This window comes from Pseudomonas triticifolii, assembly GCF_014358015.1.
In the GTDB taxonomy this organism is placed as follows: domain Bacteria; phylum Pseudomonadota; class Gammaproteobacteria; order Pseudomonadales; family Pseudomonadaceae; genus Aquipseudomonas; species Aquipseudomonas triticifolii.
On sequence record NZ_JACONV010000028.1, the window covers coordinates 1 to 56,027 of the forward strand.

40 protein-coding genes and 1 pseudogene are annotated in these 56,027 nt (G+C 60.3%); 22 read left to right on the forward strand and 19 right to left on the reverse strand.

Going from position 1 to position 56,027, the window contains the following annotated elements; translation table 11 throughout:
• Positions 1-41: 41 nt before the first annotated feature.
• The 6 genes from betA to H8S56_RS22545 form a co-directional block, all read right to left on the reverse strand.
• Complete coding sequence (gene betA / locus H8S56_RS22520; RefSeq protein ID WP_024694545.1) at positions 42-1,742, reverse strand: choline dehydrogenase; 1,701 nt, start codon at positions 1,740-1,742, stop codon at positions 42-44.
• Positions 1,743-1,941: 199 nt separating this feature from the next.
• Complete coding sequence (gene betB, locus H8S56_RS22525) at positions 1,942-3,414, reverse strand: betaine-aldehyde dehydrogenase (protein ID WP_187519840.1); 1,473 nt, start codon at positions 3,412-3,414, stop codon at positions 1,942-1,944.
• A gap of 106 nt (positions 3,415-3,520) precedes the next feature.
• The gene (gene betI / locus H8S56_RS22530) at positions 3,521-4,114 is read right to left on the reverse strand and encodes a transcriptional regulator BetI (protein ID WP_024686424.1); all 594 of its coding nucleotides are present in this window, start codon (positions 4,112-4,114) and stop codon (positions 3,521-3,523) included.
• A gap of 354 nt (positions 4,115-4,468) precedes the next feature.
• A complete protein-coding gene (gene choV, locus H8S56_RS22535; protein WP_024685773.1) occupies positions 4,469-5,647 on the reverse strand; it encodes a choline ABC transporter ATP-binding protein in 1,179 nt (392 codons plus the stop codon).
• Positions 5,644-6,492 carry a choline ABC transporter permease subunit gene (gene choW, locus H8S56_RS22540; protein WP_187519855.1) on the reverse strand — a complete coding sequence of 283 codons (849 nt, stop codon included), beginning with the start codon at positions 6,490-6,492 and terminating at the stop codon, positions 5,644-5,646. Before choW ends, choV begins: the two co-directional genes overlap by 4 nt.
• Positions 6,493-6,556: 64 nt before the next feature.
• On the reverse strand, positions 6,557-7,504 hold the full coding sequence (locus tag H8S56_RS22545) for a choline ABC transporter substrate-binding protein (protein ID WP_187519841.1): 948 nt from the start codon (positions 7,502-7,504) through the stop codon (positions 6,557-6,559).
• Positions 7,505-8,403: 899 nt separating this feature from the next.
• Here H8S56_RS22545 and gbdR point away from each other — a divergent pair.
• Positions 8,404-9,507 (forward strand): choline metabolism transcriptional regulator GbdR, encoded by a 1,104-nt coding sequence (gene gbdR / locus H8S56_RS22550; protein ID WP_024685776.1) that lies wholly within the window; start codon positions 8,404-8,406, stop codon positions 9,505-9,507.
• A 49-nt stretch (positions 9,508-9,556) separates the two neighbouring features.
• Here gbdR and H8S56_RS25085 read toward each other — a convergent pair whose 3' ends face one another.
• Both H8S56_RS25085 and H8S56_RS25090 read right to left on the reverse strand, forming a co-directional pair.
• Entirely contained in the window at positions 9,557-10,429 is an 873-nt protein-coding gene (locus H8S56_RS25085; protein WP_408003843.1) for a methyl-accepting chemotaxis protein, read from the reverse strand.
• Positions 10,412-11,215, reverse strand: a pseudogene (locus H8S56_RS25090) (MCP four helix bundle domain-containing protein); the annotation flags it as partial. The gene H8S56_RS25085 and the pseudogene H8S56_RS25090, both read right to left, overlap by 18 nt.
• Before the next feature lie 387 nt (positions 11,216-11,602).
• Here H8S56_RS25090 and H8S56_RS22560 point away from each other — a divergent pair.
• Both H8S56_RS22560 and H8S56_RS22565 read left to right on the forward strand, forming a co-directional pair.
• The gene (locus H8S56_RS22560; protein WP_024686523.1) at positions 11,603-11,836 is read left to right on the forward strand and encodes a hypothetical protein; all 234 of its coding nucleotides are present in this window, start codon (positions 11,603-11,605) and stop codon (positions 11,834-11,836) included.
• The gene (locus H8S56_RS22565; protein ID WP_024686524.1) at positions 11,833-12,135 is read left to right on the forward strand and encodes a cell division protein ZapA; all 303 of its coding nucleotides are present in this window, start codon (positions 11,833-11,835) and stop codon (positions 12,133-12,135) included. The genes H8S56_RS22560 and H8S56_RS22565 overlap by 4 nt, the downstream gene beginning before the upstream one ends.
• A gap of 64 nt (positions 12,136-12,199) precedes the next feature.
• On the opposite strand, the gene H8S56_RS22570 is transcribed toward H8S56_RS22565, so the two are convergent.
• Entirely contained in the window at positions 12,200-12,460 is a 261-nt protein-coding gene (locus tag H8S56_RS22570; RefSeq protein WP_024687348.1) for a hypothetical protein, read from the reverse strand.
• A 224-nt stretch (positions 12,461-12,684) separates the two neighbouring features.
• Between H8S56_RS22570 and H8S56_RS22575 the strand changes: the two genes are divergently transcribed.
• Positions 12,685-13,521, forward strand: coding sequence for a 23S rRNA (adenine(2030)-N(6))-methyltransferase RlmJ (locus H8S56_RS22575; protein WP_024687349.1), 837 nt, complete (start codon positions 12,685-12,687; stop codon positions 13,519-13,521).
• Between the two features lie 60 nt (positions 13,522-13,581).
• On the opposite strand, the gene msrA is transcribed toward H8S56_RS22575, so the two are convergent.
• The 4 genes from msrA to aceE form a co-directional block, all read right to left on the reverse strand.
• Entirely contained in the window at positions 13,582-14,229 is a 648-nt protein-coding gene (gene msrA, locus H8S56_RS22580) for a peptide-methionine (S)-S-oxide reductase MsrA (protein ID WP_024687350.1), read from the reverse strand.
• 147 nt (positions 14,230-14,376) lie between these two features.
• Entirely contained in the window at positions 14,377-17,070 is a 2,694-nt protein-coding gene (locus H8S56_RS22585) for a sensor domain-containing phosphodiesterase (RefSeq protein WP_024687351.1), read from the reverse strand.
• A gap of 418 nt (positions 17,071-17,488) precedes the next feature.
• The gene (gene aceF, locus H8S56_RS22590; protein WP_187519843.1) at positions 17,489-19,135 is read right to left on the reverse strand and encodes a dihydrolipoyllysine-residue acetyltransferase; all 1,647 of its coding nucleotides are present in this window, start codon (positions 19,133-19,135) and stop codon (positions 17,489-17,491) included.
• Between the two features lie 142 nt (positions 19,136-19,277).
• Positions 19,278-21,923 (reverse strand): pyruvate dehydrogenase (acetyl-transferring), homodimeric type, encoded by a 2,646-nt coding sequence (aceE, locus tag H8S56_RS22595; RefSeq protein WP_024687353.1) that lies wholly within the window; start codon positions 21,921-21,923, stop codon positions 19,278-19,280.
• 382 nt (positions 21,924-22,305) lie between these two features.
• On the opposite strand from aceE, the gene glnE reads away from it, so the two are divergent.
• The 8 genes from glnE (at position 22,306) to H8S56_RS22635 (ending at position 32,376) form a co-directional block, all read left to right on the forward strand.
• Positions 22,306-25,263, forward strand: coding sequence for a bifunctional [glutamate--ammonia ligase]-adenylyl-L-tyrosine phosphorylase/[glutamate--ammonia-ligase] adenylyltransferase (glnE, locus tag H8S56_RS22600; protein ID WP_187519844.1), 2,958 nt, complete (start codon positions 22,306-22,308; stop codon positions 25,261-25,263).
• Positions 25,264-25,392: 129 nt separating this feature from the next.
• Positions 25,393-26,427: a lipopolysaccharide heptosyltransferase II gene (waaF, locus tag H8S56_RS22605; RefSeq protein WP_024694887.1), complete on the forward strand. Its 1,035-nt coding sequence runs from the start codon at positions 25,393-25,395 to the stop codon at positions 26,425-26,427.
• Between the two features lie 2 nt (positions 26,428-26,429).
• Positions 26,430-27,494, forward strand: coding sequence for a lipopolysaccharide heptosyltransferase I (waaC, locus tag H8S56_RS22610; RefSeq protein WP_187519845.1), 1,065 nt, complete (start codon positions 26,430-26,432; stop codon positions 27,492-27,494).
• Positions 27,494-28,615, forward strand: coding sequence for a glycosyltransferase family 4 protein (locus H8S56_RS22615; RefSeq protein WP_024694886.1), 1,122 nt, complete (start codon positions 27,494-27,496; stop codon positions 28,613-28,615). Before waaC ends, H8S56_RS22615 begins: the two co-directional genes overlap by 1 nt.
• Complete coding sequence (gene rfaP, locus H8S56_RS22620) at positions 28,615-29,421, forward strand: lipopolysaccharide core heptose(I) kinase RfaP (RefSeq protein ID WP_187519846.1); 807 nt, start codon at positions 28,615-28,617, stop codon at positions 29,419-29,421. Before H8S56_RS22615 ends, rfaP begins: the two co-directional genes overlap by 1 nt.
• Positions 29,421-30,155 (forward strand): lipopolysaccharide kinase InaA family protein, encoded by a 735-nt coding sequence (locus H8S56_RS22625; RefSeq protein WP_024687359.1) that lies wholly within the window; start codon positions 29,421-29,423, stop codon positions 30,153-30,155. The genes rfaP and H8S56_RS22625 overlap by 1 nt, the downstream gene beginning before the upstream one ends.
• Positions 30,152-30,931, forward strand: coding sequence for a lipopolysaccharide kinase InaA family protein (locus H8S56_RS22630; RefSeq protein ID WP_024687360.1), 780 nt, complete (start codon positions 30,152-30,154; stop codon positions 30,929-30,931). Before H8S56_RS22625 ends, H8S56_RS22630 begins: the two co-directional genes overlap by 4 nt.
• A complete protein-coding gene (locus H8S56_RS22635) occupies positions 30,931-32,376 on the forward strand; it encodes a lipopolysaccharide kinase InaA family protein (protein ID WP_187519847.1) in 1,446 nt (481 codons plus the stop codon). The genes H8S56_RS22630 and H8S56_RS22635 overlap by 1 nt, the downstream gene beginning before the upstream one ends.
• Before the next feature lie 27 nt (positions 32,377-32,403).
• Here the strand turns inward: H8S56_RS22635 and H8S56_RS22640 are convergent, their stop codons facing one another.
• Positions 32,404-38,481 carry a membrane-targeted effector domain-containing toxin gene (locus H8S56_RS22640; RefSeq protein ID WP_187519848.1) on the reverse strand — a complete coding sequence of 2,026 codons (6,078 nt, stop codon included), beginning with the start codon at positions 38,479-38,481 and terminating at the stop codon, positions 32,404-32,406.
• A 320-nt stretch (positions 38,482-38,801) separates the two neighbouring features.
• Here H8S56_RS22640 and H8S56_RS22645 point away from each other — a divergent pair, with 320 nt between their 5' ends.
• The 7 genes from H8S56_RS22645 to H8S56_RS22675 are packed head-to-tail and all read left to right on the forward strand — an operon-like array spanning position 38,802 to position 46,920.
• The gene (locus H8S56_RS22645; protein WP_004883428.1) at positions 38,802-40,559 is read left to right on the forward strand and encodes a carbamoyltransferase family protein; all 1,758 of its coding nucleotides are present in this window, start codon (positions 38,802-38,804) and stop codon (positions 40,557-40,559) included.
• Entirely contained in the window at positions 40,543-41,673 is a 1,131-nt protein-coding gene (locus tag H8S56_RS22650; RefSeq protein ID WP_187519849.1) for a glycosyltransferase, read from the forward strand. The genes H8S56_RS22645 and H8S56_RS22650 overlap by 17 nt, the downstream gene beginning before the upstream one ends.
• On the forward strand, positions 41,673-42,569 hold the full coding sequence (locus H8S56_RS22655) for an antimicrobial resistance protein Mig-14 (protein ID WP_187519850.1): 897 nt from the start codon (positions 41,673-41,675) through the stop codon (positions 42,567-42,569). The genes H8S56_RS22650 and H8S56_RS22655 overlap by 1 nt, the downstream gene beginning before the upstream one ends.
• Positions 42,566-43,975, forward strand: a complete 1,410-nt coding sequence (locus tag H8S56_RS22660; RefSeq protein ID WP_187519856.1) for a PIG-L deacetylase family protein — start codon at positions 42,566-42,568, stop codon at positions 43,973-43,975. Before H8S56_RS22655 ends, H8S56_RS22660 begins: the two co-directional genes overlap by 4 nt.
• A gap of 30 nt (positions 43,976-44,005) precedes the next feature.
• Positions 44,006-44,962, forward strand: coding sequence for a glycosyltransferase family protein (locus tag H8S56_RS22665; protein WP_187519851.1), 957 nt, complete (start codon positions 44,006-44,008; stop codon positions 44,960-44,962).
• A 31-nt stretch (positions 44,963-44,993) separates the two neighbouring features.
• A complete protein-coding gene (locus tag H8S56_RS22670; protein ID WP_024687368.1) occupies positions 44,994-45,767 on the forward strand; it encodes a glycosyltransferase family 2 protein in 774 nt (257 codons plus the stop codon).
• Positions 45,757-46,920, forward strand: a complete 1,164-nt coding sequence (locus H8S56_RS22675) for an O-antigen ligase domain-containing protein (RefSeq protein ID WP_187519852.1) — start codon at positions 45,757-45,759, stop codon at positions 46,918-46,920. The genes H8S56_RS22670 and H8S56_RS22675 overlap by 11 nt, the downstream gene beginning before the upstream one ends.
• A 44-nt stretch (positions 46,921-46,964) precedes the next feature.
• Here H8S56_RS22675 and H8S56_RS22680 read toward each other — a convergent pair whose 3' ends face one another.
• The gene (locus H8S56_RS22680; RefSeq protein WP_024694879.1) at positions 46,965-47,603 is read right to left on the reverse strand and encodes a BUD32 family EKC/KEOPS complex subunit; all 639 of its coding nucleotides are present in this window, start codon (positions 47,601-47,603) and stop codon (positions 46,965-46,967) included.
• 116 nt (positions 47,604-47,719) lie between these two features.
• Between H8S56_RS22680 and msbA the strand changes: the two genes are divergently transcribed.
• Together msbA and hldE are read left to right on the forward strand one after the other, a co-directional pair.
• Positions 47,720-49,522, forward strand: coding sequence for a lipid A export permease/ATP-binding protein MsbA (gene msbA / locus H8S56_RS22685; RefSeq protein ID WP_024687371.1), 1,803 nt, complete (start codon positions 47,720-47,722; stop codon positions 49,520-49,522).
• 185 nt (positions 49,523-49,707) lie between these two features.
• Positions 49,708-51,129 (forward strand): bifunctional D-glycero-beta-D-manno-heptose-7-phosphate kinase/D-glycero-beta-D-manno-heptose 1-phosphate adenylyltransferase HldE, encoded by a 1,422-nt coding sequence (hldE, locus tag H8S56_RS22690; protein WP_024687372.1) that lies wholly within the window; start codon positions 49,708-49,710, stop codon positions 51,127-51,129.
• Between the two features lie 38 nt (positions 51,130-51,167).
• Here the strand turns inward: hldE and H8S56_RS22695 are convergent, their stop codons facing one another.
• From H8S56_RS22695 to H8S56_RS22710, 4 genes are read right to left on the reverse strand one after another with little or no spacing between them, the layout of a single operon-like run.
• A complete protein-coding gene (locus H8S56_RS22695; RefSeq protein ID WP_024687373.1) occupies positions 51,168-52,130 on the reverse strand; it encodes a hypothetical protein in 963 nt (320 codons plus the stop codon).
• Between the two features lie 36 nt (positions 52,131-52,166).
• Positions 52,167-52,982 carry an aldo/keto reductase gene (locus tag H8S56_RS22700; RefSeq protein WP_187519853.1) on the reverse strand — a complete coding sequence of 272 codons (816 nt, stop codon included), beginning with the start codon at positions 52,980-52,982 and terminating at the stop codon, positions 52,167-52,169.
• Complete coding sequence (locus H8S56_RS22705; protein WP_024687375.1) at positions 52,979-54,154, reverse strand: NAD(P)/FAD-dependent oxidoreductase; 1,176 nt, start codon at positions 54,152-54,154, stop codon at positions 52,979-52,981. Before H8S56_RS22705 ends, H8S56_RS22700 begins: the two co-directional genes overlap by 4 nt.
• 48 nt (positions 54,155-54,202) lie before the next feature.
• Complete coding sequence (locus H8S56_RS22710; RefSeq protein WP_024687376.1) at positions 54,203-54,535, reverse strand: SMR family transporter; 333 nt, start codon at positions 54,533-54,535, stop codon at positions 54,203-54,205.
• 137 nt (positions 54,536-54,672) lie between these two features.
• On the opposite strand from H8S56_RS22710, the gene waaA reads away from it, so the two are divergent.
• Positions 54,673-55,953, forward strand: a complete 1,281-nt coding sequence (waaA, locus tag H8S56_RS22715; RefSeq protein WP_187519854.1) for a lipid IV(A) 3-deoxy-D-manno-octulosonic acid transferase — start codon at positions 54,673-54,675, stop codon at positions 55,951-55,953.
• Positions 55,954-56,027 lie beyond the last annotated feature (74 nt).

Sequence of the window (56,027 nt, forward strand, 5' to 3'; positions counted from 1 at the left end):
CGTCTGCTCTTGGAGAGGACGCAGAGCACGAGCATGATCAATTACGCCTGGTGCGTGATCTCACGCAACGGCTTGCCACGCGCGGGCTTGTCGCCGGCCACGAAGTAGTCCGCTGTGCTGCGCGGCAGGGGCTGGCGACCGCGGATCTTGTCGGCGATTTTCTCGGCGATCATGATCGTTGGCGCGTTCAGGTTGCCCGTGGTGATGATCGGCATGATCGACGCATCCACCACACGCAGGCTCTGCATGCCATGCACGCGGCCCTGACCATCGACCACCGCCATCTCGTCGGTGCCCATCTTGCAGGAGCACGAAGGGTGATAGGCCGTCTCGGCATGTTCACGCACGAACTTGTCCAGCGCCTCGTCCGACTGCACGTCAATGCCGGGGCTGATTTCGCGGCCACGGTACGGATCCAGCGCAGGCTGCTGCATGATTTCGCGGGTCAGGCGGATGCCGTCGCGAAACTCCTGCCAGTCCTGCTCGCTGGCCATGTAGTTGAACAGAATGCTCGGGTACTCACGCGGGTTCTTGGATTTGACGTGCACGCGGCCACGGCTTGGCGAACGCATCGAACCGACGTGCGCCTGGAAACCATGTTCCTGAACGCCCTTGGTGCCGTTGTAGTTAATGGCGACCGGCAGGAAGTGGTACTGAATGTTCGGCCATTCAAACGCCTCGCTCGAACGGATGAAACCACCCGCTTCGAACTGGTTGCTGGCGCCGATACCGGTGCCCAGAAACATCCACTCTGCGCCGATCGCAGGCTGGTTCCACCACATCAGGGACGGGTAGAGCGATACAGGCTGCGTGCAGGCGTATTGCAGGTACATCTCCAGGTGATCCTGAAGGTTCTGGCCGACGCCCGGCAGGTCGTGAACCACGGGAATGTCCAGCTTGTTCAACAGTTCGGCAGGACCGACGCCGGAGCGTTGCAGAATCTGCGGCGAGGCAATTGCGCCACCACACAGCAGAACTTCCTTGCGTGCGCGGGCTTCGATGCGGGTGTCGCTGTCGCCCACCAGATACGCCACGCCGATGGCACGCTTGCCTTCGAACAGAATGCGGTCGGTCAGTGCGTGCGTGACGATGGTCAGCGTCGAACGCTTTTTCGCCTCGTCCAGATAGCCGCGCGCGGTGCTGGCGCGACGGCCTTTAGGCGTCACGGTGCGGTCCATCGGACCAAAGCCTTCCTGCTGATAACCGTTCAGGTCATCGGTGCGCGGATAACCAGCCTGTACACCGGCCTCGACCATGGCGTTGAACAACGGGTTATTGCCAGCCTTGGGTGTGGTGACGCTGACCGGACCTTCGCCGCCGTGATAATCGTTGGCACCGATGTCGCGGGTCTCGGCCTTGCGGAAGTACGGCAGGCAGTCGAGGTAGCTCCAGTCTTCCAGGCCCGGCTCTTTAGCCCAGCCGTCGTAGTCCATCGCGTTGCCACGGATGTAGCACATGCCGTTGATCAGCGACGAGCCGCCAAGGCCCTTGCCGCGACCGCACTCCATGCGGCGGTTGTTCATGTGCGGCTCTGGCTCGGTCTCGTACGCCCAGTTGTAGCGACGGCCTTGCAGCGGAAAAGCCAACGCAGCAGGCATCTGGGTGCGGAAGTCCAGACGATAGTCCGGGCCGCCGGCTTCCAGCAGCAGAACGGTGACGCCTTCGTCTTCGGTGAGACGGGCTGCCAGGGTGTTACCGGCCGAGCCGGCACCAATGATGATGTAATCGAATTCCTGGGACATAAATGCGCCCTCTTCAAGGTAGGTGGGGCAAATGCAATTCAGCGCGGGTCGAGCCACTGTTGACTCGACCCCTAGCACCCCATGCTAGTGCGCTACTTGAGGGGGCCTTTCGCGGGCAAGTTCGCTCCCACGGGTGTATCTGTGGGAGCGGATGTGTCCGCGAAGGCCTCGCCTCAGACGAAATCCAGCTTAACGAGCCTTAGAAAACCGACGCGTAGTCACCCAGCTCGATCTGTACCGATTTGATCCGTGTGTACTGGGCCAGCGAGCTAATGCCGTTTTCACGACCCACGCCCGACTGCTTGTAACCGCCAACCGGCATCTGTGCCGCCGACTCGCCCCAGGCGTTGATCCAGCAAATGCCCGCTTCCAGCAGATGAATCACGCGGTGTGCGCGGTTCAGGTCGCGGGTCACGATGCCAGCAGCCAGACCGAAATCGGTGTCATTGGCACGGCGCACGACTTCGTCTTCGGTGTCGTAGCCGAGGATGCTCATGACCGGGCCGAAGATCTCTTCGCGCACGATGGTCATGTCGTCGGTGCAATCGGTGAAAACGGTCGCCGCGACATAGGCGCCCTTGGCGAAATCACCGCCCGTCAGTCGCTCGCCGCCACACAGCAGACGTGCGCCTTGTTCCTTGCCTTTGGCGATGTAGCCCAGCACGCTTTCCATGTGCTCGAAGCTGACCAGCGGGCCGAAATTGATGTTTTCGTCTTCCGGGTTGCCGGCGCGAATACGTTTGACGCGCTCCAGGATTTTCGCCTCGAACTCGGCTTTCAGCACGTTCGGCACGAACACGCGAGTGCCGTTGGTGCAGACCTGACCCGAGCTATAGAAGTTGGCCATCATCGCGATGTCGGCGGCGCGATCCAGGTCGGCGTCGTCGAACACGATCAGCGGCGACTTGCCGCCCAGTTCCATGGTCACTTCCTTGAGCGAAGAACTCGAGGCGCTGGCCATGACTTTCTTGCCGGTGTCGGTGCCGCCGGTAAAGGAGACTTTCTCGATGCGCGGGTGCTCGGTGATCCAGGTGCCGACTTCGCGGCCGCTGCCGGTCAACACGTTGAACACGCCATTCGGCACGCCAGCTTCGGTGTAGATTTCAGCCAGTTTCAGCGTGGTCAGCGAAGTGACTTCACTGGGCTTGAAGATCATTGCGTTGCCCGCAGCCAGCGCCGGTGCGGACTTCCACAGGGCGATCTGGATCGGGTAGTTCCACGCGCCGATCCCGGCTACCACACCCAGCGGCTCGCGGCGGGTGTAGACGAAGGAGGAGTCGCGCAGCGGAATCTGCTCGCCTTCGATGGCGGGCACCAGGCCTGCGTAGTATTCCAGCACATCAGCGCCGGTGACGATGTCGACGTAACGGGTTTCCGAGATGGCCTTGCCGGTGTCCAGGGTTTCCAGTGCGGCCAGTTCATCGTTGCGCTCGCGCAGGATGTCCACAGCACGACGCAGGATGCGCGAACGCTCGACTGCGGTCATGGCGGCCCAGATTTTCTGGCCTTTCTCGGCGGCGACCACGGCGCGCTCGACATCTTCCTGGCTGGCGCGCTGGATCTTGGCCAGCACTTCGCCGTTTGCCGGGTTGATGGAGTCGAAGGTCTCGGTGTTGCTGGCATCGACATAACCGCCGTCGATGTAGAGTTTTTGCAATTCAAAACGGGCCATAAAGTCCTCGCAAATTCAGTGGGGGAGGCGATGACTGATTTCAGTGTGCCGGAATCATTGGGCAACACTGCGATGCAGTCGTTCGGTGAAGGCGCTTCGAAAGCGCTCAGTTCGCCGATTTCGCCAATTGGAAATCCATGTATTCGTAAGCGATCCGTTGCGCTTGCTCGGTGTCGAATGCATCGCCTGACAGCGCGCCTCTCAGCCACAGCCCATCGATCAGGGCCGCAAGCCCGCGGGCCGCGTTGCGTGCCTGTTCCAGCGGCAGGACGCGGCGGAACTGACAGCACAGGTTCGAATACAAACGGTGATCATTGATGCGCTGCAAGCGATGCAGCGACGGGTGATGCATGCTGGTTGCCCAGAAGGCGAGCCAGGTTTTCATGGCCGGGCCGTTGACCTGGCTGGCGTCGAAGTTGCCTTCGATTATCACTTGCAGGTGCGCACGCGGGCTGTCGTCGGTCAGGGCCTGGCGGCGTTCATTGACGGTCTGGATCAGCGCGTTCATCAAGTGGCGCATGGTGGCTGCAATCAGGCCGTTCTTGTCCTGAAAGTAGTGACTGATGATGCCGTTCGAAACGCCTGCAAGACGGGCGATCAGGGCAATGCTGGCGTCGCCCATGCCGACCTGATCGACCGCGGTAAGCGTGGCCTGGATCAACTGTTGGCGGCGGATGGGTTGCATACCGACCTTTGGCATAGTCGCGATTCTCCCGAGTGACTGAAGTGATCGTTATACCGAAATGGCTGGCACAGTCTAAAGATTTTTAATTGAACGATCAATCAATAAAAGGCGATGGACATACCGAGAGGCCTTTCAGAGCCCGTTCTTGAGGCGTCGTTTGAAGCGGACGTAAACATACTGAAGGAGCGCTATCTGTACGTGGGATGCGGCTTGCCGGCGATTCGATTTTTCAGGCGACCCGTCATTGACTGAATTGACTGAACTGACGCAATCGCCGGCAAGCCGCCTCCCACGGTTATGTGTTTGCTGAGCGGCGGCGCTGTATCAAAGCTGCTGAGGCACCGTATCAGTCGATACAAATCCGTCGCATCAACCGTGATTCTTGCCCAGCAGTGCGTGGTACAGCTCGGTATCCCCGAGAATGCCGACAACCTGGTTGCCATCCTGCAAGACCAGTTTGTTGCCGGTCTGGTAGCGGATCTGCAACGCGTCGCGCATGCCGATGTTGGAGTGCACCAGGGTCGGACGGCGGTCGAGGGTGCTGACGTCCTGGCCCGGTGTCCAGTTCTGCAGATCCAGCGAGCCCGTGCCCTGACGTGCGCCCTTGATCACATTGCCTTCGGCCAGGTCCAGCCAGGAATCACCCCCCGGATCCAGGCACACCGAGCCATTGACCTGGGTGCACTGATCGACGGTGCGCATCAGGCTGCGGCCGCACAACACGTTGAGCGGGTTGGTGTGAGCAACGAACGTGCGCACGTATTCATCCGCCGGGTTGAGCACGATCTGCTCCGGTACGCTGTATTGCACGATGCGGCCGTCTTTCATGATCGCGATACGGCTGCCCAGTTTCAGCGCCTCATCCAGGTCATGGCTGACGAACACGATGGTCTTGCTCAGCTTGCTTTGCAGCGCCAGCAGTTCGTCCTGCAGGCCCTGACGAATCAGCGGGTCGAGCGCCGAGAACGGTTCATCCATCAACAGAATGTCTGCGTCCATCGCCAGTGCACGGGCCAGGCCCACACGCTGCTGCATGCCGCCTGAAAGTTCGTCGGGCTTCTTGTTGCGCCACTGGGTCAGGCCCACCAGCTCCAGCTTTTCGTCCACCAGCTTGCGTCGTTCCTTCTCGGGACGACCCTGCATTTCCAGGCCAAAGCTGATGTTCTCGCGCACTGTCAGCCAGGGCATCAGGGCGAACTTCTGGAAGACCATCGCAATGCGCTGGGTGCGCATCATTTTCAGTTCGGCTGCCGTGCAGTTGGCGATGTTGATCTGCGAGCCTTCATGCTCGACGAACAGCGAGCCACGGCTTACGGTGTTGAGGCCGTTGATACAGCGCAGCAGGCTGGACTTGCCGGAGCCGGACAGGCCCATCAGGACGCAGATTTCGCCTTTTTCGATTTCCAGGGTGGCTTTTTCCACACCCACGATCTGCCCGGTTTTCTTGAGGATCTGGTCACGCGTCAGGCCTTCGTCCAGCAGCTTGAGGGCCTCACGCGGGTCCCTGGAGAAGATGACATCTACCTTGTCGAATTTGATGATGCTCATGCGTCGGACCCTGCCTTGGCTTCAGGTTGTTTGCAGATACGGTCGAGCATGATGGCGAGCAATACGATGGCCAGGCCTGCTTCGAAGCCCAGGGCGATATCAGCCGTGTTCAATGCGTTGACCACAGGTTTGCCCAAGCCGTCAGCACCGACCAGTGCCGCGATCACCACCATCGACAACGACAGCATGATGCACTGGGTGATGCCGGCCGCAATGCTTGGCATCGCATAGGGCAGTTCGATTCGTGTCAGCAATTGGCGACGCGAAGAGCCAAAGGCCTTGCCCGCGTCCAGCAGCTCATGAGGCACATCGCGGATGCCCAGGTACGTCAGGCGGATCGGTGCGGCGATGGCGAACACCACCGTTGAAATCAGGCCGGGCACCACGCCCAGGCCAAACAGCGTGAGGGTCGGAATCAGATAAACGAAAGTGGGCACCGTCTGCATCAGATCGAGCAGCGGGCGGATGACCGTGTAGAACATCGGCTTGTGCGCGGCAATGATGCCCAGCGGCACACCGATGACCACGCAGACCATCGTGGCGAACAGCACCTGCGCCAGGGTTTCCATGGTTTCCTGCCAGTAGTGCAGGTTCAGGATCAGCAGGAACGAGAGGATGACGAACACCGTCAGGCCCCATTTGCGCTGGATGAAGTGTGCAAGTGCGCCGATCAGGCCAATCAGTACGAGCGGGTTGAACCAGGTGAGAGCGAAGGTCAGCCCGTGGATCATCATTTCCAGTGTGGAGGCAATCGCGTCGAAGTAGTCGGCGCCGTTGCGCGTCAACCAGTCGACGAACGCCGCCATGTACTCGCCCAAAGGGATTTTGTGATCAGTCAGCATGATAGTGATTGTCCGCTTGCGGGGAAAAATGAGGACAGCAGGCGGGGCATGCCCGCCTGCCGCCGGCTTACTGGGTCAGCTTGGCCCTGGCAGCCTCCAGCCCTGGTTTGCCGTCAACGGTGGTTACGCCGGCGAGCCAGGTGTCGAGCACTTGAGGGTTCTTCTTGATCCACGCCTTGGCAGCGGCATCAGGTTTGATTTTGTCGTCGAGCACGTTACCCATCAGCGTGCTTTCCATGTCCAGGGTGAACGAGAGGTTCTTGAGCAATTGGCCTACGTTGCTGCATTCCTGGCTGTAGCCCTTGCGGGTGTTGGTGTAGATGGTGGCCTGGCCATAGTTGGGGCCGAAGAAGTCATCGCCACCGGTCAGGTACTTCATCTTGAAGCGGGTGTTCATCGGGTGCGGTTCCCAGCCCAGGAACACCACGTCGGTGTTGCGGCGTGCCGCGCGATCAACCTGCGACAGCATGCCGGCTTCGCTGGACTCCACTACTTTGAAGCCTGCGTCCTTCAGGCCGAAAGCGTTCTTGTCGATCATGCTCTGGATCAGACGGTTGCCGTCGTTACCCGGTTCGATGCCGTAGATCTTGCCGTCCAGTTCTTTTTTGAATTTGGCGATATCGGCAAAGTCTTTCAGACCCTTGTTGTAGAGCGCTTCAGGCACGGCCAGCGTGTACTTGGCGTTTTCCAGGTTGGCGCGGACGGTGTCGACAGTACCGGCTTCGCGATAAGCCTTGATGTCGTTTTCCATGGTCGGCATCCAGTTGCCCAGGAACACGTCCATGTTCTTGCCGTCGGCCAGCGACTTGTAGGTCACCGGTACGGAAATCATGGTGGTCTTGGTCTTGTAGCCGAGCGATTCGAGTACGGCGCTGGTCACTGCGGTGGTGACCGTGATGTCGGTCCAGCCGACATCGGAGAAGTTCACGGTATGACAGGCTTCTGGTTCGGCGGCCTGTGCCAGCACCGGAACACAGAGTGTGGCGACCAACAGCAACGATTTGGAACCTTTCATGGGGTGGACTCCTGTGAGTTTTTCTTGGTTATCAGCAGGTGAGCGCTGACGCGACTTATGTGTTGGCGATGCATTTCGCGAAGCTCCATCACTGCGCCTGGCGATCGAGTCGAGGTCGATCATGTAACAGGCAAAATCAAACGCATACTGGGGGCGTCGTATCCAGTACAGGCGGGGTCGCATCCAGTGTGCGCAAGGTCGCTTACAGATTTGTTCCATCGTGCAAGCGCACTTCTGCAGGGGTGGAACTGCCCGAAAACGGCCAAAACGGTTGCGGGTTACGCGGCTCGAAGCCTTTGGCGCTGGTGGGTATGAGCGTGTCGGTGCCAGGCGTCGAGCGCTTGTGCGATGGCCCATGCTGCGGGCAATGCGGCTCTAGCGTAGCAGAGCCGGGCGCAGGCTCAGGGGGCTGAACAAACCGGTCAGGAACCCGTTTGTTCGTGCAGCGCTTTCGCGAGCGCGGTCTGTTTGAGGGTTTTGGCCGGGGTTAGTTCCGGGATGGCAGGATCATGGCTCTACCTTGCGACCTTAAACGGCCGCTCGATTTTTGAACACACGCGCTGATCGTCGCCACCTTTTAGCGCGCAGATCGAACATGGCGAATGGCCCACGACCCTGTGCTTTGAGTATCACTCCCCAGCCACGCCTTCCCTGCACGTTTCCTTCAAGTGCTACCGAATTGCTCACCCTACGCTGCCGTGCGGGGGCCTCAAAGTCGCAAACAGACAGGCCGGTCGCGACCGGATAGACGCATCGCGACGTCGTTTTCAGGGGTTATTGAATGCCTGATCAAATTCAGGCACGGGATTTGCGATGTCATTGCAAAGCCCTGCATTCATGAGGGCCATAACAAGAGCCTCGCCTGAGGCCAATCCCGCCACGTCAAAGGAGATAGTGTGATGACATCGTTCAATCAAGGGACTCAACCCCAGAACCGAGCCCCACAGTCCATCGGTTTTCTGCTGCTGGATAACTTCACACTGATCTCTCTTGCGTCAGCGGTAGAACCCCTGCGAATGGCCAACCAACTCTCGGGTCGTGAGCTGTATCGCTGGACCACACTGAGCGTGGACGGTGGCCAGGTCTGGGCCAGTGACGGTCTGCAGATCACCCCGGATGCGGCGATGCATCAGGCACCGGTCATGGACACGGTCATTGTCTGCGGCGGCGTCGGCATTCAGCGTACCGTCACCCGCGAGCACGTGAGCTGGCTGCAGAGTCAGGCGCGTCAGTCCCGTCGTCTCGGTGCTGTGTGCACCGGCAGCTGGGCGCTGGCCTGCGCAGGGCTGCTGGATGGTTTCGATTGCAGCGTGCACTGGGAGTGCCTGGCCTCGATGCAGGAGGCCTTCCCGCGTGTGGCCATGAGCACGCGCCTGTTTACTCTGGACCGCAACCGTTTCACCAGCTCCGGCGGCACCGCGCCGCTGGACATGATGCTGCACCTGATCAGCCGTGATCACGGTCGCGAGCTGTCGGCTGCGATTTCCGAGATGTTCGTCTACGAGCGTATCCGCAACGAACAGGACCATCAGCGCGTGCCGCTCAAGCACATGCTGGGCACCAATCAGCCCAAGCTTCAGGAAATTGTCGCGCTGATGGAGGCTAATCTCGAAGAGCCGATCGACCTGGATGAACTGGCCGTGTACGTCGCCGTTTCACGCCGGCAACTGGAGCGTCTGTTCCAGAAATACCTGCATTGTTCGCCGTCGCGCTATTACCTGAAACTGCGCCTGATTCGCGCCCGGCAACTGCTGAAGCAGACGCCGATGTCGATCATCGAAGTGGCGTCGGTCTGCGGCTTTGTCTCCACGCCGCACTTCTCCAAGTGCTACCGCGAATACTTCGGCATTCCGCCACGTGACGAGCGTGTGGGCTCCAACACCGCACAGCAGGTGGCCATGATGCCTATTCCGCAGGCGCTGGTGCTGGCACCGCTGTCGGGGCCGATGTCGGCGCTCAGTCAGGCACGCAATGAATCGACCTTTGCGAGCGTAAGACTGTAGAGACGTGTCCGTGCTCAGGAGCAGGTGCTGAGCACGGAAACGGCGCTGATCAAAGGCTGAATCGCCCCACCATGCTGTTCAGATCAACCGCCAGGCGCGACAGTTCGGTACTGGCTGCGCTGGTCTGGTTGGCGCCGGTGGTGGACTGGGCTGACAGGTCGCGGATGTTGACCAAGTTGCGGTCCACTTCACGTGCCACTTGTGCCTGTTCTTCGGCCGCGCTGGCGATCACCAGATTGCGTTCGTTGATCTCTTCCACGGCGGTATTGATCGTGTCCAGCGCAAGGCCCGCGCCCTTGGCGATGTTCAAGGTCGACTCTGCACGTTCGGTGCTGTTGCGCATCGAACTCACGGCCTGCTCGGTACCACCCTGAATGCTGCCGATCATGCGCTCGATTTCGCTGGTCGATTGCTGAGTACGATGGGCGAGGGCGCGAACTTCGTCAGCGACCACGGCAAAACCACGACCCGCTTCACCGGCACGGGCTGCTTCGATGGCAGCGTTAAGCGCCAGCAGGTTGGTCTGGTCTGCAAGGCCACGAATCACGTCCAGCACCTTGCCGATGTCGCGGGACTCATTGGCTAGATTGCCGATCAGCTCGGCGGTTGCCTGTACGTCGGTGCTCATGCGTTCGATGGCACCGACGGTTTCCAGCACCAGATCGCGGCCATCGCCTGCCGAGGCCGTGGCGTTGCGGGAGGCTTCGGAGGTGCTGGTCGCGTTACGCGCCACTTCTTCCACCGCGCTGGTCATTTCGTTGACAGCCGTAGCGGCCTGTTCGATTTCGTTATTCTGCTGCACCAGACCGCGTGCGCTTTCGTCAGTCACCGCGTTCAATTCTTCGGCGGCAGACGCCAGTTGCGTGGCTGAACCGGAAATGCGCTGCAGTGTGTCGCGCAGCTTGTCCTGCATGGTCTTCATCGCCAGCAACAGGCGGCCCGCTTCGTCGGTACCATCGACTTTGATCGGGTGCGTCAGGTTACCTTGCGCGATGGTTTCCGCTGCGCTTAGCGCTGCGGCAATCGGGCGGGTGATGCTCTGGATCAGCATCCAGGCAAACACGATAGTCAGCAGGGTCGCGGCAACCAGCAGGCCGATCACGAGGTTGAAGGCCGAGGCGTACTCGTCGGCGGCCTGCTTCTTGACCTGCGTGAGCTGCACGGTATTGATCTCGACCAGTTTGCTCAGCACCACGTTCATCTGATCCGAGTTGCTGAGCATTTCGTTGTTAAGCAGGTCCTGCAGCTCCTTGACCTTGTCGGCCAGGGTCAGCGTCTTCATGCGCGACTCCAGCTCGCGGTACTCCCCCAACAACTGAACGTACTGGTTGTAAAGCGCTCGCTCGTTCGAGTCGCTGATCAGTCGCTCGTAGATGGCTTGGGCATCGTTGATCTGTTTGTTGCGCATGGCCAGCAGTTCGATGGTCTTCTGCTGGACGTCAGGCTCGCGGTTGACCAGCAGGCGATAGGAGAGCACACGCAGGCGGATGCTGACTTCTGCAAACCGGTCCAGGCTTTTGATGGCGGGCACGTTGTTATCGGCGAGCACTTCGGTCGCACCGCGAATCTTGCTCATTTGTGAAAGCGCGAAGACGCCGAGGATCAACATGAGCGCACCGATCATGGCAAAGCCGAGAAAGGCGCGGGGAGCAATATTCATATTGCGAAGGGACATAGAGGGGCTTCCAGAGTCAGGTGCGCGGTCCATGCGTCAAAAGTAAAAAAGTGTTACGAATGCGTGCCTATCGGTCATGCTCTTCAAGTCTTGAGGACAAAAAGTTCAACAGGTCCTGTTCGTTTCATGACGTTTTTTTCATACGTGGCGTTTTAGCCTCGCAAAGCCTTGAAAGCGTTGGGTATCGGGGCTTTCCGGGTGTGGCAATGTGCCTTGTGGCTGCGCGTATTTGTCGCAGGCCGGGCCGGTCTGACGAACAGCCGGAACAAGAAACTGTTATTGCAGTCACAAGCCCCCCATGCGTTCCGTTATCGACGTGTCCATGACGTAAGACGCCGGTGCTCCATGTCCTGAGCGCTGGCATGCGCAGTGACTTTTCTTTATCGTGTGCGCCCGTTGAAATTTGCTCGAGTAATCAGAATGTTGGAAGCCTCCCTTAGCCAGTTGGAACACCTTGTTGGTGATCTGGTGCAACAAAACCAGAACCTGCAGAACACGAATGCCCAGCTCAGTGCCGAGCTGGCAAAAATCAGGGATGAGAACGACAGCTTGCAACTGAGCCTGATGGAGCAGGAAGAAAAACAGGGCAGCACCGCAGCCCGTATTCAGGCCCTGGTCGAGCGCGCAACCAGCGCAAGCGCTGTCGGCGCATGAACTTCGACAGAAACGGGGTGACCGTTCTCTCCATTCTGGGCAACCAGTATTCGGTGAAGGCGCCGGAAGGCGAAGACGTCAAACTCTTGCAGGCCGCCGCGATGCTCAATGCTTCCCTGGCCGACACCAAGCGCAAGTACCCGACGCTGATCGGCGACCGGTTGCTGGTGCTGGCCGCACTTAACCTGTGCTCGCAGCAGATCGACCTGAAGGACAAGCACAAGGGCGAGCTGGCGCGTTACGAAGATCAGGTCAGTGCGACGGTGGAAGTGATTGCCAAGACCCTGTCGCAGGGTTAAATGCGGGCTTGCCGCAGACTCTGCACCGTGTGAGGCGGCTTGCCGGCGATAGCGTCGACTCAGCTTAGCCCTGACTCTGCTTGTAGGTCGCCAGCGCGGGCAGCAGTTGCTGGTCGATGGCCTGACGTACGGCGGGCAGGATGGTTGCGCGGCCGGTCAGCAGTTGCTCGACCAGGCGCCGTAGCGCGGTGGCGCGCTCTGCGTTGAGGCCGCAGACCACGTGCGCGCAGGCCTGTTCGGCCGTTGCACCGCCGGGCATGTCAAAGCCCAGCGCCCTGAACTGTCCAATCAGGTCTTCTTGATCAATCAGGTCCGCGTGCATCATGGCGTGTCTTCCCTTGTTCGAATGTGCTTCGATTCTGGTAGCAGCCCTGCGCCCGGGCAACCCCCTGGCACCAATGATGGCTGGATTGACTATAAACGTGTCGTTTTCAGTTCTCGTCCTGCTGCTGCGCGTCTGTTCGCGCGTGCTTGAAAGCGTCAGGTTGCGTTACCCATGCTTGTTCACCGCTCAGTTTTGCTAAACTGCGCAGCCTTCCAGGAGCTGCCATGAATTACCGTCACGCCTACCACGCTGGCAACCACGCCGACGTGTTCAAACACATCGCACTGACTCGCTTGATCGCCCTTATGGCGCGCAAGGAGCAGCCGTTCGCCTACCTCGATACCCACGCAGGCCTCGGGCTTTACGACCTCAAGGGTGATCAGGCCACCCGTACCGGCGAATGGCTGGAAGGCATCGGTCGCCTCTGGGAAGCGACAGACGTCCCAGCGCTGGCGGCCGACTACCTGCAAGTGCTGCACGACATGAACCCGGATGGCGAACTGCGCTACTACCCGGGGTCTCCCGAGCTGGCTCGTCGTCTGACCCGCGAGCGCGAGCGCGTGTTGCTCAACGAGAAGCACCCCGAAGACGGGCGTCTGCTTAAAGAGAACATGAAGGGTGATCGCCGCGTCGCCGTTCACCTGGGCGAAGGCTGGCATGTGCCGCGCGCGTTGCTGCCGGTGGCCGAGAAGCGTGCCGTGATGCTCATTGATCCGCCGTTCGAACAGCTCGATGAAATGAAGCGCTGCGCGGTGGCACTGAAGGAAACCATCGGGCGCATGCGTCAGACCGTTGCGGCCATCTGGTACCCGATCAAGGATCCGCGCCTGCTCAGGCGTTTCTACCAGGACCTGGCCGAAACCGGCGCACCCAAGTTGCTGCGTGTTGAACTCTACGTTCACCCGCTGGACACCCCGGCCAGCCTCAACGGTTCAGGCCTGGCCATCGCCAACCCGCCGTGGGGACTGGAAGAAGAACTGCGCGAATTGATGCCGTACCTGGCCCAAACCCTGGGCCAGACCCAGGGTGGCTGGAAGATGGATTGGTTGATTGCGGAATAATTGACCGCTGACTGATCGTACCCTTCGTTCAGCGCATGGGTACGATCAGCTTCCAATGCCTCAAGCCGGCAGACAAACCCCGGTGCCGCCCAAACCGCAATAACCCTGCGGATTCTTCGCCAGGTACTGCTGGTGATACGCCTCGGCGAAGTAAACAGTCGGTGCCTGTTCGATTTCGGTGGTGATCCCGCCCAGACCGGCCTTGCTCAGTTCTGTCTGGAAGGTGTCGGCGCTGGCTTTTGCAGTATCGAGTTGCTCAGGTGTGGTGCAGTAGATCACCGAGCGGTATTGCGTACCGATGTCGTTGCCCTGACGCATGCCCTGGGTCGGGTTGTGCGCTTCCCAGAACACTTTGAGCAGCGATTCATAGCTGATTTTTTCAGGCTCGTAGACCACCAGCACCACCTCGGTGTGGCCGGTCAGGCCGGAGCAGACTTCTTCGTAGGTCGGGTTGGGCGTGAACCCGCCTGCGTAACCAACGACCGTGCTCACAACACCTTCCTGTTGCCACAGGCGACGTTCTGCGCCCCAGAAACAGCCCATGCCGAAGATGGCGAATTCAACGTTGCTTGTGAACGGTCCCAGCAGCGGGTTGCCGTTGACGTAATGGGTTTCAGGCAGCGCCATAGGCGCTTCGCGGCCCGGCAATGCTTGTTCAGCGGTAGGCAGTACGTTCTTGTTCACTAGAATTTCCGAGCGCAGAGTCATGAACCATATCCTCTCGTTTAGAGACAGGCAGCAGGGGCCAGGACGAATGAAAGGGATTACATAGGTCCGGCGAGTGGCACAAACAAGTGCTGCCGCGTAAAAACAGACCGACAGTGTGCCCGACAGAGCGGAGTGCAGGAAGGGGGATCAGGCCGACGGTCGGCGCGGGTAACGTTGCAGCTTCTCGATCAGCTCTTCGCCGGGGATCGGCTTGTCGAACAGATAACCCTGCCCGACGTCGCAACGATGACGCCGCAGGAACGCCAGCTGGGCGGCGGTCTCAATGCCTTCGGCGACTACTTTGAGCTTGAGATTGTGGGCCATGGCGATGACTGCCGAGGTGATTTCCATGTCGTCTTCGTCATCCGGAATATCGCGGATGAAGCTGCGATCGATCTTGATCACGTCGATGGGGAATTTCTTCAGGTAGCTGAACGACGAGTAACCGGTGCCGAAGTCGTCCATGGCCAGCGACAGGCCCAGCTTCTTCAGCGAGTCCAGTTGCTGGCGGGTGTCTTCGGTGGCTTCCAGCAGCAGGCCTTCGGTCAGCTCCAGTTCCAGCAGCGAGGCGTCCAGCTCTTCCTCTTTGAGGATCGAGGCAATCGACGACACCAGCTCCGGGTCGGAAAACTGTTTGGGTGAGACGTTGATCGCCACCTGCAGACGACCGAAGCCGGCAGCGGTCAGGTCTTTGCTCATGCGGCACGACTGACGCGCAACCCACTTGCCGATCGGAATGATCAGGCCGGTTTCTTCTGCCACGCTGATGAACTGGTCGGGACGAATCATGCCTTTTTCAGGGTGATTCCAGCGCAACAGCGCTTCCATGCCCGTCAACCTGCCCGACAGCAGACACAGCTTGGGCTGATAGAAGACCTCCAGCTCATTTTGCGTCAGGGCGCGGCGCAGGTTGTTCTCTACGAACAACTTGTAGCTGGCCTCAGCGTTCAGGGCTTCGGTGAACACCTGCACCTGATGCTTGCCGTTGGCCTTGGCCTTGTGCAGCGCCAGGCCGGCGTTCTTCATCAGGGTCTGTGGATCGCGCCCGTGCAGCGGCGCGCAGGCCAGACCAACCGAGCCCGTCACGCTGATCAACTGGTTGTCGACGAACATTGGCTTGTCGAGCGTCTCCAGAACCTGAATCGCAATGTTCTGGCCGGCCTCCAGACTGCTGTTATCGAGCAATACCGCGAACTCGTTGCTGGCAAAACGCGCCAGCACGTCGGTAGGGCTCAAGGTATTGCGCAGACGACGAGCCAGGCTGATGAGCAGCTTGTCGCCCGTCTGATGACCCAGGCTGTCGTTGATGCGCTTGAAGTTATCGATGTCGACCAGCAGCAGGCTCATGGGCGTGTCGGTGTCGCGGTCGAAGCGCTCGTCCAGATTACGGATGAATGCCGGTCGGTTACCCAGGTTGGTCAGGTTGTCGGTGTAAGCAAGGCGTTCAATGCGTTGCTGGGCCAGCTTGCTTTGGGTGATGTCTTCGTAAATACCGATGTAATGGGTCAGCTCGCGATTGTCGCCGTAGACCTTGGAGATCGACAGCTGGCTCCAGTACGGTTCAAGGTTCTTGCGTCGGCTCTTGAACTCGCCCTGCCAGCTGTTGCTGGTGGTCAGGCTGGAATTGGCTTCCAGCAGCAGCTCGTTGAGGTTCTCCAGCGCCGGTAATTCCGACAGCTTGCGGCCTGCGACCTCTTCGGAGCTGTATTGGGTGATGGCCGTGAAGCTTGGGTTGACGTACTCGACCACACCGTCGCAGTTGACCAGCAGAAACGCGTTGGCGCTTTGCTCGACCGCACGTTGAAACAGATGCAGGGCATTAGTTGCGGCGCGGCGATTCAGGTTGTTGATCACTTGCGCAAACTGATCGGCCAGTTCGCCGGCGAAGGCTATCTCGTCGGACTGCCACTCACGCGTTGAGCCTGTCTGCTCAAGGCACAGTACTGCCACGACCTGGCCGTCGATACGAATGCTCGCGTCGAGGATGGCGTTGGTCTGCAGGGGGTTCAGGCTCTCGGCCAGTTCCCGGGTGCGTGGGTCGGACTGAATGTTATTGGCATCGATCGCCCGGCTGGTGTGCAGCGCCTGCAGGTAGTTGGGGTACTGGCTGATATCAATGGTCGTGCGCGGCTGGAAGCCTTCTGTCTGCCGACGGTAGTCAGCAATGGGCTCCAGGCACTTGTCGTTGAGGTTCCAGATGCTGGCCCGATCGACGTCATAGATGTCGCAGGCGCTCTTGGTGATCAGCTCGGCGGCTTCCAGCAGAGTGTTGCTGGTCGTGTAGCGATGGCGTGTCAGGCGCAGGATCAGGTCCTGCTGGGCTCTCACGCGCTCAAGGTGAGCGAACTGGGCACGCTGGGCACGTTGATTGAGCTCCAGGGCAATCTGCAGGCGTGAGTTGCGGGTTTCCAGGTCGGTTTCGACCGCGTGACCGGCTTCGGCCAGTTGCTCTCCAACCATCAGGAAATACCCGCGCAGCAGGTGACGATTGTGCTGCTTGTAGGCTTCGCCGATTTCCAGCAGGCCAACCGGGCCTCTGGGCGTGTGCAATGTGTAACGGATCAGGTAATTGTTGGCGGACGCGAGTTGCAGTTGAACGTCATCGTGGAGCCGATAGCGGGCTTCCGGCTCCATCAGGCTGGCATAGGGCGATCCAATCAGGGCGCAGAGATCCACAGCAGGCAGGCCGAACTGTTTTTCACAATTAGAATCGAGATACAACAGCGCCCAATTGGCTTCGTTAAGCCGCTCGAAACGCAGCATGCCCAGGCGCGAAGGTACCGGCAATTGCGTGACTACCTCGGCTGCGGTTCTACCGGCAGCATCGGTTTGGCTTTTCATCAACAAACTCGCTTCCGGAATACTGATCGCGTTAGGTCAAAGGCCCTTTTCCGCGTATGGCAAGGTTGCATCATGCGGCCCATGCTTACAAGAGACCGCGGTGGCTTAGTGCTATAAAAGTGTCGGCCGCAAAGGCGTGTTCTACAGCGCAATTGGTCGGATAGTGGAAACGATTCAGTTATTGGAGGCAAAGGCCTGTGTTTGTTGGGGGTATTGTTGAGCCTAAAATTGGCGGAGCGTCGGAAAACTGATCGTGTCCATGTCCGGAATGGGCATGCGCCCCTGACATGTTGCAGCAGATGGACGACGGGGAATCAGCAGGCAAAAAAAGCCCCGCTCGAAGGCGGGGTTGAGGTTCGAGCGTGGCAGCTCGTAAACAGGTACGGCAAGGCCCGCCATAAGACGGGCCTGCTCGGGCTTACAGCAGGATTGTGCGGATGTCCGCCAGCAATTCGCTCAAGCGCTTGGTGAAGCGGGCAGCTGCGGCGCCATTGATCACGCGGTGATCGTAGGACAGCGACAGAGGCAGCATCAGTTTTGGCTGGAAGGCTTTGCCATCCCAGACAGGCTGGATGGTTGCCTTGGAAACACCCAGGATCGCCACTTCCGGCGCATTGACGATTGGCGTGAAGCCAGTGCCGCCAATGTGTCCGAGGCTGGAGATCGTGAAGCAGGCGCCTTGCATGTCGTTGGCGGTCAGCTTCTTGGTGCGAGCCTTTTCAGCCAGTGCAGCGGCTTCGGCAGCCAGTTGCAGCAGGCTCTTCTGATCGACGTCACGAATGACCGGGACCAGCAGGCCGTCCGGGGTGTCTACTGCGAAACCGATGTGGACGTACTTCTTGCGGATCACAGCCTTGCCGCTTGGTGCCAGCGAGGCGTTGAAGTCCGGCAGTTCCTTGAGCAGGTGTGCGCAGGACTTGAGCAGCAGTGGCAGCACGGTCAGTTTGACGCCAGCCTTTTCGGCAGCGCCTTTCTGCGCAACGCGGAAGGCTTCCAGCTCGGTGATGTCGGCCTGGTCGAATTGCGTGACGTGCGGAATGTTCAGCCAGCTGCGGTGCAGACCGGTTGCGCCCAGTTGCATCAGGCGGGTCATCGGCACTTCTTCGATTTCGCCGAAACGGCTGAAATCAACTTCAGGAATCGGCTGGATGCCCATGCCGCCGCTTGCGCCGCCTGCTGGTGCTTCCTTGGCCTTCTGCATCATGGCCTTGACGTAAGTTTGAACGTCTTCCTTCAGCACACGGCCGTGGGGGCCGGTGGCGCTGACGGCGTTCAGTTCGACGCCGAACTCGCGGGCCAGTTGGCGGACCGCCGGACCAGCATGGACCTTGGCACCGTCTTTGGCCGGTGACGCAGGGGCCGGTGCTGCTTCTGCCTTGGGAGCAGGTGCAGCGGCCGGAGCCGGTGCAGCTTCAGACTTGGCAGGTGCAGCCGCGGGTGCGCTGGCAGCCTGCGCAGGCGCTGCGGCAGGGGCTGCGCCTTCGATTTTCAGCTTGAGGATCAGGTCGCCGGTGCCGACTTCCTGGTCCAGTTTGACTTCAATGCTTTCCACAACGCCTGCCGCCGGAGAAGGAATCTCCATGCTGGCCTTGTCGGACTCCAGGGTGATCAGCGATTGATCGGCCTGGATGCTGTCGCCGACCTTGACCATCAGTTCAATGATCTTGGCCTTGCCCGACGAGCCGATGTCCGGCACGTGGATGTCCTGTACCGAAGCCGCTGCGGCAGGCGCGGGTGCAGCGGCTGGAGCCGGTGCGGCTTCAGCCGGTTTTTCGGCAGCAGCAGCCGGAGCGGCAGCAGGAGCAGCCTCGGCAGGTGCAGCAGCGGCTTCGCCTTCGACTTCCAGCTCGAACAGCTCGTCGCCTTCTTTCAGGCGATCGCCCAGTTTGACCTTCATGGTTTTGATCACACCAGCCTTGGGGGCCGGGATTTCCATGCTTGCCTTGTCGGACTCAAGCGTCAGGACGCTCTGGTCAGCTTCGATGCGATCACCGACCTTGACCATCAACTCAATGACTTCACCTTCACCGTTGCCGATGTCGGGTACGCGAATTAGCTCACTCACTCTGTATCTCCTTGGGAGAACCTGTTCACTCACGAATACGCTGGCTCAGTTACAACGAAACAGCCTTGGATGCTCATTTACGCTCGGTAAATTCCGCATCCTCGGCTGTTCACGCTCTGATCAGCGCTCTTGAAGCAGACTCTTAGCAGTCCAGTGGATTGCGTTTTTCTGGATCGATGCCGAACTTGACGATGGCTTCAGCCACGACTTTAGGTTCGATATCGCCGCGATCAGCCAAGGCTTCCAGGGCTGCCAGCACAACGAAGTGACGGTCGACTTCAAAGAAGTGACGCAGCTTCTTGCGGCTGTCGCTACGGCCGAAACCGTCGGTGCCCAGGACTTTGTATTCCTTGCTTGGAACCCACTGACGAATCTGATCAGCGAACAGTTTCATGTAGTCCGTCGAGGCAATGACCGGACCCTTGCGACCGTTGAGGCACTGCTCGACGTAAGTCAGTTCAGGCTTCTGGCCAGGGTGCAGGCGGTTGTTGCGCTCTACCGCCAGACCGTCGCGACGCAGTTCGTTGAAGCTGGTAACGCTCCAGACGTCAGCGCCGATATTGAACTCGTCACGCAGGATCTTCGCCGCTTCGCGAACTTCACGCAGGATGGTGCCCGAGCCCAGCAACTGGACGTGGTGCGCCGCTTCCTTGGTGTCTTCTTCGAGCAGGTACATACCCTTGATTATGCCTTCTTCCACACCGGCCGGCATGGCTGGCTGGGTGTAGGACTCGTTCATCACGGTCAGGTAGTAGAAAACGTCCTGCTGTTCTTCGAACATCAGGCGCATGCCTTCACGAATGATGACGGCCAGCTCGTAACCGTAAGTCGGGTCGAAGGTGCGGCAGTTCGGGATGGTCGACGCCAGGATGTGGCTATGACCGTCTTCGTGCTGCAGGCCTTCGCCGTTCAGCGTGGTACGACCGGCGGTGCCGCCGACCAGGAAGCCACGGGTGCGGCTGTCGCCAGCGGCCCAGGCCAGGTCGCCGATGCGCTGGAAGCCGAACATCGAGTAGAAGATGTAGAACGGAATCATCGGCTGGTTGTGGCTGCTGTACGACGTACCGGCCGCGATGAAGGAGGACATGGCGCCTGCTTCGTTGATGCCTTCTTCGAGGATCTGGCCCTTCTTGTCCTCGCGGTAGAACATCACCTGCTCTTTATCGACTGGCTCGTAGAGCTGGCCGACGGAGGAGTAGATGCCCAACTGGCGGAACATGCCTTCCATACCGAAGGTACGGGCTTCGTCCGGGATGATCGGAACGATGCGCTGGCCGATTTCCTTGTCCTTGACCAGTTGGGCCAAGATGCGCACGAAGGCCATGGTGGTGGAGATTTCGCGATCGCCCGAACCGTCAAGGATGGCCTTGAGGGTATCCAGCGGTGGCGTCGGCAGGTTGAAGCTCTGCGCACGACGCTGTGGCACAAAACCGCCCAGTGCGGCACGACGCTCGCTCAGGTAACGGGCTTCGGCGCTGCCTTCTTCCGGCTTGTAGAACGGCAGGGCTTCGAGCTCGGAGTCCTTGACCGGGATATCGAAGCGGTCACGGAAGTGACGCAGGCTGTCGACATCAACCTTCTTGGTGTTGTGCGCGGTGTTTTTCGCTTCACCGGCGCCGGTGCCATAACCCTTGATGGTTTTGGCCAGTACCACGGTCGGTTGACCCTTGTGGTTAACGGCTTCGTGATAGGCCGCGTAGACCTTGTACGGGTCGTGGCCGCCACGGTTGAGCTTCCAGATCTCGTCATCGGACAGATCGGCAACCATCGCCTTGAGTTCTGGCGAGTTGAAGAAGTGCTCACGGACGAACGCGCCGTCCTTGGCCTTGTAGTTCTGGTATTCGCCGTCGATGACTTCGTCCATGCGACGCTGCAGGATGCCGTCGACGTCCTTGGCCAGCAGTGGGTCCCAGAAACGGCCCCAGATGACTTTGGTGACGTTCCACTGGGCACCGCGGAACACGCCTTCCAGTTCCTGGATGATCTTGGCGTTGCCGCGCACCGGACCGTCCAGACGCTGCAGGTTGCAGTTCACGACGAAGATCAGGTTGTCGAGCTTCTCGCGACCGGCCAGGGCGATAGCGCCCAGGGATTCCGGCTCGTCGGTCTCGCCGTCGCCCAGGAAGCACCAGACTTTCTGCTTGCCTTCCGGGATGAAACCGCGGTGCTCCAGGTACTTCATGAAGCGTGCCTGGTAGATCGCCTGGATCGGGCCCAGACCCATGGACACCGTCGGGAACTGCCAGAAATCTTTCATCAGCCACGGGTGTGGATAAGACGACAGGCCCTTGCCGTCGACTTCCTGACGGAAATTGTTCATCTGCTCTTCGGTGATGCGGCCTTCCATGAACGCACGGGCGTAGACGCCTGGCGATGCGTGACCCTGGAAGTAGATCAGGTCGCCGCCGTGTTCTTCGGTCGGGGCCTGGAAGAAGTAGTTGAAGCCGATGTCATACAGCGTGGCGCTGGAAGCGAAGCTCGAAATGTGACCGCCCAGGTCCGGGTCGTTCAGGTTGGTTTTGACAACCATGGCCAGCGCGTTCCAGCGCACCAGCGAGCGAATGCGGCGTTCCATGAACAGGTCGCCAGGCATGCGTGCTTCGTGGGTGACGGGAATCGTGTTGCGATAAGGCGTGGTGATGGCGTAAGGCAACTGCGAACCACTGCGGGTGGCGAGTTCGCCCAGACGGGTCATCAGGTAATGAGCACGGTCTTCGCCTTCTTTGTCGAGAACCGATTCCAGGGCGTCCAGCCATTCCTGGGTTTCGACGGGATCGAGGTCTTGCATGGCTTGCTCCAGGGCGGAAAGGCTTCCAGAATCGGTTGCCTGAGTTTGCGACTGGCCTTGTGGGCAGACGACATAAATTCTTGGATTACCGGAGGTTGGCCCGGCGGCGTGTAGTTTTACTACAAATCGACGACCATTTCAGCCCTCCGAGTAACTGAACCAGTAGTAAAACTACAGCGAAGCGACCAAATCGCTCCTGTTGTGTTGTGAGATAAATCGTTACTGTTGATGGGTATCGAATGTGTTGCGGTAAAAAGTCGGAATTTTATGCTTCTAAAACGATTTTTCCAGCAATTTATAACCTTTGTTCGACAAGCGGCGGTGGCGGGCTTATCTCGCAGTCATGGCAGGTAGCCCTTCGTACGCCGATCAAGGATAGACCATGAGCCTACCTTTACTGGCCGATTTTCCGGCCATCCTGCTGCCATTGATTACCCGCGCACAACAGACATTTCGTACAGCTCTGGCTGATTTATCAGCAGATGCACTGGCCTCGTTCGAGGCCTGGCCCGCGTCACGACGCGTTGCGTTCGACCGGGTCTGCGCGGCCAGCGACTTCGTCACCGAGCAGGTTTGCCGGGATCCGCAGATGCTGCTGGACATGGCCGATTCAGGCGAGCTGGAGCGTAGCTTCTCGGCTGGCGAGTTGCGCGGGCAGATCGCCGACGCGTTGAGCACGGCAACCACCGACGACGCGTTGGGGCGTAATCTACGTCGCCAGCGCATGCGTCAGCAAGTGCGGATTATCTGGCGCGACCTGACACGTCAGGCGGACCTGATCGAGACCTGCCGCGACCTGTCGGACATGGCTGATGGCTGCATTGATCTGGCCTATCACTGGCTGTATGAGCGCCATTGTCAGCAGTTCGGCACGCCCACCGGGCGTCGCACCGGCCTGCCGCAGCACATGGTCATTCTGGGGATGGGCAAGCTGGGCGCGGTCGAGCTGAACCTGTCATCCGACATCGATCTGATCTTTGGCTACCCGGAAGGTGGCGAAACCGTGGGCGTCAAGCGTCCCCTCGACAACCAGGAATTCTTCATTCGCCTGGGCCAGCGGCTGATCAAGGCGCTGGACCCGGTGACCGTCGATGGCTTCGTGTTTCGCGTGGACATGCGCCTGCGACCTTACGGTTCATCCGGGGCGCTGGTGCTCAGCTTCAATGCGCTGGAGCAGTATTACCAGGATCAGGGTCGCGACTGGGAGCGTTACGCCATGATCAAGGCCCGTGTGGTGGGCGGCGATCAGAAGGCGGGTGCCGAGTTGCTGGAGATGCTGCGTCCGTTTGTCTATCGCCGTTATCTGGACTTTTCGGCCATTGAAGCGCTGCGCACCATGAAGCAGTTGATTCAGCAGGAAGTGAAGCGCAAGGGCATGGCCGAGAACATCAAGCTTGGCGCGGGCGGCATTCGTGAAGTCGAGTTCATCGCCCAGGCGTTCCAGCTGATTCATGGTGGTCGCGACCTTAGCCTGCAGCAACGCCCGCTGTTCAAGGTGTTGAGAACGCTGGAAGGCCAGGGTTATCTGCCCGGTGCGGTCACTGAAGAGCTGCGCGAAGGCTATGAGTTTTTGCGTTACACCGAACATGCGATTCAGGCGATTGCCGACCGGCAGACACAGATGTTGCCCGACAACGAGCAGGATCAGGCGCGCATCGCGTTGATCATGGGCTTCGCCGACTGGGCGAGCTTCCATGAACGGCTGATGTACTGGCGTGGTCGGGTGTCCTGGCATTTTCGCCAGGTGATCGCCGATCCGGATTCTGACCCTGATGAAGAGCAGGAAGAACACAGCGAAGTCGTCGTCGGCGGCGAATGGCTGCCGCTGTGGGAAGAGTCTCAGGATGAAGAGGCCGCTGGCCGTCAGCTCTCCCAGGCAGGCTTCGTCAATGCCGAGACAGCTATCAAGCACTTGGCCAACCTGCGCAGCAGCCCGCATCTGCGCTCGATGCAACGCCTCAGTCGTGAGCGGCTGGATGCCTTCATTCCGCGCCTGCTGGCTCAGGCCGTGGAGCACGACAAGCCCGACCTGGTGCTGGAGCGCGTGCTGCCGCTGGTTGAGGCCGTGGCCAGGCGTTCGGCGTATCTGGTGCTGTTGACCGAAAACCCCGATGCGCTGCGGCGCCTGCTGACGCTGTGCGCGGCCAGCCCCTGGATCGCCGAGCAGATTGCCCGTTTCCCGCTGCTGCTCGATGAACTGCTCAATGAAGGGCGGTTGTTCAATCCGCCGCTGGCACCGGAGCTGGCGGCTGAGTTGCAGGAGCGGTTGATCCGCATTCCCGAGGATGACCTGGAGCAGCAGATGGAAGCGCTGCGGCACTTCAAACTGGCGCACAGCCTTCGGGTGGCGGCATCGGAAATCACCGGCAGCCTGCCCTTGATGAAGGTCAGCGATTACCTGACCTGGCTGGCCGAGGCGATTCTGGAGCAGGTGCTCGCGCTGGCATGGCGCCACAGCGTGGCGCGGCATGGCACGCCGTCGCGACCTGACGGCAGTTTATGCGATCCGGGCTTTGTGATTGTCGGCTACGGCAAAGTGGGCGGCATTGAGTTGGGGCATGGTTCGGATCTGGATCTGGTGTTTATTCATGATGGCGACCTGCAGGTTGAAACCGATGGCGCCAAGCCCATCGACAGCGCGCAGTTCTTTACCCGACTGGGGCAGCGCATCATTCACTTGCTGACCACGCAGACCAACTCCGGCCAGTTGTATGAGGTCGACATGCGTCTGCGGCCTTCCGGTGCTTCGGGGCTGCTGGTCAGCTCGCTGGGCGCATTTGCCCGTTATCAGGACAAGGAAGCCTGGACCTGGGAGCATCAGGCGCTGGTGCGTGCTCGTGTGCTGATCGGCAGTCCGGACGTGGGCCGCGAATTCGAGAAAGTCCGTGCTGAAGTGTTGGGCCGCGAACGTGACCTGGACACGCTGCGCGCCGAGGTCAGCGAGATGCGCGCCAAGATGCGCGACAACCTGGGCACCCGTCTGACGGCGGCGGGCCGGGCAGCCAATGCCTTCGAGACATCCATGCCGTTCGACCTCAAGCAGGACGCCGGAGGTATCGTCGATATCGAATTTATGGTGCAATACGCGGCCTTGGCGTGGTCCAGAGAGCATCCGGGGCTGCTGCGATACACCGATAACATTCGTATTCTCGAAGGGCTGGAAGAAGCCGGGCTGTTGCCCGACGCCGATGCCAGCCTGTTGCGCGAGGCCTACAAGGCGTACCGCTCGGCGGCTCACCGACAGGCTTTGCAGAAGCAGGCGGGTGTAGTCAGCGGCGATCAGTTCCACTGCGAGCGGCGTGAAGTGATGCGGATCTGGGCGCAGATGGGGTTGAGCTGAGTCGGTGGCGACACCGAGGGTTTCGCACAACACTATATAAAGCTATGACAGGGAGGCGACAGGGTGTGTGGGCATGTCACGCAGTCTGATCGGCCTCCCTGATCGTTTCCGGTCGTTTTTGGATAAAGCATGAATATTCTGATCGTTGGGCCTAGCTGGGTCGGTGACATGGTGATGGCGCAAACGCTGTTCCAGTGCCTGAAACAGCGTCATCCCGAGTGCCAGATCGATGTACTGGCACCCGAGTGGAGTCGTCCGCTGCTGGAGCGCATGCCTGAAGTGCGTGCGGCGCTCAGCTTTCCGCTCGGCCACGGTGCCCTTGAGCTCGCGACGCGCAGGCGCATCGGCAAGTCGCTGGCCGGCCAGTACGATCAGGCCATCCTGCTGCCCAATTCGCTCAAGTCCGCGCTGGTGCCGTTTTTTGCGGGCATCAAGCAGCGTACCGGCTGGCGTGGCGAGTTCCGCTACGGCCTGCTCAACGATGTGCGCACCCTGGACAAGCAACGTTATCCACTGATGATCGAGCGCTTCATGGCGTTGGCTTACGATAAAGGCGCAGAACTGCCGCGCCCGTATCCCAAGCCGAGCCTGCAGATCGATGCGGCGACCCGCGATGCGACGCTGGAAAAGTTTGGCCTGAGCCTGGACCGCCCGGTGCTGGCGCTGTGTCCGGGTGCCGAGTTCGGCGAGTCCAAGCGCTGGCCGGCCGAGCATTACGCGCAAGTCGCCGATGCCAGAATCCGCGAGGGCTGGCAGGTCTGGCTGTTCGGTTCGCAGAAGGATCATCCGGTGGGCGAGACCATTCGCGAAAACCTGATCCCCGGCTTGCGTGAAGAGTCCGTGAACCTCAGCGGCAAGACTTCGCTGGCTGAAGCCATCGACCTGCTGTCGTGTGCCGATTCGGTGGTCTCCAATGACTCCGGCCTGATGCACGTGGCGGCGGCGCTGAATCGTCCGCTGGTGGCCGTGTACGGTTCCACCTCGCCGGGCTTTACCCCGCCGTTGGCCGATGAGGTCGAGATTGTCCAGTTGGGCATCGAGTGCAGCCCATGCTTCGACCGCACCTGCCGCTTCGGCCATTACAACTGCATGCGCCTGCTTGAGCCGGGCGCAGTTATTCAGGCGCTGGGCCGTCTGGACAGCACACCGGTAGAGGTCGTCTGACGTTGCGGGTATTGCTGATCAAGACTTCCTCGCTGGGCGATGTGATTCATGCCTTGCCCGCGCTGACCGACGCTGCCCGTGCGCTGCCCGGCATTCGCTTCGACTGGGTGGTGGAAGAAGGCTTTGCCGAGATTCCCGCCTGGCACCCGGCGGTCGACAGGGTGATCCCCGTGGCCATCCGCCGCTGGCGCAAGAACCTGTGGCAGACCTTCAAAAGCGGCGAGTGGCGCGGCTTCAAGGCGCGACTGCGTGAGCAGCGTTACGACCTGGTAATCGATGCGCAGGGCCTGTTCAAGAGCGCCTGGCTGACCCGCTATGTCGATGCGCGGGTGGCCGGTCTGGATCGTGAGTCGGCGCGTGAGCCTGTTGCCAGTCGCTTCTATGATCACGCTTATCCTGTGGCACGCGGCCAACATGCGGTCGAGCGCCTGCGCCAGCTGTTTGCACACGCGTTGGGCTACAGCGTACCGGCCGGAATCGGCGATTACGGGCTGAAAAGTCTGACAACCGAGGGCGAAGCGCCTCAGGCACCCTTCGTCCTGTTTTTGCACGGCACCACCTGGGACACCAAGCACTGGCCTGAGCTGTACTGGCGACAACTGGCTGAACTGATGGTCGCTCGTGGCCTGCAAGTGCGCCTGCCGTGGGGCAATGCGACTGAAAAAGCCCGTGCCGAACGTATTGCCGACGGGCTGGATGCGGCGCATGTGTTGCCCAAACTTAATCTGGCAGGCGTGGCGCGGGTATTGGCCCAGGCGCAGGCCTGTGTGGCAGTGGACACCGGCATCGGCCATCTGGCTGCGGCGCTGGATGTACCGACGGTGTCGCTGTTCGGGCCTACAAACCCGGTATTGACCGGGGCCTATGGCAAATCGCAGGTGCATCTGGCCGCTGATTACCCAGGCTGCGCGCCGTGCCTGCAGAAGAAATGCACTTACCAGCCGACCGCTGATGATCAGCGCCGGTTTGACCTGAAACGCGAGTGGCCGCTGTGCTTCACTCGCTTGAATCCCGAGCGAGTAGCGAGCCAACTGGGCGCGCTGTTGCTGGCAAAGGAACCTGGCTGATGCAACTGGCTTTCGTCCTGTACAAATACTTTCCGTTCGGCGGACTGCAACGCGACTTCATGCGCATCGCGCTGGAGTGCCAGCAGCGCGGTCATCAGATTCGTGTCTACACCCTGATCTGGGAAGGCGATGTGCCGCCCGGTTTCGAGGTGCTGGTCGCGCCGGTCAAGGCCTTCTTCAACCATCGCCGCAATGAAAAGCTCAGTGCGTGGATGGCAGCGGACCTGGCCAAGCGTCCGGTGGATCGTCTGATTGGCTTCAACAAGATGCCGGGGCTGGACGTGTACTACGCCGCCGATGGCTGCTTTGAAGACAAGGCGCAGAACCTGCGCAGCCCGCTGTACCGCAAGTGGGGCCGCTATCGCCACTTTGCGGATTATGAACGAGCAGTGTTCGCCAAGGATGCCAGGACCCAGGTGCTGATGATTTCCGAGGTGCAGCAACCGCTGTTCATCAAGCATTACGACACGCCGCTGTCGCGTTTCCATCTGTTGCCGCCCGGCATTTCCCCGGACCGCCGCGCGCCGCCTGATGCACCTGATATTCGGGCAGGTTTTCGTGAGGAGTTCGGGCTGACCGATAACGACCTGTTATTGGTGCAGATCGGCTCCGGTTTCAAGACAAAGGGCGTGGATCGCAGCCTCAAGGCCTTGGCCGCCTTGCCTGAGCCGCTCAAGAAACGCACGCGACTGTTTGTAATCGGGCAGGATGACCCCAAGGTATTCCAGCTGCAAAGCGCTGCGTTGGGGCTGGGTGATCAGGTGACCTTCATGAAAGGCCGCAGCGACATCCCGCGTTTCCTGATGGGTGCCGACGTACTGATTCATCCGGCCTACAACGAGAACACCGGCACCGTGCTGCTTGAAGCACTGGTGGCGGGTTTGCCCGTGCTGGTCAGCGCTGTGTGTGGCTACGCCCACTACATCGCCGAGGCCGATTGCGGGCGGGTGCTCGATGAGCCGTTCGAGCAGGCGCAGCTCAATCGTTACCTGGCAGACATGCTCAAGGACGATAACGCGCGCAGCGCCTGGGGCCGAAATGGTCTGGCATTTGCCGATACGGCGGACCTTTACAGCATGCCGCAACACGCTGCTGATGTGATTCTGGCGGAGCACTATTGATGAAGCTGTTCCTGGCTGAACCGTTCAAGAGCCTGTGGGCGGGACGCGATGCGTTCGCCGAGGTCGAGGCCCTGAGCGGTGAGGTGTACCGCGAGCTTGAAGGCCGACGTACCCTGCGCACCGAAGTCGACGGGCGCGGCTATTTCGTGAAGATCCACCGTGGCATTGGCTGGGGCGAGATCGCCAAGAATCTGGTCACTGCCAAATTGCCGGTGTTGGGCGCAGGCAAGGAGTGGGACGCCATCGAGCGCCTTCATGAAGTCGGTATACCGACCATGACCGCCGTGGCCTATGGCGAGCGCGGCAGCAATCCGGCTGCACAGCATTCATTCATCGTCACTGAAGAATTGGCACCGACCACCAGCCTGGAAGACGTCAGCATCAACTGGCGCAACGAGCCGCCGCAGCCGCGCCTCAAACGAGCGTTTATCGCCGAGGTCGCGCGACTGGTCGGGATGATGCACCGCGCCGGGGTCAACCACCGGGACTGCTACATCTGCCACTTTCTACTGCACACCGACAAGCCGGTCACGGCCGACGATTTCAGGCTGTCGGTCATTGACCTGCATCGCGCCCAGACGCGTCGGGTCATTACGCCGCGCTGGCGTAACAAGGACCTGGCGGCGCTGTACTTTTCGGCGCTGGACATCGGTCTGACGCATCGCGACAAACTGCGCTTTCTCAAAGGTTACTTTCAGAAGCCGTTGCGCGAAATACTGGTCAAGGAGGCGAAACTGCTCGGCTGGCTGGATAAAAAGGCCGACAAGCTTTATCAGCGCAAACTGCGATACGGGGATGCGCTCTGATGGCGGGCTGGAATCTGGAGCCTGCGTACGATTTTCTGACGCAAGATTTCGGAAGTCTGGATGCGGTGTTTGCGTTGCAGGGCGAGCGCCTGACCCGTGATCCTCTGTCCGAAGTGATTCGGGTGCAGCGTGATGGCGTGAATTACTACGTCAAGCGCTACGTAGGCGCGGGCAAAGGTCTGCGCCGGTATCTGGGCAGGCCCAGGGTCAAGTCCGAATGGCAGAACCTCAAACGTTTCGCCAAGTGGGGCATTCCCACGGCCGAAGTGGTGGCGTGGGGCCTTGAGCGTAACGGCGCAACCTACGACCGTGGTGCATTGATCACGCGTGAGCTGCCGAATACCGAAGATTTGTCTGCGCTGGCGTTGCGCAAGGATCCACTGCTGGACGACAGGACCTGGGTGGACGGCGTCAGTCGTCAGTTGGCGTCCTGTACGCGCATCATGCATGACCACCACTTCACCCATAACGACTTGAAGTGGCGCAACCTGCTGGTGGACGATCAAGCCAGACTGTTCTTCATCGATTGTCCCAATGGGGCATTCTGGTGGAGCTTCATGTTGCGCTACCGCATTACCAAGGACCTGGCGTGCCTGGATAAGGTCGCCAAGTACCATTTGTCTGCCACGCAGCGACTGCGCTTCTACCTGCAATACCGTCAGCGAGCGCGTTTGAACGCCTCCGACAAGAAGCGTATTCGTCATGTCGTCAGCTTTTTCGAGGGGCGCGAATGAGTGTTTTTATTGCCGCTGCCGATCAGCCCTTGCTGGAGCGCCACGGCCTGACCGATTTCGAGTCGCTGTGGACGCTGCAACTGGACGCGGTCGATGAGCCCAACACCGGGCGTGGCGGCTGGAGCAGCGTGTTCCGGCTGGATCTGGACGGTCAGGGGTTCTACCTCAAGCGCCAGAGCAATTACCTGACGCACACCTTGCATCATCCGTTTGGCGAGCCGTCGTTCTCGCGCGAGTTTCGTAATATCAGTCGTTACCAGAAGCTGGGAATCCCTGCGTTGCAGGCAGCGTTCTATGGTGAGCGCAAGGTCGATGGCGAGCGTCGCGCGATTCTGATGACCCGTGCGCTGGATGGCTGGACCGATCTGGACGAGTTACTGCAGGGCTGGGCCGAAATGGGCTCGCGCTCGCGCACTGCCATTCTGCAGGCTTGTGGTCGACTGGCGCGCACGCTGCATGGCGCAGGTCAGATTCATGGCTGTTTCTACCCCAAGCATATTTTCCTGCAGGCCGACCATGAGGGTTATCGGGCGCAACTGATCGACCTGGAAAAAACCCGTCCGGTGCTCTTTGGCAAGCGTGATCGGGTCAAGGATCTGGAGCCGTTGTTGCGTCGCGCCCGAGTGTGGACCGAAGCCGAGCAGCGCGAGCTGTTGGCGGCTTATCTGCAGTCGAGCCCTGACAGTGAGCAGGTCAGTGCCTGGGCTGTACGTCTGGGACAGCGAGGCCAGCACAAGCGTGACCTTCACCACCGTGACCAGAAAGAGACCCGCTGATGCGTTTGTCTGACCTCAAGAACGCCGGGCGCACGCCCGAGCTGCCCATGAGCCTGACCCTGGCCGACGCTGCTGGCAGCGCCGAGCTGACCCTGCTGACCCTGCTGCGCGTGCTGCCGGGTCAACGCTACGTAGGTGCCGGCGTCTGGCGCGGCCGTACGGTGCTCGCCAAATTGCTGGTCGGCAACAAGGCTGCCCGGCACTTTCAGCGTGAACTCCATGGCGTGCGGTTGTTGGCAGACCAGGGCGTGACCACGCCACGGTTGCTGGCCGACGGGTTGCAAGAGAATGAGGGTGGCTGGCTGCTGTTCGAGTTTCTTGAAAACGCGCCGAGCCTGGGTGATGCCTGGACGGCGGTGCAGGACCAGTCCCCATTGACCGATGAGCAGCAGACCGTGCTCGGTGAAGCGCTGTCGGCCATTGCCCTGTTGCACGCCAAAGGCCTGTGGCAGGAGGACCTGCACCTGGACAACCTGCTGCGTCACAACGGCCAGCTGTACATGATCGACGGCGCGGGTATTCGTGCTGAACAGGCCGGGCAACCGTTGTCACGGCAAAAGGTACTGGAGAACCTTGGCGTGTTCTTCGCTCAGTTGCCCCGGACGTTCGAGCCGTTCACCGAGGAACTGCTGGTGCATTACCTGTTGAGCAACGCCGAGCATGGCCTGCCGATGGAAGCGCTGCAAAAGCAGATCGACAAGCTGCGCACCTGGCGTTTGAAGGATTTTCTCGACAAGACCGGGCGCGATTGCAGCCTGTTCAGCGTCAAGGACAGCGCTTCGGGGTTTCAGGCGATTCGTCGCGAAGAGGAAGCGGCGATGGTGCCCGTGCTTGATCAGGCCGATGCGTTGCTGGATGAGGGGCATCTGTACAAGACCGGCGGAGCCGCCAGTGTCGGCCGTGTCGAGGTCAATGGCCGTGCGTTGGTCATCAAGCGTTACAACATCAAGAGTTTCAGTCACTGGCTCAAGCGCTTCTGGCGTCCCAGTCGCGCCTGGCACTCATGGCGCGAAGCCAACCGGCTGGCGTTTCTGGGCATCGCGACGCCCAAGCCGTTGGCCGTGCGGGAAACGCGCGTACTGGGGCTGCGTAACAAGGCGTACCTGGTGACCGAGTTTCTACCGGGACCGGACATCATTGAACGCTTTGCGCCTTATGTCGAAACCGGTGACGTGCCTGAGGCCGAGTTGCAGGCGCTCGATACGCTGTTTGCGCAGTTGATACGCGAGCGCATCAGTCACGGTGATTTCAAGGGGCATAACGTGTTCTGGCAGGAAGGGCGCTGGGCCCTGATTGATCTGGACGCCATGCAGCAGCATGCCTCCCGGGCCTCGTTCGAGGCAGCGTTTGCCCGCGACCGGGCGCGCTTTATGCGCAACTGGCCAGCTCAGAGTGCGCTGCACCAGAAGCTGGCGCAGCGCTTGCCGAAGGGCGAGCCGGCCTGAGCCGTCTCGTCCTGGCAGGGGTTCGCGTTATTCGACGCGACTGAGGTTCATGTCCCTGAGCGCGATGGTCAGGGCATTCATGTCTTCATAAGTCTTCAAGTGCAGCGGTTTCCAGCTTGGACGATCAACGGACAGCTTGCCGTTTGCATCGACGTGCACCGGGGTGCGATGGATCTGACCGTCTCGCGAGCGATGCACGATGACGTGCAGGCCATCGTCGGTCTGTTCGATCAGGAACATGCCCGGCTTGGCCAGACGCCTTCCGATGGACTGAGATCTGGGCACCGTCACATCAGGCCTTGGTACTTCAAGGTCCACGCGGTAGTCACCCTGAATGTGAATACGCAGCTTGCCCATATCCAGCGGCAGGGATTCACCCGGGTCGCGCACCACACCCCGCGACTGGCCCGGTACTCCATCGATCACCCGCAGGCCGATGCCGCCTTCCAGCTCGGCGATGCCGGGAACAGCGTTTTTGAACGTGTTGGAGTGGCTGTTGCCCACCAGCGCTATCCACTTGTGCGAGCCCATGACCTCCTGATGCTTGCGAATCGTGCGGGACGCAAAATAATTCATCATTTGCTGGCGAGTGGTGACCGTTTCGCCGGGCAGGCCTTTGAGGTGGTAGCTGGCCAGGCAGTCGATCGCCCGAATCTCCAGCCCGTGTTGCCGGGCCTTGATCACCAGTTGCTCGAAGTTGTAGACCCCGGCTGGATCTGTCCTGTGACCTATATCCAGCGCCTGCAGCTCATGCAGCAAGTGCTTGGTCATTTCTCCTGTTTCGAGGAAATGGTCCAGGTCGGCCTGATGCAAGTCGCTGAGCAGGTGCTCCAGGTACAGCGTCTTGACGTTCTGTTGCGCGAGCGCAGGCAGGTTGTCGATGATCAGCTTCTTGCTGGCAATTGAGGAGTGCGTTTCGCCCAGAACGATACCATCGGTGTGCTGATACAGCTTTTCAAGCAGCTCTTGAGGCGATGTTTTGGGCGCTAGATCAGGCAATAAAGGTCGGGCGGGCAGCACCATGGACTCAACGGCATGCGCGTCCTGCTGCAATTGCCCGCGCAGTCTGAAAAACGCTTCCCTCACCTCGCTGAGGTCTGGATCGAAATAAAAGAAGCGTTCATCCAGCCCGCGATGTTCGAAGCTGGCCAGCGTGTGCAGGGCGCTTCTTTGTTCGAGCGGCACCTCGTAGGTCGCGTCGCTCAACGACTGTTGAATGGCGGTCAACGGTCGAGGGCCGGTCGAGCCTTGTTGCTCACTGCGCACCCAGCCCGATTCTGCCTCCCAACGGAACACGTAATCGCCTGCCCAGCGTTCCCCGGATTCGAGGGTCTCCCGGTCGGCCATCCGGTTCATCAATATTTCATCCACCCGCGTGCTGGGCGGCGCTACAGGTTTTGGCGCTGCGATCAGCGGGTTGGAAAGTTCGATGGTGAAGTCCGTTGAAAGGCCGGCAGGGGACGGGGTCGTACCGGTCGTGAGCACGCGTGTCGCACGCCCCGTCGGAACGTCCTGAACATGCACGCTGATAGCACCTTGCAGCTCGGCAATGCCCGGAATGGTGTCGTGGGTGGTTGCCAGCTTCTCGTCGAGCAGCGCGATCCAGCGTTTTGACGGCTGGCTTGCCACGTCGGCGCTGATCACGTGATGGCCGAAAAAGTTGCTCGTTTTCTGCGCAGCGGTCAGATCGCCTGCGGCAGCGGCAACCGCATGGTCCTGCAGCGGGTAGCTGGTTGATGAGCTGAAGGGGCGAACCTCGATGCCGTGCCTGTGTGCGGCTTTGATCAGGTGGTAGTAATCGTATTCGGAGGTCTGATTGCGCAGTGCGCCCTTATTAAGATGCTTGAGGTGATTCTTGATTTCGTGAGAACCGGAGCGGCTTTTTCCGCCCAGTTGGCGATAGGTGGCCAGTTTTTCGAGGTGTTTGTCGGTGAACAGGTGTTCGAGGTAAAGGACTTCCACGTTTTGCTGTTTCAGCAACGGCATATTGAGAATAAGCAGACGCTTGCTGGCGACCGATTGAGTGGCCTCGCTCAACACCAGCCCATTGCTGTGTGTGAAGACGCTTTCAAATAGCGAGTCCACGCCTGCGTCAGGCGCAAGGGTCGGCAGTGGCGGGCGTGCAGGCACCACCACCTTCATGAAAAAGGCTTTGGCATCCTGATAGAGCTTGTCCTGAAGCCTTGAGAACACCTGACGCAACTCGTCGTAGTAGCTCTTGAAATACAGCTCCAGTCCCATCTCCGTCGGATCAGGGATGTTCTTGTCCAGAATGGCATACAGCCACGGCCTCATCTCGGGCGGCATTTCATAATCGCTCAAGCGAACCGAGGTGTTGACCGCAGTGGCCGCCTCGTCCGGCAACGGACGGTAGGTGCCTTCATCGCCAAGCCCGCCGCCTCGCAATTGATGCCGGCCGATCTTCTCCCATTGTCCTCGCTTGTTCAGGCGTACCGGCTGTTTGCCAAAGAATGCGAACGGGTTGGCCGGGTCGATGATCTGCCAGTAGCGCATTTGGGCGTCAAACTGCACCTGATAGGTCTTACCGGACAGGTTGATGTAATGCTTGCCCTGTACGCTGCAGATGCCGTTGGCATGGCCGTTTTTGATACGTGGCACGTTTTGCAGGGAAAGATCGACGGCCAGGTCGCGACCGGCGGTATTGGCGGTGTCCAGCGGCGAACTCAGGGGTTGCCAGTTACCATCGGGTGTGCGGCTGGCGAACTGCCCGGTGGCGCTGATCTTCTGTGACGACGGGCTGACCTGCTGGAACAAAGGGGCGTGGCCGTTGGCGTTTGTCTTGCCGACCAGCACAGCCTTGTCCTGCAGATTGGCCGGAAACAGATCCTCATATCGTGGTGGCAGGTCGTGTGGGGCAATCGGCGGCAGCGCCGACGCTTCGGGAAGACGCTTTTCGAGCCGATGCACGATGCCGCCAAACCCTTTCAGGCCGGAAAGCAGATCGCCGGCCGCGCCCAGCCCGTTGAACAGGGACGAGAGGATATAGCCGCTGGCGGTGTTCTGGTCGCCCTCGGTCAGTGCCTGTACGGCGCGCACCGTGTCGTGCAGCGACAGCAGGCTGCCGACCGCAAAGCTTGCCGGCGGGAACGGCAGGGTCAACGCAGTCACGATGAGTTCAGCGCTGATCCAGATCATTCGGGACAGCATGTCGTGACGGCCGGTGGTGGTTTCTTCTGTGTCGCGCAGCTTTCGCTCGATAAGCGTGTTGAAGCAGGTGTCGGCGAAGTCCGCGATGTATTCCTTCGGGAGAAACGGTGCCTTGTTGGCACCGCCCTGCTGCATGTCGCGCAGGAAAAACGCCAGCGTCCGGCGCGACATAAGGCGGCAGCGGTCCTTGTAGTAGTCGATCATGCCCGCCTTGCTCAGAGAGGGGATGAAGTCGCTGAAAAGACGAAATTCGACGCCGTCCGGTGCCAGGGGCGTATAAAGCAGCGCGCTCTGGCGGATCTGGGTAGGCAGGACCGCCAGGCACCCTTGAACCGTTTCCACGTGGATCAATTGCTGATCGGGAATGACCAATTGGTCCACGCCCTTCAGGCCTGAGGCAATGAAGGGTTTGTCGATATGCAGTTGCAAGGGATAGAACGGGTATTGCTGGCGCGTTTGAGCGTCATTCAGGTGTGCACGGTCCAGGCTGCTCATCAACCAATCATACTGAGTGCCGTCGATATGCCCCTTCAGGACGCTGCGCAGTGCTGCGGCTTTCATGTGCAACTGGTTGATCGCCACGCTCGCCGTGCGACGGTATTCATAGCCTTCGTTGTCTGGATTGAGCAGCGTGCCCCTGACCAGCGCGATGTAGTCGTCGGCAAGCCATTTGCCGCGTATCGAGCCTGCCACTTTCTGGGGTGAAAGAGCGCTGAGGTCAACACCTTCCGGGCCTTTGAACGTCGCCACCCTGTCTGCGGTGGCGCGCGTCGGGTCAATGCTGTCGTCGTAGCCATTGAGCAACATGTCCGTGTAGGTGACGGTTTCACGCTCGCTTTTGATCACGATCAGGTCGGGGTCTACCGTCCCGTCAGGCAGGCCGAGCAGTGTGTTGATCTGTTGGCTGGCCCGTTCAAATACGTACTCTTCGAACGGCTTGACGTGTGTGTGGGGCTTTAGCTGGTAGTTGCGCAGCGCGCCGGCGGCGGCCTCTTCCAGCGCAATCAGTTGCTGGCGATTCGCAAGGCTTGCGCCTGCGTACCAGAAGGGCGTTTGGCGCGCCTGTTCCGAGATCGTTACGCTGGCATGGTCGAGTGCGAACAGCGAAAGCGCCGTCTGATAGTCGGACACGTCAATGAGGCGGAAAAAATCATCCTGCGGGTAGGGTTTGAGTTGCAGTGCCCGCAGTTGCTTTTCGAGCCGCGGTCGGGCGGAAACCTCAATCTGGCCGAGCAGATAATCCTGATTTTCCTGTGATTTCGTCCAGCCGACCAGCTTGGACATCAATTGTCTTTCGTTGTCGAAGGCATGGAAATGGTGTTGATCTGGCGCGTCCTGGGCGAACATGATCAGGCGCTCCAGCTGGCCGGAAGCACTCTGCTTGCGAAAAACCAGCAATTTGCTCATGAGCGCGTGCCCGTCCAGCATGATCTGTTGGACGCTCGGCGGGGCCTCTGCGCCGGCTTTCGCGGGCTGCACGACGGCTTCGACGATGGCGAGGTCCTCGGGGCGAATATGCCCCTGCATTTTGGCGGCACACGCCAGTGCCGTGATTTGCGTATGGGTCAGGGTGCGCATCAACTGCTGATTGTGAGCTTGGCGGTAGGCGGCTTTTTGGAAATCGCCAAATTTGACGCGCGCATCCACCTCCTCGACGACGCGGGCAATGTAGGCCGCATCCAGCGCGCTGTAGGCGGGGTCCAGCGAAACGTTGTCATAGTCGATCGTGGTTCGGGTCAGAAACTCGGAGCCCTCAGCCCGGTCGCCCGGGTGCAGGCCGTATAGGGCGAGTTCTACCCACGAGTGCGTCACACGGTAAGTTTCGCCCGTCACGGGCAAGGTGCGCTGGGTGCTGATGGTGATAAGGCCGGGATCCAGGGCGTAGCCCAGGTCGTCAGCCAGGTGCGCCTTGAGATGTGCCAAGGCGAACGCTTCTGGCGAGGCCGCCGTGCCCAGCGTACTGAGGACGGCGGCGCGTGCCTGTTCGCAGCGGTCCAGAAGCTCGGTGTAGATCGCCATCTCCTTAGGGCTGGCAAGCTTGATCCAGTCCGGCAGGCTGCGACGATAATCGGCCTCACGCAGCGCTATTTCACGCAGTTCAAGCATCGCCTGTGGGCCGAACAGACCGTGCTGGTCAATCGCGTGCTGAATGAGTGCCCGATGCTTCTGTCGATCGCCAGTACCTTGCAGGGCGCAGGCATGGCGAACATCGCTGCGCTGTTTGGTCAGCAGGCTGTCCAGCGCATGAGCCAGAGGCTCTGCGTCAATGGCTTTCAACTGCACGTCAATGCTCAAAAACGGGTCGGCATACAGGTCGGGGTCGGCGTCGATGGCTGCAAGCTGATCCTGATGGCGCTGTTCAAGGCTGCGCGTCAGTGCGGTCTTCAAGGCAGGCGAGTTGAGCCACAGCGCCAGCGCCTCCAGCATCTGAGCCTGGGTGGCGAACGCTGTCAGACCCAGACCCGGCAACACCAGCAAGGTCGGGCCTTGCGCCTGGGACAGCACCAGTGCACCGGCCAACTCAGCCTCAACGTCATCATCCAGCTGGACGTGCAGGGAAAAGGCGTCGGGTGTCGGTGATGTGTTCATCTGCGAGACCGTCGCGGGAAGACAGTTTGCGTAGATCGGCGCAAGTACGCCCTCGTGCATCTTGAGTGTCACCTCGTCGCGCAGGGCCTGGCGCAGGCCTGACAGACATTGATCGTAACGGGTCTCGCCGGGTGTCGTGGCCGGCCGCCAGTAATCGTCGAGCTGCGCAATCAGGCGGGTGACGTGAGTCTCGGACGCAGGCGCATCCAGCAGGGCGTCGTCGGGTACTGGCAGTTGCTTGAGCGTATCGCTTAGTCGGCTGCTCAACTCATCCAGTCGTTTCAGCGCGGCCGACGCTTGTGCAAAGGTGTCCAGGGGTTTGAGGGATACAGGTGTCAGTGTCTGCATTGTTTTTCGGCTCTGATGGGCGCGATGTGCGCCGCTGATTGAAGGCCGTGAGGCCGTGATTCGTAGCCGTCAATCAATCAGAATCCGGCGGGCCGGGAGCGTAGATAGTTATTGAATGTCACCAGGCGAGTGGATTTCTGCCGGGCGGTTCTGAAATGCGGCGGCGTCGCCTGTTTGCTGAAAGCCTTACAGCCCCCGAGCCAAATCCATGGTCATTACGCTATAATCCCGCGCTTTAGCTGCCCTCAGCCCGCTGTGCGGGGGCACACATTTTCTCGGGCGCAACGCGCCTGCATGCAGACTAAAGAGGCTAGACCCTTGTGGCATTGACGATCCTTGGCCTGTCCGGCGCCCTTAGCCATGATCCTTCCGCAGCGCTTTACATCGACGGCAAGCTGATCGCAGCGGCCGAAGAAGAGCGCTTCGTTCGCGACAAGCATGCAAAGAACCGCATGCCCTACGAGTCGGCGAAGTTCTGTCTGGAACAGGCAGGCATCAAGCCCTCCGACGTCGACGTGGTCGCGATCCCCTTTGCCCCGATCAGTCTGTTCGGCAAGGCGCGCTGGCACTACGCCAAGCGCTACTGGTACGCGCCGGATCGCGCCCTCGATGCGCTGTTGATGGGCAACCGTCGTTACAAGCGTTATCGCAACAAGATCGTCTGGTGCCTCGAGCAACTGGGCTTCGATCCGAAAAAGATCAAGATCGAGCCGGTCGAGCACCACCTGGCCCACGCCTCCAGCGCCTACCACTGCTCCGGTTTCACCGAGAAAACCGCGATCATGGGCATCGACGGCAAGGGTGAGTACGCCACAACCTTCTTCGGCTATGGCGAGAACGGCAAGATCCACAAGATCAAGGAGTTCTTCGATCCCGATTCGCTGGGCGGCCTGTACGGCGCGATCACCGAGTTCCTCGGTTTCGAGATGCTGGACGGCGAGTTCAAGGTCATGGGCATGGCGCCGTATGGCGATGCCAGCAAATACGACTTCTCGCGTCTGGCCACCTTCGAAAACGGTGAACTGGTCATCAACACCGAGCTGGCCAACGTCATCGGCCTGCGTCGCTATAAAGAGAACGGCAAGGGCTTCTACTTCTCGCCAAAACTCATCGAGTGGCTCGGCCCCAAGCGCGTCGGCGATGTGGCGGACGAGCCCTACATCCATTACGCGGCCAGCATGCAGGCGCTGTTCGAAAAGCTCGCGCTGCAGATGATGGACCACTACCTGGGCGACATTCTCAAGGAAACCGGCAAAATCGCGTTCGCCGGTGGCTGTGCGCTGAACGTCAAGCTGAACCAGCGCATCATCGCCCGTCCCGAGGTCAAGGAACTGTTCGTCCAGCCTGCGTCCGGTGATGCCGGTACGGCGGTGGGCGCGGCAGCTTATGTGTCCCACGCGCGTGGCGTGCCGGTCGAGAAGATGGAACACGTCTACCTCGGCCCTGCGTACAGCAACGAAGACGTCATCGCAGCGTGCGCCCGTCACCCGAGCAAGCCGGTGTGGCGCCAGATCGAAAACACCCCTGAGCGGATCGCCGAGATCATGGTCAAGGGCAACCCGGTGGCCTGGTTTCAGGGCCGCATGGAGTTTGGTCCACGTGCGCTGGGCGGTCGTTCGATCATCGGTTGCCCGAGCGTGGCCGGCGTGGCTGACCGCATCAACCACCAGATCAAGTTCCGCGAGCGCTGGAGGCCTTTCTGCCCGTCGATGCTCGACACCGTCGCGCCGCAGATGATCAAAATCGATCACCCTGCGCCTTTCATGACATTCACCTTCGAAGTGGCGGAAGAGTGGAAGACCCGCGTGCCGGAAGTCGTCCATGAAGACGGCACGTCCCGTGCCCAGGTGCTCAAGCGCGAATACAACCCGCGCTACTACGACATGATGAAGGCACTGGAAAACCTGACCGGCAACGGCGTGTCGCTGAACACCTCGCTCAACCGCCGTGGCGAACCGATGATCTGCTCGCCGACCGATGCCTTGAACATGTTCTTTGGCTCCGACCTCGAGTACTTGATCATGGAAGACATTCTGGTGGTCAAAGAGGGCGTTGAGGCTTATGACACGCTCGGCTGAACGTCACGTGTTGCAGTTCTGTCACGGCTATGACGGGCCGTTTCTGGACTGCGCGCGGCAGTACGCGAGCCTGTTCGCGGGCAAGGGCTATCGGGTGACCACGGTGTTCCTGACCGGCGCTGCCGACCCTGACGTTGTCGCTGACTGCGGTTCGGACGAAGTGCTGTTCATGGAGTACAGCTCCAAGGCCATTCGTGGCCTGAAGCTGGGCGCGATTCGCGATCTGCGCAAGATTGCGGCGTCGCGCCGTTTCAGCTTCTGCATTGCGCATCGCTTCAAGCCGGTGTACATCGCGCTGTTGGCGACCCGTTTGCCGGTGATCGGCGTACATCATGCGTTTGGCGATTATCAGCGCCGAAGCCGCAGGCTGTTTGCCAACCTGTTTCGCAAGCGTCTCAGCCTGCTGGGTGTTTCGGATTCGGTACGCGACGACATGCGCAAAAGCCTGCCTGGCTGGCCGGCTGAACGTATCGAGACGCTGTATAACCGCATCGATGTCGAGCAACTGCAAGGCAGCCAGTTTTCTGCCGAGGATGCTCGCACCGAGCTGGGCCTTGCGCCTTCTGCGTGGGTCGTCGGTAACGTTGGGCGTCTGCATCCTGATAAGGATCAGGCGACCCTGCTGCGCGGTTTTGCTCTGGCACTTCCGAGCCTTCCCGAGAACAGCCAGCTGGTTGTCCTTGGCAAGGGGCGACTTGAGGACAATCTCAAGGCGCTTGCACGTGAACTGGGCATCGGCGCGCACGTGCTGTTCATGGGTCAGGTCGCGGACGCGCGGCGCTACTTCAAGGCGTTCGACGTGTTTGCGTTGAGCTCGGATCACGAACCATTCGGCATGGTGCTGCTGGAGGCCATGGTCGCAGGTGTTCCCGTGGTGGCAACTTCCTGTGGCGGTGCCCGGGAAGTGGTCGAGGACGTGGGCCTGATGTTTCCGTTGGGTGACGAGCAGCGTCTGGCTCAAGGGCTGGTGCACATGGCCGGGCTGGATGCCGATCAGCGTCAGGATTGCGCCGAGCGGATGCTCGTGCGTCTGCGCGAGCGTTTTTCCGACCATGCGGTGCGCGAGGTGTTCTGGCGTTTGCCACAGGTCACCCGTCTGGTAGCGGAGTCCTGATGCTCAACCGATTCAAAGGCTGGCGTGAACGTGGCTGGACCGAAGTCGATGCCGCTGCCTACGCGCAGGCGTGGCACCGGTTCGGCGGTAGCGTTGCGACTCATCCACAGGTCATCGAGCGGCTGTCCGGTTTTTCCGGGATCGCCGTGCGTTATCTGGGCTGGGAGCAGAACGGCGAAATCAAGGCGGCCATTGCAACCTGGGGCCGCTCGCTGGCGTTGTCCAAGGACGAGCTCAAGCGTCACGGCAAGAAAGGCCTTTTCGACCTGGGCAACGCCGAGCTGATTCTGCCGATTGCCGACGGCATCGAGGTGCCGGTACGTCATCGTGGCCGTTATCTCTCGTCATTGAACGAGGGCCGTGTCAGTACGTTCAAGCCGCAGACCGAATCCCTGGCCATGGCGCGCACGCCTGAAGAGTTGTCCAAGAAATTTCGCTACAACCAGCGCCGCGAACGGCGCCTGCTGGAAGAGGCGGGCGGCACGGTTCGACCTGTCAGCGAGTTCGGCAGCGCTGAGCTGGCGCGCATGTATTGCGAGCTGTTCCAGCGCCGCTGGGGGTTTGAGGCGACCGGTGCTGCGCATAAGGCTGAAGTGATCGAGCTGCTGCGCGACCTGTTGATCGGCTCGGTAGTGTTTCTCAACGATGCGCCGATCGCCATTCAGCTGGTGTACCGCGTTGAAGCGCCCGAGTGGGTCAGCGTCGAATACGTCAACGGTGGCGTCGATCCCCAGACCCGTGATTTCAGTCCCGGCAGCGTGCTGAGCTTCGTCAACACGCAAAACGCCTGGGAAGAGGCGCGTTCGCTGGGTAAGTCACTGCGCTTCTCGTTCGGTCGGGCCGACCGTGAGTACAAGGATCGCTGGTGCAACCCTGTACCGGTGTTCCAGATTTGAGCCGCAAGCAGGCACTGCTCAAGCGTCACCGTCGCAACAAGCGTCTGGCGCTGATGGGTGGTGTGTTGCTGGTGATCGTCATTGGCGTGACGGTGGCGTGGTGGCTGATGCCCGTTCTGGCGATTGCGGCCTGGGTTGCCCACGAAGCCTGGTTTGCCGATCACCTGTTCTACTCACCTTCGGATGACTATCAGTACACCTTCGCTGCTGAAAACGAGGTGTCGGGTGTACGTCTTGACGGTGATCGTCTGACGCTCGCCGCGCCGCTCACACTGCAAGGCGGGGAAACGCTGGTGCTGGCGTTGACCATCAGGGCAGGTTGGCTGGGGCGTTTTCTCGACCCCTTCGTTGAACTGCGCGGCGCAGATATTCTAGACAGGCAAGCCTTCGAGCGCGGCGTCAATGGCATGCGCTATCTGAACCTGACCGGGCTCGGCGTACCCTTGGCTGCAGGCACGTTGAGCCTACGGGGGCGTTTTTGCCGTGTGGTCGGACAGCCGCGCCTGTGGGTCTTTCGCCAGCCCGATGCACGCCAGCAGCGCGTGATGGTGATTGCGCCACACGCCGACGACGCCGAGCTGGCGGCCTTTGGCCTGTACAGCCAGGCTTCGGATGCCTGGATCGTGACGTTGACCGCCGGTGAGATCGAAGCCGATCACTATCGGCAGATGGGCATGAGCGGCGTCGAGGCCGCACGCATGAAAGGCCGATTACGTGCCTGGGACAGTGTCGCCGTGGCGCGCTGGGGTGGCGTGCCGGAGTCACAATGCGTGCAACTGGGTTATTTTTGCCTGCAATTGCCCGCCATGCAGGCAGCGCCGGATACACCGGTCGGGTCACGCGAGGCGGACCTGCTCGATACGCGCCTGTTCCGCCAGTTCAACCCTGTGCCGTTGCCGGGCGATGACGGCCAGCCCACCTGGAATAACCTGTTGGCCGATCTGCGCGCGCTGATTCTCAAGGCCAGGCCGCAAGTCGTGGTCATGCCGCACCCGGCCATTGACCCGCACCCGGATCACATCTGCGCTCAGGCCGCCGTGCGCGAAGCGCTGGCCGGGCTCGAATGGCAGCCCGAGGTTGTACTCGGTTACGCCAACCATTTGCACGACAATGACCGCTGGCCCATGGGCGATGCCTACACCGGCATCAGCCTGCCACCGGTTTTCGATGCACAGTTGAAACTTGAGCCTTACAGCCTTGAACTGTCTGTTCAGACGCAGCGCGACAAGGCCATGGCGCTGGGCATGATGCATGACCTGCAGCCGCCCATGCCGTTCAAGCGGCGGATGCGTCGCTGTCTGCAGCGCCTGCTGGCAGGCCGCCGCTGGCCCGCCGAAGGTGAAAATGAATTCTTCCGTAAAGCGGTGCGGCGACATGAATTGTTCTGGCGTAGTCGTGATCTCTGATTCAGCAGGCGCAGCACTGCAAGGAAAACAATGAAAGTCCTATTTCTGGTTCAGAAAGAGCAGCGTGCGATTCTGGATCGTCTGTATGACGGTATCGCCGCGCATTGCGAGTGCGATATACGTTGGCTGGATTCGGAGCAGCAACGAAACCTGCGTGGCTATTTCCGGCGCGAGGTCGACGTGACTCGCTATGACCGCATCGTCTTCTTTCTGCGTTTCAAGCAGGAAGTGCGTCAGGTGGGGTTCATCCGCACGATCCCCAATCTGGTCATCCTCGAGCACGATGCCTACCAGAACTACATTCCCTGCAAGTACACCGGCAAGTTCAGCGCGCATTACCGCAAGCTGCCCTGGGCGCGGGTGATCTGCTCCGGCTACATGGTCAGCGAGCGCCTGCGTCAGGAAGGTTTTGACGCCGTGTTCGTGCCCAAAGGCTACGACCAGGCCCTGTTGCAAGGGCAGAATCGCGAGCGTGACATCGAACTGGCCTTCGTCGGCAGTACCAACAGCGTGGCCTACAGTGGCCGCAAGGCGTTGCTGGATGAGTTGGGTCGTCAGGAAAACCTGCTGGTGACGCGCACCAAGTCCGGCGAGGAATACTGCGACACGCTGAACCGTATTCGCTTTTTCGTGAGTGCCGATGTCGGCATGGGCGAGTACATGATCAAGAACTTCGAGGCCATGGCGTGCGGATGCGTGCTGCTGGCGTTCGATCAGGGCGCTGAGGAGAACCGCGCTCTGGGGTTCGTGGACATGCACAACATCGTCCTGTATCGGGACATTCCCGAGCTTCGCGAGAAGCTGGCACGGCTGCGCGAGGACGCTGCGCTGGCCGATGAAATATCCCGCAACGCACAAGCGCTCGTCGAGCAGCGCTTCACCTTCCATGCTCTGGGCAAAGCCATCGTCGAACAGATGCAGGCGCCGTTGAGGCCCATGCCTGCGGCAACCTGGGTCGATCGTCTGCGATCACGCTGGGCGTGGTAATGTCTTTCAAAATTACAATGATTGGGAACACATGATGGTATTCAGCGAAAGCAGCGACATCACGCTGGTCGTCACCAGTTGTGGTCGATTCGATTTGTTGAAGCGTACGCTGGACACATTCGACCGTTTCAACACTGCCCCTATTCGCCATGTGTTGATTACCGAAGATTCGGGCGACGCTCAGGTCGAGCGTTGCATTCCTGAGCACTGGCGCGCCCACACCCGTTTCATCATCAACAACCCGAAGCTGGGTCAGATGCGCTCGGTCGATGCCGCCTATGCGCTGATCGAGACCCGCTGGGTGTTCCACTGCGAAGACGACTGGGATTTCTATCGTCCGCACTTCATCGAAGAGTCGATGATTTTGCTGGAAAACGATCCGCAGGCGCTGCAGGTCTGGCTGCGCAGTTTCAATCACGACCTGCAGATCCATAGCCCGTATGTGTACCTGAACGAGCGCGAAGTGGTTCAGGGCATTGCGTTCTACAAGCTGGGTTCGCACAAGGCCGAGTGGCAGGGTTTTTCCTTCAATCCCGGGCTGCGTCGTCTGGCTGACTACCAGCAACATGCGCCTTACGCAAGCCACGGTGGGGAGAAGAAACTTTCACAATTGTTTGCGTCGGAAAACCGCTACGCTCTCATTCTGGAAAATGATGCCGTGCTGCATACCGGGTTCGGTGAGCACGTGGTGGTCCCGCAGGAGCGACTGGACAAGCAACGTCGCAAGCGCCGTGATCGCATCAAGCTGATCGGTGCCGTGATCCTCGGATTGGTAACGGGTTGGTTGATCAATAATGTCTATTGACGCAAATACCGCGGTAAATCCCAGGGTGCAGATGTATTTCAATACTGCGCTCATGGTCTTTGTACTGAGTTTCATCCTGATTCCGTCAGCCAAGTGGACCAACAACCTGTTCTACGCGTTCATGGCGCTGCCGGGCCTGGTGTTTCTGATCAAGGAACGCGGCGCAGGTATTTTCGCTCACCCGCTGGGCATCGCCTGGGTGGTGTTCATGGCGACTTTTCTGCTGCCAGCGTTTTATGCGAAGGAATTTCAGTTCTACAAGCACATTGCTTACGTCACGCTGTTTGTCTTTGTCATCGCCGGGCTTACGGATAATCGCCTCTTTCAGAAGGGCGTGCTGATACGCGGCCTGTTCTGGGTGATCTGCCTTTATATCCTGACGTCCAGCGCACACAGCTGGTTGACCGGGCAGTTCGAGCTCGGCAAGCGTGTGGAAATTCTGTGGGCGCGCATGGAGAACGTCATTTACGCCAGCGCCTGGATGGTCTGCAGCCTGGCGCTGGCGCTATCGGTCTGGCTGAAGGAAAAGCGTTGGGTGGAGGCGTTCTGCGGGGTTGCACTGACCCTGATCGTGGCGGCCCTGGTGGTTCAGACTCGCACGGCGCTGGTGGGCGCAGCCTTTCTGTTCATGGTTTGTGCGCTGTACTCGCTGTTTCGTTTTCCCAGGCGCACGCTCGCCACCATGCTGGTCCTGGCTGTCGTGGCAGCTGTGGCGTACTGGGTGGTCAAGGACGAGCAGTGGGTCAAGTTGCTGATGGTGCGTGGCGATTCCTACCGCATCGAACTGTTCGAAATCATGACCGGCGAATGGCGCAATTGCGGGTGGCTGCTGGGCTGTGGGGTCGACTTCATCACCACCAAGACCCTGACGGGCGGTGTGCCGATCCAGCACCCGCACAACATTTTCGTAGCGTTGGGCTTGTATGACGGCGCGATCGCCCTGGTGCTGTTCATCATCGTAATGGCCATGACCCTCTGGCAGGCGCTGCAATTGCGCGATCCGTGGGGGCTGTACCTGGCGTGTGCGCTGTTGATGCTCAACTTCGACGGCTCGCAATTGATCGGCAACCCGGACGAGCTTTGGGTGCTGGTGCTGCTGCCCGCGGCGATGGTGTTGGGAAGGGCGGTGCAACAGCGTCGGCTTACGCACTGACAGGACGCAACGGCAGGGCCGCAATGAAGGCGGCCCTGCATCGCTCAGTGGATGGCCTGGGCCAGCTCTTCGGGGGAACACACCGTCTGGGCACTCAGGTAGCCGTTGAGGAAAGCCGGGTTGTCATCGCCCAGCAGCCATTGTCTGTCTTCGAGGTAGCGCAGCATGTGCTTGAAGTTGCGCAGCCGCAGGTTCTTGCGCAAGGGACGGCGATAGGTCTTGAGGTCGGCGATATCGATAAGGCCGAGCGCACCGTCGGGTGTGAGTACCACATTGCCCAGGTGTGCAGAACGAAAATAGACGCCTTTTTCATGCAGGTTGGCGATGAAGCGTCCCAGTTGCAGACGAAGGCTATCGTCACTGCCAGCGTGACCCAGCAACTGACGCAGGGTCAGTCCCGCCAATGGGTCGTAATGCACAGCATCGCGGGCAATCTCGGCGATCCGGTAGACCGTACGGACTTGCGGGCAGGGAATGGCGCGTTTGGCCAGGGTCACACAGTTGTCTGCAAAGCGCCGCGCGTAGGGATACCAGGCGGCGGAACTGATCAGGCGCTTGCGCCGAAACAGTTTCAACATTGAACCGTCATTAAGGCGTAGTACTTTGTCGCCCGTGCCGTCGGCTTCAAGCACTTCGGCTCCTTGAACCAAGGCAAGGTAGTGGGCGTGGTCGAGCGCTTGCATCGATACTCCGGATTCTGCGCCCCAAGGGCTGGACGGGCCGTGTATGTTACCGCAGCAGGCTGCCCCGAAAACCGCTTGTGATACAATTCGCCCTCTTTTTAATACGACGGATTCTCATGACAACCTCCGAATCGTCCGCCACTTCCAGCGTGAAAATCTATTTTCGCCTGTTGTCCTATGTGCGTCCGTATGTGGGCATTTTTCTGCTCAGTATCCTAGGTTTCGTGATCTTTGCTTCGACTCAGCCGATGCTGGCAGGCATTTTGAAATACTTTGTCGATGGCCTGAGCAATCCCGAAGCGGTGCTGTTCCCCAATGTGCCTTATCTCCGGGATCTGCAACTGCTGCAGGCCGTGCCGATACTGATCGTATTGATCGCGGCCTGGCAGGGGTTGGGCTCGTTTCTGGGCAACTACTTTCTGGCCAAGGTGTCGCTGGGGCTGGTGCATGACCTGCGCGTCGAACTGTTCAACAAACTGCTGGTGCTGCCCAATCGCTACTTCGACACCACCAATTCGGGCCACCTGATCTCACGCATCACTTTCAACGTCACCATGGTGACCGGTGCCGCCACAGATGCCATCAAGGTCGTGATCCGTGAGGGTCTGACGGTGGTGTTTCTGTTCATCTACCTGCTGTGGATGAACTGGCAGCTCACGCTGGTCATGCTCGCCATCCTGCCGCTGATTGCGATCATGGTCGGCAGCGCGAGCAAGAAATTCCGCAAGCAGAGCAAGAAAATCCAGGTGGCGATGGGCGACGTGACGCACGTGGCCTCCGAAACCATTCAGGGTTATCGCGTGGTGCGCAGCTTCGGTGGTGAGGAATACGAGCAGGATCGTTTTGCGCGTGCCAGTACCAGCAACACCAAAAAGCAGTTGCGCATGACCAAGACCGGCGCGATCTATACGCCGATGTTGCAGTTGGTCATCTACACCGCCATGGCTGTGCTGATGTTTCTGGTGCTGTTCCTGCGTGGCGATGCGACGGCGGGCGACCTGGTGGCGTACATCACGGCAGCGGGCCTGCTGCCCAAACCAATCCGTCAGTTATCGGAAGTCAGTTCGACCATCCAGAAAGGTGTCGCCGGTGCCGAAAGCATTTTCGAACAGCTGGATGTAGAGCAGGAAGTCGACACCGGGACGATAGAGCGTGACCGTGTCTCGGGTCGTCTTGAGGTGAAGAACCTCAGCTTCTTCTATCCGCAGACCGAGCGTCAGGTTCTGAATGACATCAGTTTCTCCGCTGCGCCAGGGCAGATGATCGCCCTGGTAGGCCGTTCGGGCAGTGGCAAGTCGACCCTGGCCAACCTGATCCCACGCTTCTATACCCATGAAACCGGGCAGATCCTGCTTGATGACGTCGAGATCAACGACTATCGCCTGCGCAACCTGCGCAGGCACATCGCTCAGGTCAATCAGAACGTCACGCTGTTCAACGACACCATCGCCAACAACATCGCCTACGGTGATCTGGCCGGCGCGCCGCGTGCAGACATTGAGGCTGCCGCTGCCGATGCCTATGCCAAGGAGTTCATCGATCAGTTGCCTCAGGGCTTTGATACCCCGGTGGGTGAAAACGGTGTGCTGCTGTCTGGTGGTCAGCGTCAGCGACTGGCGATTGCCCGTGCGCTGCTCAAAAATGCACCGGTGCTGATTCTCGATGAAGCGACCTCGGCGCTGGATACCGAGTCGGAGCGCCACATTCAGGCCGCGCTGGATCAGGTCATGAAAGGCCGCACGACGCTGGTGATCGCACACCGTCTGTCGACCATCGAGAAAGCCGACCTGATTCTGGTGATGGACGCCGGCCAGATCGTCGAGCGCGGCACGCACACCGAGCTGCTGGCGAAAAACGGCTACTACGCTCGCCTCCACGCGATGGGCCTGGACGAGCCTGCACCTGTCGGCGCTATCTGATCAGGAGTGGTTGCGTCGTGTTTGCAGCATGGCGCAATCGCGGGTGGTCGTAGCGAAACACGTAGTTTTTTCCCGATTGGAATCGCCCTTTGAGCGCGCCAGGAATCCGGTTCTGAACAGCCTGTCTGTTCAAACCCCCTGTGCTAAGATTCCGCCCCTGTCCATTTTCTAGTACGGGTTGTTCGATGAAGTTATCCATGCCGCGCTTTGATCAGGCCCCTGTCCTGGTGGTGGGCGATGTCATGCTCGACAGATACTGGCATGGTGGTACATCGCGTATTTCCCCGGAAGCGCCAGTGCCTGTCGTCAAGGTCGATCAGATCGAAGATCGCCCCGGCGGTGCTGCCAACGTGGCATTGAACATCGCTGCATTGGGGGCGCCAGCCTCGCTGGTCGGTGTGACCGGTGAAGACGAAGCGGCAGACAGCCTGAGCAATAGCCTCAAGGCCGCCGGCGTGCTGGCCCGTTTCCAGCGCATCGCCAATCAGCCGACCATCGTCAAATTGCGCGTCATGAGCCGGCACCAGCAACTGCTGCGTATCGACTTCGAAGAACCTTTCGCCACCGACGCGCAGGCCTTGAGTGCAGAAGTCGAAGGCCTGCTGGACGGCATCAAGGTGTTGGTGCTGTCCGACTACGGCAAGGGTGCGCTCAAGAACCATCAGGTGCTGATTCAGGCCGCCCGGGCGCGTGGCATCCCGGTGCTGGCCGACCCCAAAGGCAAGGACTTCGCGATCTATCGTGGTGCCAGCCTGATCACCCCTAATCTGAGCGAATTCGAAGCCATCGTCGGCCATTGTGTCGATGAGGCTGAACTGGTCGCCAAGGGCGCACAGTTGATGAGCGAGCTGGACCTGGGCGCGTTGCTGGTGACCCGTGGCGAACACGGCATGACCTTGCTGCGCCCGGATCAACAGGCGCTGCACTTGCCTGCCCGTGCGCGTGAAGTGTTCGACGTCACTGGTGCTGGCGATACGGTCATTTCCACGCTGGCTGCGGCGATTGCGGCGGGCGAGGAACTGCCGCATGCGGTCGCCCTGGCCAATCTGGCAGCAGGCATTGTGGTCGGCAAGCTCGGGACCGCTGCGATCAGCGCACCTGAGCTGCGTCGCGCCATTCAGCGCGAAGAAGGTTCCGAGCGGGGTGTTCTGGGTCTTGAGCAACTGCTGCTGGCCGTCGATGACGCGCGGGCGCACAAGGAAAAGATCGTCTTTACCAACGGTTGCTTCGACATCCTGCATGCCGGCCACGTGACTTACCTGGAGCAGGCGCGCGCGCAGGGAGATCGTCTGATCGTTGCGGTCAACGACGACGCGTCTGTCAGTCGTCTCAAAGGCCCTGGCCGTCCGATCAACAGCGTGGATCGCCGCATGGCGGTTCTGGCCGGTCTGGGTGCGGTGGACTGGGTGATCAGTTTCCCCGAAGGCACGCCGGAAAACCTGCTGACCCACATCAAGCCGGATGTACTGGTCAAGGGCGGCGATTACGGAATCGATCAGGTGGTCGGTGCCGATATCGTTCAGGCCTACGGCGGCGAAGTGAAGGTGTTGGGGCTGGTCGAGAACAGCTCGACCACGGCCATCGTCGAAAAAATTCGCGGTCAGTGATGCTGTCCGGTGTGCCCGGAGCTTTCCGGGCGCACCGCTTACTTGCTCAGACTGCCGCGCGCCAGGCTCAACAGTTCTCTGGCCTTGCTGGTGAGGCGTTTGAGCCCGGTCTTCTTCGGTGGCGGTGTCATGCCTTGCTGGCGTAGCCAGTCCTTCCAGCGAATTCTTTCCTCGCGCACTACCCAGCCGTCCTGCGCGGCAAAACTCTCTGCCAGGTACAGGCCGCGTGTGCCAGCCGGGGTCAACTTGTCGCGTTTGAGGGTGTAAAGCTCAGGCAGCGGTGAGCCGTTTTCCAGCGGCATGAGGTACAGGTCAGGTTTGCTTCGGTTCAGACGCGCGACCAGTTGATCGTTTTCCAGCATCTCGTCGACGTGGAACAGGCTGATCGGACGGGCTTCTTTTGGGATTTCCAGGCGCATGTCATAGATCAACTGCAGCGATGCGGTTGGCAAGTGCACGTAGGCCCTCGGCCGTTCCAGCAGGGTCAGGTTGCCTGCCCGCACCGGTCTTGCTGCGCCGGAAAGCGGGCTCAGGGTGAAGGGCATGGCTTCACGGTAATGCAGTGCCGCCGCATAAGGCGCGGGCAGCCAGGTGTCCTTGAACATTCCGCTCAGCCAGCCTTGTGGCGTTTCGATCAGGCATTCTTCGGCCACTTCCTGGATGGCGGTGTGCAGCGGCAGCGTCAGCTCATGGGCCGGAACGTAGCCGGAAATCAGCTTGAGCACCACGTCGCCGCGGTCCTGACGACGTTGACGCACCAGCACCCAGTAATCTCGATTCTGCCAACTGATGGTCAGGCGAATGGACACACCCAGGTTGGCCAGTTCGGTGTCAAAGCGTTCGGTGTCGGGCACTTCGATTTTGCGCCGACGCTGCAGGGTCTGAGTGAAGTTCATCGGCATGCCGATGCTCTGATAGCTCAGGCTTTCAGGGGTGGCTTCGACGAACAGCGGCAGGGTCTTGAAGTTGCTGGGATTCTTCCGAATCAATGTTCGCGGCATATCGGCTCCTTCTTGCGTTGGGGTCGGCCGCCTAAATCAGGCTTGACGGCAAATCACGGCAGCAGCGGTGGCAACGTTGTGCGCCAGGTGCAGGGGGTTGATGGTCCCGACAATAGCACTGGCGACGCCCGGGTGTTCAAACAGTAACTGGAAACTGGCCTGCACTGGATCCGTCCCGGGTGTCAGGCACACATGTCCGCTGGCCAAGGCTTTCTTGACCAAAATGCCTTTACCGTGGGCAGCAGCGTAGTCCAGAACCGGTTTCTCGCCCTGTTCATTGAGATTATAGGTAACCATGGCGCAGTCCCCGTCACGCAGGGCCAACAGGCCGCCTTCTACGGTCTTGCCGGAAAAACCGAAGCCACGAATCTTGCCTTCACGTTTGAGCCCGGCAAGGGTTTCGTACACCGCCGTTTCGTCGAGAATCGCCAGATCGTTGCCGTCCGAGTGGACCAGCACCAGATCCAGAAAGTCGGTTTCAAGACGTTTCAGGCTGCGCTCCACCGACAACCGGGTGTGTTCGGCGCTGAAGTCGTGGCTCGACTGTCCGTTCACGAACTCTTCACCCACCTTGCTGACAATGACCCAGTCCTGACGCTGGCCGCGCAATAGCGGGCCAAGGCGCTCTTCGCTGGTGCCGTAGGCAGGCGCGGTGTCGATCAGGTTGATGCCCATGTCCCGGGCCATCTTGAGCAACATGGCAGCCTGCTGATCGTCAGGGATCTTGAATCCGCTCGGGTACTTCACCCCTTGATCGCGCCCCAGTTTGACGGTGCCCAGGCCCAGCGGCGAAACGTTCAGGCCGGTGCTGCCGAACGGGCGATGCAGGTCGTGCAGGGTTTTCAGGCTCATGGCAGCAGTTCATCCCACACAGGTAGGGCGATGGGCGGCTTCGGCACACCTGCCAGCGGTGGTTGCGGTGTCGGGTGGATGCCTTCTTTGGAGAGGACCGACAATACGCGGTCGGCGAAGTCCGGCGCCAGCGCCAGCTTGGTCGGCCAGCCCACCATCAGGCGCTTCTGGCTGTCCAGAAACGCGTTGTCGGGGCGAACCAGACCGGACTGTGCGGGCTCTGCGCGGTCAACACGCAAGGTCGCCCATTGCGCCTGGCTCAGATCAACCCACGGCAGCAGCGCTTCGAGCTCCTTGCGGGCCACGGCAATCTGCGCGTCGGGCTCACGCGCCACGCCGTCAGCTTCGGCCAGATCGCCACCCAGGTACCAGACCCACTGGCCGTCGGCTGCAGGGTGCGTGGTGACGGTGATGCGCGGCTTGGTGCCACCGCCCAGGCAGTGGGCATACAACGGCTTGAGGGTCGGGCCCTTGACCAGCACCATATGCAACGGACGACGCTGCATCTGCGGTTGTGAGATGCCGACAGCCTGCAACAGGTCTGCATTGCCGCCACCCGCGCTGAGCACGATGCGTTGCGCGTGAATGTCCTGGCCATCAATCCGCAGGCCGATCAACTCATCGCCTTCGTACAGCGGTTCGATCTGCTGGCCGGCGAGCAGGCTGTCACCGGCCAGCTCTGCCAGGCGATTGATCAGGCTCGGTACATCGACGACCAGTTCGGCCAGCCGGTAGACCTTGCCTTTGAATTTGGGATGTTGCAGCGCGGGCGGCAGTTGCTCGCCCTTGACCTGGTCCACACGCCCGCGCACTGCCTTGCTGGCGAAGAAACTGGTCAGGTTGCCCGCGATGGTGCCCGGTGACCAGAGGTAATGGGCATCCGACAACAGGCGCACGCCGGACAGGTCCAGCTCACCCTTGCCGTCGAGGGCTTCACGCCAGCGACGCGGCATGTCGGCAATGGCTTCAGAGGCACCCGACAGCGCTCCGTGCAGCGCGTACTTGGCACCGCCGTGAATGATCCCTTGAGACTTCAGACTCTGTCCGCCACCCAGGCTTGCGCGCTCTACCAGCACTGTCGAGAACCCTTGACGACGCAATCGGGCATTGAGCCAGAGGCCGGCGATGCCCGCCCCGACAATCAGGACGTCAGTGGAAATAACAGATGGCATGGGCACCTCAGTGAGTAAAGATTGCGGCCATTATAAGGGAACGGAATTTCAATGCCCGGCGGTTTTCGAGAACAACTGAATGACCACCACACCCGCCACGATCATTCCCATTCCCAGCAGGGCCGGCACGTCCAGTTTCTGACCATAGACGAAGAATGCCGCAATACTCACCATGACGATGCCCATGCCCGACCAGATGGCGTAGGTAATACCGACCGGAATGGTGCGCATCACCAGAATCAGCATCCAGAACGCAATCGCGTAACCGCCAATGACCAGCAGCAGTGGCAGCGGGGTGCTGAAGCCTTTCACCGCTTTCATCGAGGTGGTGGCAATGACTTCGGCACAGATCGCGACGCCCAGTAGGTAGTACGGATTCATGGCATTTTCCTTGTATGAGACTGCGCATTCTAGTGATCAGCGGCGACAGGCTGGATGATTCCCACGCCTCCCGTCATCGCGTTTGCGTCTTCAGGTGCTTGTGGCATTGCGCAGGCGGGCTGATAAACTCCGCGCCCATGAATAGAACCCTCTACACCTTCCTGTTCCATCTCGGTTTGCCGCTGGTTGCCCTGCGGCTGTGGTTGCGTGCGCGCAAGGCTCCGGCTTATCGGCAACGCATCGGCGAACGCTTCGCCATGGGCCTGGCGCCGATGCAGCGCGGCGGCCTCTGGGTGCATGCGGTATCGGTGGGCGAGAGCATCGCTGCCGCACCCATGATCCGCGCCTTGCTGGCGCAGTATCCCGAACTGCCGATCACTGTGACTTGCATGACGCCTACAGGTTCGGAGCGAATCAAGGCCATGTTCGCCAACGAGCCGCGCATTCAGCATTGTTACCTGCCCTATGACCTGCCTTGGGCAGCCGGGCGTTTCCTTGATCATGTGCAGCCGCGGCTGGGTATCATCATGGAAACCGAGTTGTGGCCCAACCACATTCATCAATGCAGCAAGCGTGGCATTCCTGTGGTGCTGGCCAATGCGCGGCTGTCGGAACGCTCGGCGCGAGGCTACGGGCGGTTTGAAAAACTGACCCGGCCGATGCTCGCCGAAATGGCCTGGTTCGCCGTGCAGACCGAGGCCGAAGCCCAGCGTTTTCGTGATCTGGGCGCGCGACCTGAATGCGTCACGGTGACGGGCTCGATCAAGTTCGACCTGAGCATTGACCCGCAGTTGCTGGCGCGAGCTGCTCTGCTGCGCGAGCAGTGGCAGGCCACGCAGCGCCCGGTGTGGATTGCGGCCAGTACCCATGCCGGTGAGGATGAAAGCGTGCTGGCCGCGCATCGCACGTTGTTATCGAGCCATCCCGACGCGTTGTTGATTCTGGTGCCGCGTCACCCCGAGCGTTTCGACAGCGTGCATGGGTTGTGTCAGCAGCAGGGCTTTACGACGATTCGCCGTTCAACCGCAGAGCTCGTCACGCCCGAAGTCTCGGTGCTGCTGGGCGATACCATGGGTGAGCTGCTGTTTCTGTATGCACTGGCAGACAACGCTTTTGTCGGCGGCAGCCTGGTGCCCAATGGCGGTCACAATCTGCTGGAACCTGCGGCGCTGGCCAAGCCGGTACTGAGCGGCCCGCATCTGTTCAACTTCCTCGAAATTGCCGCAATGCTGCGCAATGCCGGGGCGCTTGAAGAAGTCGCCGATTCCACCGCGCTGGCTGTCGCCGTACAGCGCCTGTTCGACCAGCCTCGTTTGGCGCAAACAATGGTTGAAGCCGGGTTGGGTGTGATGAAGGCCAATCAGGGCGCGTTGCAGCGCCTGCTGGATGGGGTCGGGCGGTTGGTCCAAAGGATGTGACGCGCAGCGTGACTGCTGCCTCTGTGCTCATCTTTCTACACACTCTTGCTGCAGCCAACGGACTGTGGGAGCGA

Coding starts and splice junctions, on each gene's coding strand:
- H8S56_RS22585 (WP_024687351.1), bottom strand. CDS start 17,070: ATGAAAAGCCAAACCGATGCTGCCGGTAGAACCGCAGCCGAGGTAGTC.
- H8S56_RS22625 (WP_024687359.1), top strand. CDS start 29,421: ATGGCGGGCTGGAATCTGGAGCCTGCGTACGATTTTCTGACGCAAGAT.
- H8S56_RS22680 (WP_024694879.1), bottom strand. CDS start 47,603: ATGCAAGCGCTCGACCACGCCCACTACCTTGCCTTGGTTCAAGGAGCC.
- betA (WP_024694545.1), bottom strand. CDS start 1,742: ATGTCCCAGGAATTCGATTACATCATCATTGGTGCCGGCTCGGCCGGT.
- H8S56_RS22560 (WP_024686523.1), top strand. CDS start 11,603: ATGTTGGAAGCCTCCCTTAGCCAGTTGGAACACCTTGTTGGTGATCTG.
- H8S56_RS22545 (WP_187519841.1), bottom strand. CDS start 7,504: ATGAAAGGTTCCAAATCGTTGCTGTTGGTCGCCACACTCTGTGTTCCG.
- H8S56_RS22565 (WP_024686524.1), top strand. CDS start 11,833: ATGAACTTCGACAGAAACGGGGTGACCGTTCTCTCCATTCTGGGCAAC.
- H8S56_RS22655 (WP_187519850.1), top strand. CDS start 41,673: ATGCTCAACCGATTCAAAGGCTGGCGTGAACGTGGCTGGACCGAAGTC.
- H8S56_RS22630 (WP_024687360.1), top strand. CDS start 30,152: ATGAGTGTTTTTATTGCCGCTGCCGATCAGCCCTTGCTGGAGCGCCAC.
- betI (WP_024686424.1), bottom strand. CDS start 4,114: ATGCCAAAGGTCGGTATGCAACCCATCCGCCGCCAACAGTTGATCCAG.
- H8S56_RS22675 (WP_187519852.1), top strand. CDS start 45,757: ATGTCTATTGACGCAAATACCGCGGTAAATCCCAGGGTGCAGATGTAT.
- glnE (WP_187519844.1), top strand. CDS start 22,306: ATGAGCCTACCTTTACTGGCCGATTTTCCGGCCATCCTGCTGCCATTG.
- choV (WP_024685773.1), bottom strand. CDS start 5,647: ATGAGCATCATCAAATTCGACAAGGTAGATGTCATCTTCTCCAGGGAC.
- H8S56_RS22705 (WP_024687375.1), bottom strand. CDS start 54,154: ATGCCATCTGTTATTTCCACTGACGTCCTGATTGTCGGGGCGGGCATC.
- H8S56_RS22670 (WP_024687368.1), top strand. CDS start 44,994: ATGATGGTATTCAGCGAAAGCAGCGACATCACGCTGGTCGTCACCAGT.
- H8S56_RS22665 (WP_187519851.1), top strand. CDS start 44,006: ATGAAAGTCCTATTTCTGGTTCAGAAAGAGCAGCGTGCGATTCTGGAT.
- waaF (WP_024694887.1), top strand. CDS start 25,393: ATGAATATTCTGATCGTTGGGCCTAGCTGGGTCGGTGACATGGTGATG.
- H8S56_RS25085 (WP_408003843.1), bottom strand. CDS start 10,429: ATGAAGACCATGCAGGACAAGCTGCGCGACACACTGCAGCGCATTTCC.
- hldE (WP_024687372.1), top strand. CDS start 49,708: ATGAAGTTATCCATGCCGCGCTTTGATCAGGCCCCTGTCCTGGTGGTG.
- betB (WP_187519840.1), bottom strand. CDS start 3,414: ATGGCCCGTTTTGAATTGCAAAAACTCTACATCGACGGCGGTTATGTC.
- H8S56_RS22695 (WP_024687373.1), bottom strand. CDS start 52,130: ATGCCGCGAACATTGATTCGGAAGAATCCCAGCAACTTCAAGACCCTG.
- H8S56_RS22575 (WP_024687349.1), top strand. CDS start 12,685: ATGAATTACCGTCACGCCTACCACGCTGGCAACCACGCCGACGTGTTC.
- H8S56_RS22635 (WP_187519847.1), top strand. CDS start 30,931: ATGCGTTTGTCTGACCTCAAGAACGCCGGGCGCACGCCCGAGCTGCCC.
- H8S56_RS22650 (WP_187519849.1), top strand. CDS start 40,543: ATGACACGCTCGGCTGAACGTCACGTGTTGCAGTTCTGTCACGGCTAT.
- aceE (WP_024687353.1), bottom strand. CDS start 21,923: ATGCAAGACCTCGATCCCGTCGAAACCCAGGAATGGCTGGACGCCCTG.
- rfaP (WP_187519846.1), top strand. CDS start 28,615: ATGAAGCTGTTCCTGGCTGAACCGTTCAAGAGCCTGTGGGCGGGACGC.
- gbdR (WP_024685776.1), top strand. CDS start 8,404: ATGACATCGTTCAATCAAGGGACTCAACCCCAGAACCGAGCCCCACAG.
- waaA (WP_187519854.1), top strand. CDS start 54,673: ATGAATAGAACCCTCTACACCTTCCTGTTCCATCTCGGTTTGCCGCTG.
- msbA (WP_024687371.1), top strand. CDS start 47,720: ATGACAACCTCCGAATCGTCCGCCACTTCCAGCGTGAAAATCTATTTT.
- H8S56_RS22615 (WP_024694886.1), top strand. CDS start 27,494: ATGCAACTGGCTTTCGTCCTGTACAAATACTTTCCGTTCGGCGGACTG.
- msrA (WP_024687350.1), bottom strand. CDS start 14,229: ATGACTCTGCGCTCGGAAATTCTAGTGAACAAGAACGTACTGCCTACC.
- H8S56_RS22700 (WP_187519853.1), bottom strand. CDS start 52,982: ATGAGCCTGAAAACCCTGCACGACCTGCATCGCCCGTTCGGCAGCACC.
- H8S56_RS22710 (WP_024687376.1), bottom strand. CDS start 54,535: ATGAATCCGTACTACCTACTGGGCGTCGCGATCTGTGCCGAAGTCATT.
- H8S56_RS22640 (WP_187519848.1), bottom strand. CDS start 38,481: ATGCAGACACTGACACCTGTATCCCTCAAACCCCTGGACACCTTTGCA.
- H8S56_RS22570 (WP_024687348.1), bottom strand. CDS start 12,460: ATGATGCACGCGGACCTGATTGATCAAGAAGACCTGATTGGACAGTTC.